Here is a 57,671-nt window from a genome sequence, read left to right as displayed (position 1 = left end):
CGTCCCCGTACCCCTACCGGCCCCCGTACTGCGAGGAGACCTCGTTGGCCACCGGTACTCAGCCCCCGGCCCCCGGCACGGACGCGCCACGCGGCGGGCGCGGTGTGCGTGGCGCCTCGCGCGCCGCCATCGCGCCCCGCCATCTGCGGACCGACCGCTGGTGGCTCGCGCCCGCCGTGACCGCCGCCGGGCTCTTCGCGTTCATCGTCTACTCGACCTGGCGCGCCTTCGCGAACGGCGACTACTACGCGGCGCCGTACGTCTCGCCGTTCTACTCCCCCTGCCTCGCCGAGAGCTGCGTCCCGATGCGCGGCGGCCCCAACTGGGAGCTGTTCGGGAGCTGGTGGGGGCTCTCCCCCGCGCTGCTGATCCTGATCTTCCCGCTCGGCTTCCGGCTGACCTGCTACTACTACCGCAAGGCGTACTACCGGGGCTTCTGGGCCTCGCCGCCCGCCTGCGCCGTCGCCGAGCCGCACGCGACGTACACCGGCGAGACCCGCTTCCCGCTGATCCTCCAGAACCTGCACCGGTACTTCTTCTACGCGGCGGTGCCGGTCGCCGGGATCCTCTCGTACGACACGGCCCTCACGTTCCGCGACGAGCACTACGCGTGGGGCCATATGGGCCTGGGCACGCTGCTCTTCCTCGTCAACATCGGGCTGATCTGGGCGTACACCCTCTCCTGCCACTCCTGCCGGCACATCGTCGGCGGCCGGCTGCGGCACTTCTCGAAGCATCCCGTGCGCTACCGGCTCTGGACCTGGGCCGGGAAGCTGAACCGGCGCCATATGCAGCTCGCCTGGGCTTCGTTGATCAGCGTCGCGCTCTGCGACTTCTACGTCTATCTGCTGGCCACCGGCGTCTTCGACGATCCGCGCTTCTTCTAGTCGCTCCGACCACCACTCCGACCGCCACTCCGAGGTGAGCCTTCACATATGACGCAACTGGAACGCCGGCCGTGGGACGTCGTCGTGGTGGGCGCGGGCGGGGCGGGGCTGCGTGCCGCCGTCGAGGCGCGCGAGCGCGGTGCCCGTACCGCCGTCATCTGCAAGTCCCTCTTCGGCAAGGCCCATACGGTGATGGCCGAGGGCGGGATCGCCGCCTCCATGGGCAACGTCAACGCGGGCGACAACTGGCAGGTGCACTTCCGGGACACCCTGCGCGGCGGGAAGTTCCTCAACCAGTGGCGGATGGCCGAGCTGCACGCCCAGGAGGCCCCCGACCGGGTCTGGGAGCTGGAGACCTGGGGCGCGCTGTTCGACCGTACGCCCGACGGCAGGATCTCCCAGCGCAACTTCGGCGGGCACGAGTACCCCCGGCTCGCCCATGTCGGCGACCGTACCGGCCTGGAACTGATCCGTACCCTTCAGCAGAAGATCGTCTCGCTCCAGCAGGAGGACTTCCGGGAGTACGGCGACCACGAGGCCCGCCTGAAGATCTATCAGGAGTGCACGGTCACCAGGATCCTGAAGGACGGCACCGGACGGGTCGCCGGGACCTTCTGCTACGCGCGGGAGTCCGGCCGCTTCTTCGTCCTGGAGGCCCCGTCCGTCGTGCTCGCGACGGGCGGCATCGGCAAGTCCTTCAAGGTGACGTCGAACTCCTGGGAGTACACGGGCGACGGCCACGCGCTGGCACTGCTCGCGGGCGCGCCCCTGCTGAACATGGAGTTCGTGCAGTTCCATCCGACCGGGATGGTCTGGCCGCCCTCCGTGAAAGGCATCCTCGTCACGGAGTCGGTGCGCGGCGACGGCGGGGTGCTGCGCAACTCCGAGGGCAAACGGTTCATGTTCGACTACGTCCCCGATGTCTTCAAGGAGAAGTACGCGGAGTCCGAGGAGGAGGGCGACCGCTGGTACGAGGACCCGGACCACAACCGGCGCCCGCCCGAACTGCTCCCCCGCGACGAGGTGGCCCGCGCCATCAACTCCGAGGTCAAGGCGGGCCGCGGCTCACCGCACGGCGGGGTCTTCCTCGACGTCTCGACGCGGATGCCCGCCGAGGTCGTACGGCGGCGGCTGCCGTCGATGTACCACCAGTTCAAGGAGCTGGCGGACGTGGACATCACGGCGGAGCCGATGGAGGTCGGCCCGACCTGCCACTACGTGATGGGCGGGATCGCCGTCGACTCGGAGACCGCCGCCGCGGCCGGGGTGCCGGGGCTGTACGCGGCGGGCGAGGTGGCCGGAGGCATGCACGGCTCCAACCGGCTCGGCGGGAACTCCCTCTCCGACCTGCTGGTCTTCGGACGGCGGGCGGGCCTGTACGCGGCGGACCACGCGGCCGGGTTCGCGGACGGGCCCGAAGGCGTCACGCGCCCGGTCCCCGACGAGGCCCAGATCGACGCGGCGGCGGCCGAGGCGCTGCGCCCCTTCAGCGCGGAGGGGCAGGTGGGCGCCCCGGGCGGCGGCCCGGCCGAGAACCCGTACACCCTGCATCAGGAGCTCCAGCAGACGATGAACGACCTGGTCGGCATCATCCGGCGCGAGGCCGAGATGGCGCGGGCCCTGGAGAAACTGGCCGAGCTGCGCGTACGGGCCACGCGCGCCGGGGTCGAGGGGCACCGGCAGTTCAACCCGGGGTGGCACCTCGCGCTCGACCTGCGGAACATGCTGCTGGTCAGCGAGTGCGTGGCGCGGGCGGCCCTGGAGCGTACGGAGAGCCGGGGAGGCCATACGCGGGAGGACTGGCCGGGCATGGTGCCCGACTGGCGCCGGATCAATCTGTACTGCCGCCTCACGGAGGGGCGTATCGAGCTCGGCCGGCGGACGACGGAGCCGATCCGGCCGGACCTGCTGGCGCTGTTCGACAAGGAAGAGCTGGTCAAGTACCTCGCCGAAGAGGAGCTTCACGAGTGAGCGCAGAGACGGGTGCGGAGTCGGGCACGAGTACGAGCGGGGAGTCGGGCACGGGCGCGGGGCCCTCCTACGAGGCGAGGTTCAAGCTCTGGCGCGGCGACGCGGACGGCGGGGAGCTGACGGACTTCGCGGTCGAGGTGAACGAGGGGGAGGTCGTTCTCGACATCATCCACCGGATCCAGGCGACCCAGGCCCCGGACCTCGCGGTGCGCTGGAACTGCAAGGCGGGCAAGTGCGGTTCGTGCAGCGCGGAGATCAACGGCAGGCCGCGACTGATGTGCATGACCCGGATGTCCGTCTTCTCACGCGAGGAGACCCTCACGGTCACCCCGCTCCGCGCCTTCCCGGTGATCCGGGACCTGGTGACGGACGTGTCCTTCAACTACGCGAAGGCGCGGGAGATCCCGGCGTTCGTACCGCCGCCGGGGGTGGCCGCCGGTGAGTACCGGATGCAGCAGATCGACGTGGAGCGCTCGCAGGAGTTCCGCAAGTGCATCGAGTGCTTCCTGTGCCAGGACACCTGTCATGTGGTGCGGGACCACGAGGAGAACAAGACGGCGTTCGCCGGGCCGCGTTTCCTGATGCGCGTGGCCGAACTGGACATGCATCCGCTGGACGCGGCCGGGGAGTCGGGGCTCGACCGCAAGAGGACGGCGCAGGACGAACACGGGCTGGGGTACTGCAACATCACCAAGTGCTGTACGGAGGTGTGCCCCGAGAACATCAGGATCACGGACAACGCGCTGATCCCGCTGAAGGAGCGGGCGGCGGACCGGAAGTACGACCCGCTGGTGTGGCTGGGCGACAAGATCCGGCGCCGGGGGGCGTAGCGGCGCCGGTCCTGGTGTCAGCCGAGAAGCTTGATGATCTCCGCGGTGGTGCCGGTCTCGCCGAGCGCCGGGAAGATCCGCTCGACGGAGTTGCGGTGGGTGGCCTCGTCCATGTCGGTGACCGCGTCCGTGGCGACCGTGACGTGGTAGCCGTGCTCGTAGGCGGCGCGGGCCGTGGACTCGACGCCCTTGCTGGTCGCGATGCCCGTCACGACGACCTGGGTGATGCCCTGGCGGCGCAGGTGGAGGTCGAGGTCGGTGCCGTAGAAGGCGCCCCACACGCGCTTGGTGACGACGAGGTCGCTGTCCTCGGCGCCCAGGCCGTCCGCCGGGTCGGCCCAGTCGGCGGCGGGCCTGCCACCGCCGCGCATCGGCTTCTCCGTACGGCCGGGCGCGGCGCCGACGGCGCGGACGAGGACGACGGGCAGGCCCTTGGCCCGGAAGGCGGCGGCGAGTTCGGCGGAGCGCGCGACGACGTCCTCGGCCGGGTGGGCGGTGGGCAGGCCGACGATGCCCTTCTGGAGGTCGACGACGACCAGGGCGGTCCGCGGGTCCAGCGTGGTGGCGGTCATGGGGGTGGCTCCTTGCGTGAGGGGGTTCGAGGGGGTCGCACCGGGCGCCGTACGACGTGGGCGCGCCGGGGTACGTGGGCGCGCCGGGGTCATCTCGCGCCGATGCGGCGCATCAGCTCCGTGGCGTCGGCCAGCGCGCGGCGCTCGGTGGGGTCGAGTTCGTCGGCGATCGCCCGGGAGAGCCAGTCCTGCTTGGCTGCGTACACCGTGGCGAGCGTCGTCCGGCCGGTCTCGGTGACGGAGACGACGGACTGACGGCCGTCGTCGGGGTCGGGGGTCCGCTCGACCAGGTGCTGTTCCTCCAAGGCGGCGAGGGTCTGCCGCATGGACTGCGGCCGTACGTACTCGGCGCGGGCCAGCGCGGCGGTGGTGGCCGGGCCCTCGCCGTGGAGGCGGGCCAGGACCGAGCGCTGGGAGGGGGTGAGGCGGTCGTCGGGCGAGGTGGTGCGGAGCCGGCGCATCAGCCGGCCGACTACGGCGGTCAGCTCGGCGGCGACCCGCTCGGGGTCCGGCCCTCCACTCTCGTACGGTGCGGGCGGTGCGGGCGGTGCGGGCGGCTCGGGCGGTGCGGGCGGCTCGGGCGGCTCGGGCATGGGCTCACCGTAGGAGATGGACAGGCAACCTTGCAAGGCTGCCTGTCTTTTACGTGAGTGCCCTTGCCTCAGAGGTTCGGCAGGCGTTCCGCGAAGAAGCGCTGGCGGGCCGAGGCCAGTTCCTTCGCCTCCTGCTCGCCGCCCGCGTGCTCGAAGTGGCCGGCGAGCAGGACGTGCAGCTCGCGCGGGCCCGCCAGCGCGTTGTAGACGGCGAACTGCCCCGGCGGCGGGACCGCGGGGTCGAAGAGCGCCGGCGCCACCAGCACCGGTACGCGGATCCGGCTCGCGGCCGTGGCGGCGTCGAAGTAGGGCAGGACGTCCGTGACTTCGGGATGGTCGCGCCGGTACTTCCGTACGGCTTCCCCGCTGCCCACGCCGGGGAGCGTGAGCCGGAGCGGGTGGTCGCCGAAGGTGGGGACCGTGAGCTGGCCGCACGCGAAGCGGTCGTCCCAGGGCAGCGCCAGCGCGCCGAGACCGCCGCCGAGGCTCTCGCCCACGTAACCGAGCCCGCCGCCGAACCCGCCACCGAGTGCCGCGCCGCCGGGCACCGTCCCCTCCCCCACCCCCGTCGTCCCCGTCCCCGTGTCCCGCGCCAGCTCCGGGACCAGCTCCAGCAGCGCGGACGCCGCGCACCACAGGTCGGCCACGCAGTCGCCGATGACATACGTGTGGCGGGACTCGATGCCGTGCAGCACATGCAGGTCCGCCTCGCCCGGGATGCCGGGGCGGCGGCTCCGCGCGCCCAGCCCCCGGACGCACGGCAGGATCGCCGCCGAGCGCGGCAGCGGAAGGGGTACGGCGTCGGCGGCGTCCTGGCGTCCGCCGTAGCCGTGGCCGACGACGAAACCGTGCTCCGCCGGACCGTCGGCGGGCAGCACCAGCCAGCCGCCGAGCCGTAGCCCGCCGACGGAGGTGAAGGAGACGCCGAAGATCCGGAACCCGTCGCGTTCCTCCTCCTGCGGGCCCACCGCGGGCGCGGTCGCGACCCGGCGCGCCGCCTCGTACCGCGCCTGCCAGAACGCGTCGAAATCCGGCGGCGCGGCCGGTGCGGGAAGGGCGAGGAGCCGGTCGAGGGTCCGGCCGTACGCCGGATCGAAGGGGAAGCCATGCTCGAACACGGGCATGATCGCGACATTAGCGGACGGCTCACGTGCCGGGGATGAAGTCCGGTCAGGCGGTCGGCGGCCCCCTCGTCAGTCCGGTCGCGGGCCCCTCCCCACGGACATAACCTCCGAAATGTGACGCCCTCCGTGAGCTCCGCCCCGCCCCGTACCGCCGGCCGGTCCCTGCTGGCGCTGCTGGTCATGGCGTGCTGGCTGCTCCTGCCCGGGGCCGAGGACGCCCGCGCCGAGGACCCGGTCACGCTCTCCCGGCAGGGCCAGATCACCGACAGGGTGGGCGCCCTCGACGGCCACAAGGGCCAGGTCACCACGGCGCTGAACCGCCTCTACGACAGCCGCCGCGTCCAGCTCTTCGTCGCGTACGTACGGGACTTCTCCGGCCGGTCCGCGCAGAGCTGGGCCGATGCGACGGCCACCCGCAGCGGCCTCGGCCAGGACGACATCCTGCTCGCTGTCGCCACCCACGACCGGCAGTACGCCTACTCCGCGGGCACCGGCTCGGGCCTCACCGGGGGGCAGCTCGCCGAGGTCGCCAGGACCGCGATCGAGCCCGCCCTGCGGCAGAACGACTGGGCGGGCGCGGCGATCGGCGCCGCCGACGGGTACGGCGCCGTGCTGGCGGGCCGGCCCGTGCCCACCCCGGCCATCACGCCCGGCGAGGCCGATCCGGGCGGCACCGCGGCCGACGGGGGCGCCGCGACCAATCTGGTGCTGCCGGTCGTCGTGGTGGTCGGGGCGGTGGCGGTCGCCACGTACGCCTTCGCCAGGCGCAGCCGCCGCGTCAGGGCCCGTACGACACCCGGCCGTGGCCAGGGCGGCGGCCGGCCGGCGGGCGGGCCGTCCGCACCACCGGTGACCCCGCTGCCCGAGCTGGACGCCGCGGCGAAGCGGCGGCTCGTCGAGACGGACGACGCCCTGCGCACCAGCGAGGAGGAACTCGGCTTCGCCACGGCGCAGTTCGGGGAGGAGGCGGCGGCGCCCTTCACCGACGCGGTGGCGTTCGCGAAGGGGGAGCTGACCGTGGCGTTCCGGCTGCGCCAGGAGCTGGACGACGCGTATCCGGAGGACGAAGCGACCCGCCGCACGATGCTCGACGAGATCCTCGCCCGCTGCGCGGAGGCCGACAGCCGGCTGGACGCGGAGTCCGAGGCGTTCGACCGGCTGCGCTCCCTGGAGCGGAACGCGCCACAGGCCCTCGCCACGGCCCGTACCGCCTACCGCGAGCTGGGCGAACGGGCGAGCGCGGCGCGCACCACGCTCGCCGGGCTGCGCGAACGGTACGCCGCTTCGGCGTCCGCGCCGGTCGCCGACTGCCCCGCCCAGGCGGAGGACCGGCTCGTCTTCGCGTCCGACCGCCTGGACACGGCGGGCGGGTTCGTGGAGTCGGGGGAGAACGGGCGGGCCGCCGTCCATGTACGGGCCGCCGAGGGCGCCGTCGGACAGGCGGCGACGCTGGTCGACGCGGTCGAGCGGCGGGCGCGGGAGCTGGCGGAGGCGGCCGGGAAGCTCCCCGGCGCGCTCACGGAGACGGAGACGGACCTCGCGGACGCCCGGGGGCTGCTGAAGGGCACCCCGGCGGGCGTACCGACGGCCGACCTCCAGGGCCGGATCGGCCGCGCGGAGGCGGTGACGGCGGAGGTACGGCGCGCGGTGAACGCGGGCCCCTACGACCCGATCGACGCCCTGCGCCGGGTCGAGGAGGCGGACGCGGTGCTCGACGAGGCGCTGACCGGCGCGCGGCGGCGGGAGGAGGGCGAGCGGCGCGCGGGCTCGCTCCTCGACCAGGCGATGCTGGCGGCGCGTTCGGCGATCGGCGCCGCCGCCGACTACGTCACCACGCACCGCGGGGCGGTCGGCAGCCAGGCGCGGACCCGGCTGGCGGAGGCGCAGCGGCGGCTGGAGTGGGCCCAGGGGCAGGCGGGGACGGGGGAGAGCCGGCCGGCGCTGGCGGAGGCCCAGCGGGCGGACGCGCTGGCCCGGCAGGCGCAGGAACTCGCGGAGCGGGACGTGCTGTCGTACGGGAGCCACTACGGCGCGGGCGGGGTACGGGGTGCGGGCGGCGGTGTCGGCGGGGCCATGCTCGGCGGCATCCTGCTCGGCGGCCTGTTCGGCGGCGGGCGCGGGATGGGCGGGGGCGGGCTCGGCGGCGGATTCGGTGGCGGGCTCGGCGGGGGGTATCGCGGCGGCGGGGGCGGTCCCGGCAGCTTCGGCGGCGGCGGTACGCGCGGCCGGATGGGCGGCGGCGGCCGGTTCTGAGCACGTCCCGTACGCACCGGAAGCATAAGCACCGGAAGCTTTTCCACAAGGAGCGGAGCCATGACGAAGCAGACCATCCTCGGGCGGGTCACCCAGCTCGCGAAGGCCAACATCAACGCCCTGCTGGACCAGGCGGAGGATCCGCGGAAGCTGCTGGACCAGCTCATCCGGGACTACACCGACAACATCGCCGAGGCGGAGGAGGCGGTGGCCGGCACCATCGGCAACCTCCGGCTGCTGGAACAGGACCACCTGGAGGACACGGAGGCGGCCCGGGAGTGGGGCGTGAAGGCGCTCGCGGCCAGCAGGAAGGCCGACGAGCTCCGCACGGCGGGCCGGGGCGCGGAGGCCGACACCTTCGACCGGCTGGCCAGGGTGGCGCTGGGCCGGCAGCTCCGGTCCGAGAAGGAGGCGAGGACCGCCGAGCCGACCATCGCCGCCCAGACGGAGGTGGTGGAGAAGCTCAAGGCGGGCCTGGAGAAGATGCGCTCCAAGCTGACCGAGGTGCGTGCCAAGCGGGACGAGCTGGTGGCGCGGGCCGCGTCCGCGCGGGCGCGGAACCGGATGATGGACGCGGTGAAGAGCGTCGACGTCCTCGACCCGACGAGCGAGCTGGGCCGGTTCGAGGACAAGGTACGGCGCGAGGAGGCGCGGGCGGCGGGCAAGCAGGAGCTGGCCGCGTCGTCACTGGACGCGCAGTTCGAGCAGTTGGACAGCGTGGGCGACGACGCGGAGATCGAGGCGCGGCTGGCCGCGCTGAAGGCGGCCTGACGCGCGACGGGGCGCAATGCGGGGGCGTAGGACTGCGCCCCGTACGCCCGCCGGCCCCCTCACCTGCTCGGCCTCAGAACATGCTCAGAAGCTGCTCCACGGTCGGTTCCGCCGTCGAGTCCCCGTCCGGCAGGGCGAGTTCGAACCAGACCGTCTTGCCGCGCGGCGTACGGCGCGATCCCCACGCCGCGCTCAGCAGCCCGACCAATTGCAGCCCCCGGCCGCCCTCGTCGGTGTCGCGGGCCCGTCGCCGCCTCGGCTGGACGAGGCCCGCGTCCCAGACCTCGCAGACGAGCGTACGGTCGCGCAGCAGCCGCAGCCTGATCTCGCCCTCGCCGTACCGCAGGGCGTTGGTGACCAGTTCGCTGACGAGCAGTTCGACGGTGTCCACGAGCGGTTCGAGGTCCCAGGCGACGAGCTGCGCGCGGGCCAGCTCCCTGGCGCGGCCCACCGAGCGCGGCTCGCGCGGCAGGCTCCAGTCGCCGACCGCCTCGGCGGGCAGCCCCTGGATCCGGGCCATCAGCAGGGCGATGTCGTCCTCGCCGTGCCGGGTGTCGAGCGTGGTGAGGACGTGGTCGCAGACGTCCTCCAGCGGGCGGGCCGCGTCGCCGAGGGCCGCGCGGAAGGCGCTCAGCCCCTCGTCGAGCGGCTGGTCCCGCGACTCGACGAGACCGTCGGTGTAGAGGGCGAGCAGCGAGCCTTCGGCCAGGTCGACCTCCACCTGTTCGAAGGGCTCCCCGCCCACGCCGAGCGGCATGCCGGGCGGCACGTCGAGCAGCAGCGCCGCCTCGTCCGGTTCGACGACGACGGGCGGCAGATGGCCCGCGTTGGCGAACGTACAGCGCCGGGTGACCGGGTCGTAGACGGCGTACACGCAGGTGGCGAGGTACACCTCGGAGAGTTCCGCGTCGCGGGACTTGTGGGCGACCCGCGACGCCTGCTGCGCCCCGCTGGGGGTGCCGAGGCCGCGCGCGATCTCGTCGAGCGCGGAGAGCACCTCGGCGGGCTCCAGGTCGAGCAGCGCCAAGGTCCGTACGGCCGTACGGAGTTCGCCCATCGCGACCGCGGCCCGCAGGCCGCGCCCCATGACGTCGCCGACGACCAGCGCGGTCCGGTGGCCGGGCAGTTCGATGACGTCGAACCAGTCGCCGCCGACCTCCGTGGCGGTGTTGCCCGGCAGGTAGCGGCAGGCGATGTCGAGACCGGCGGCCTCGGGGTCCCCCGGCGGCAGCAGGCTGCGCTGGAGGATCAGGGCGCGCTCGTGCTCCCTGCGGTAGAGGCGGGCGTTGTCGATGCAGACGGCGGCGCGCGCGGCGAGTTCGACGGCGAGCGCCCGGTCCTGGTCGCCGAAGGGCTCGCTGCCCTTCGTACGGGAGAACTGGGCGAGGCCGATGACCGTGTCGTGGGCGACCATCGGAACGGCGAGCGTGGACCGTACGAGACTGCCGGCCTCGCCCGGGATGGACTGCACCCGGGCGGTGCGCAGGGCGCTCGCGCTCAGCGAGCTGAACGGGAAGCGGTGGACGGCGCCGACGTCCGGGGACACGTATCCGTCCCCGCCGCCCCAGGTGCCCAGCGGGCCGTCGGAGACGGCGCTGGCGAAGGCGACCCGGCGCAGCCTGGCGCTGCCGCCGCCGGACTCGGCCCCGGAGGAGCCCCACCGTCCGGGCGGCGCCTCCTCGCCGGTGAGCAGGGACTGGTAGAGGTCGACGGCGGCGAGGTCGCAGAAGCCGGGCACGGCGACCCCGAGCAGTTCGCGCGCGGTGGTCTCCAGGTCGAGGGAGTTGCCGATGCGGGCGCTGGCATCGTTGAGGAGGGCGAGGTCGCGCCGGGCGCTGGCGGCCTCCCTGGCCGCGTTGTGACGGCGGGTGACGTCCGTGCCGACCCCGGCGACGCCGATGGTGCGCCCCGAGCCGCTGTGCACCCGGTAGAGGTTGATCGACCAGTGCCGGCGTTCCTGACCCTCGGGCACGGTGCCGACGATCTGGAGGTCGCTGACGGTCTCTCCGGTCTCCAGCACCCGCTTGAGGGCCCCGGTCAGCCGGTCGGCCTCGGGGCGGGAGAGGTAGTCGTAGACCGTGCGGCCCCGGTGGTCGGAGACGGCGCCGCCGAAGACCGTCGCGAAGCGCTGGTTGGCGCGCCGCACCTTGAGGTCGGTGCCGAACAGCATGAAGCCGAAAGGAGATTGGCCGAAAATCGCCTGCGAAGAGGCGAGATCGGTTTCGATCCGCTGGAGCGCCCGCACGTCCACGACGAGACAGAGCGCGCCCCGTTCGCCGCTCCCGGTCTCGCTCGGCATGACGTAGATCTCGGCGAGCCCGTGCTCCCGGCCGCCCTCGCCGGTCCGGAACGGGACCAGTCCGGTCCATTCCTTGCCGTCGAGGATCTCCTTGACCGCGCGGTGACCTCGCGGGCGCAGCTCCGCCGGTACGAACACCTCGACCGGATCCCTGCCCCTGACCTGGTGCGCACTGATGCCGAACAGCTCGGCGGCGCGCCCGCTCCACTGGTCGACCAGCCCGTCGGGGCCGATCGAGAAGGAAGCCACCTTGATGTAGTCATAGATCGAGCCGGGTGGATGGCTCTGCCATACGACGTCGCCCGCCGTCCCAGATATCTCGCTCACGCGACCGTCCCCTCCAGCTCACGCACCGGACCGGCCATGCCCGCAGTATTCAGCACTACGGCCCCGGCCGGCACGCCGTTCACGATCACAGCACAGTCTCGCTCTTTTTGAGCCGAGTCCGTTGTGATCGTTCTCCCTTCACTCTTCTAACCAGGGAGGGACAGCTCGAACCACACGGTCTTACCTGTCTTCCCGCGCCGTGTCCCCCAGCGCCGGGCGGAACAGGCCACGAGGCGCAGTCCGCGGCCCCCCTCGTCCTCGGGACCGGCCAGGCGCTCCATGGGGGGATCGGGCAGCGGGTCGGAGACCTCCACCAGCAGCGCGGCGTCGGGCCCGGCCGCTCCGGCCGCCCCATCGGCGTGGACCGCGAGCCGAACGCCGATCGGTCCTGAGGTGTAGCGCTGGGAGTTGGTCACCAGTTCGCTGACGAGCAGGACCGCCAGGTCGCGCAGGGAGGCGGGCGCGCCCCAGGCGCCGAGGGTGTCGTGAACCGCGTGACGTGCGGTGCGTACGGTGTCGGGTTCGGCAGGGAAGGTCCACTCGGCGCGGGCGCCATCCGCTGTGTCGATCAAGCCGACCACTTCCCAGGACCGACGGCAGACCCTCATCCGTGCGAGAGGGGCAGTTCGTCACATACCCGGAATTCAGGACAACTACCCTCGCGGGGTCGTGGAACCGACCGGGAGGGGCGTTACGGAAGCGACGCGCAGGGGCCGGGGGCAGAGGCCAGGGGCCACGGGCGTTACGGGAGCAGCCGGGCCGCCTCGGCGACGGCGGGGCGGTCCTGGTCGAGCCAGTCCACCGTGTGGATCTCGTCCGGGCCGAGCCAGCGCAGCTCGTCGTGGTCCTCAAGGGGCAGGGGTTCGGGCTCCCCGGCGAGCAGCCGGGCCGTCCACACCTGGAGCACATAGCCCGGCTTGAGCGGCCACTCACCGGGGACCCGCTCCACCGGACGCGTCTCCACGCCCAGTTCTTCCCGCAGCTCGCGCACGAGGGCCTGTTCGGGCCGCTCCCCCGGCTCCACCTTGCCGCCGGGCAGCTCCCAGCGGCCGGCCAGCTCGGGCGGCGCGCTGCGCCGGGCCGCCAGCAGCCTGCCGCGGTCGTACACGGCGCCCGCCACCACCACACGATCACTCATGCGCCGGAGCGTAACGCGCGACAGCGCTACGGACGGCACGCGTCACGGGGCTCGGCGGAAGGGGCCCCTCTAGGGGGTGGTCTGGCTGACGCGCTCCACCCAGTACACCTGTCCGGGTCCGCGCGTCCCGAGGCCGTCGGCCATCCTCTGGGCCTCGTCCTCCGTGGCGTATCTGCCGACGCGGTAGCGATTGCCGTTGTCGTCCTGCCGTATGACCAGCCATGGGAGCAGGGCTCCGCTGTCGTTCATCGAGCCCCTTCCACCGACGACCCGCGTCTCTCCGAAGATCTCCAGGAAACCGCATTCCGCATATGCCCGAGCGTACGCCTGACCTTTACTGAGCGAATACGGGTTTACACAAAGAGGCACTCATCCGGCCAACAAAGCACCGAAAACCGAGGGCAGGGGGCGCACTCAGCCGAACGCGCCCCCACCGCCGATCGCTCCCGCAGCCCGCTCCCGGCCGCCGCCCCTTGGCCAAGTGGGCGGCTCCGCCACGGGGATGGGACGGATCGGCGCGAGGGGATCGGCCGTGGTCAGGCGCATCACCGCCCGCCCGTAAGGCCGTTGGAGCACCGCGCGGGAGGCGGCGCGAACGCTCCGGAGCGCGCGCCCCGTCACCGCCGGGCGGGCGGGAACGGACGCCCTCCGGTCATTTGACCGAAAGGTGGTAGGCGATCCGGTACCGGTCGGCGGGGACGACGACGTCCGCCGTCTCCACCGCGCGCCCCGACGCGTAGTACGTCCGCTCCAGGACCATCACCACATGGCCGGGCACCCCGCCGAGCGTGATCAGCTCGTCCGCCAGCCCCGGGCGCGCGCCGACCTCCTCCAGGACGTTGTCCACGACGATGTCGATGGCCGCCATCCGCTCCACCACCCCGCATCCGCCGAGCGGCCCCTCCTCGGGCAGCATCACCGGCGTACGCCCCGTCACCGCCAGGGGCTCCCAGGAGGTGGAGAGCATCATCGGGTCGCCCGCCTCCCGGAAGACGTAGCGCGTCCGCATCACCCGGTCGCCGGGCTCGATGCCGAGCCGGGCGGCGATCTCCTCCGTCGCCTCGTCCTGCTCGCTCCGCGACTCCCAGGTCCCCCGCACGCCCGCCTCCGCCTGCTCCTGGCGGAACGGACTGGACCCCACCGGCGGCCGGTAGCCGGACCGGGCGATCCGGCGCGGCACGGGCTGCTCCCGCACATACGTACCCGACCCGGAGCGGCCCTCCACCAGGCCCTCGGCCATCAGCACCTTGCGCGCCTCCAGCGCGACCGTGTCGGACACGCCGTACTCCTGGCGGATGCGGGCCTGCGACGGGAGGCGGGTGTGCGGGGGCAGCGCGCCGTTGACGATCTTCTCGCGCAGATCACTCGCCACGCGCAGATAAGCGGGCTGCTCACCGAAGGCCACGGGCCACTCCCATCAGGTTGACAGACAGCAACAGACTGGCAACCGTCGGTTGTGGACCGCAAGCGTGGGCCAGAGTTTCACTCGATGTGATGAGTTGCGTTTACGCTGCGGCTTCCCGGCGTAACAGGCCGCGCGCCTGTCCCTCCGCCGTGCGCGCCGTGCCGGGCCACGGGGTACGCCCTTCCTACCGTCGTACCCGTGATCTCCTCCCCGTTCCCCCGCACCCGTCTCACCGCGCAGCTCGTCGCGGCCACGCTGCTCCTGGCCGTCCCGCCGCTCTCGTACGCGGACCCCGCCCCGGACACCCGCGCCACCGTCGGACCCGGCGCCCCGCCGGACCCCGACGCCCCGCCGAACCCCGACGCCCCGTCGGACCCGCCCTGCGGGCAGGAGACCGAGCCCGGCTGGTCCCCCGCCGCCACCCGGATCGATCCCGCCGACAGCTACCACGCCTACACCGGCAACGGCTATCTCGGCGTCCGCGTCCCGCCCACCGGCGCCGGTTACGACGAGCCGGGCGGCGCGACGGGGTGGCCGCTGTACACGCCCCGCTACGACGGCGCGTTCGTCGCGGGCCTCTACGCCCACCAGCCAAGGACGACCGCCGACCGCCAGGTGCTCGCCGCCCTGCCCACCTGGACGACGCTGGACGTACGTGTGGGCGACGAGACCTTCGGCCCCGGCAGCCGGATCTCCCGCTACCGCCAGCGTCTGCTGCTGCGCTGCGGAGTCGTCGTCACCAGCCTGCGCTGGACCACCGCCGCCGGCCGCGTCACCGATCTGACGTACGAGGTGCTCACCGACCGCTCCGACGCGCACACCGGCGCCGTACGACTGCGGCTGACCCCGCGCTGGAGCGGCGAGGCCACCGTCACCGGCGCGCTCGACTGGCGCGGGGCGCGGCGGATCACCCGTACCGGAGGGGATGCGGAGGCCGAGACCTTCCGTACCGACGGTACGGGGACGGCCGGCGCCCTCGCCTCGGTACTGCGGCCCGCCCTCCGGGGCCCCGTGGCCCTGCGGGCGGACCGTACGTACACCTTCGTGAAGTACGTCGGCGTCAACACCGCGCTGACCGCACGGAACCCGCGCGCCGCCGCCGTCGGCGCGGCCCGGCGCGCGGCCGACCGCGGCTGGCCCGCGCTGTTCGCCGCCAACGACGCCGCGTGGGCGCCCCTGTGGTCCGCCGGCATCGACGTCCCCGGGCGGCCGGACCTGCTGGCGTGGCTGCGCTCGGCCCAGTACGGGCTGCTGACCGGTACCCGCGAGGGCTCGGCCGACAGCATCGCGCCGACCGGGACGACCAGCGACAACTACGCGGGCCTGATCTTCTGGGACGCCGAGGTCTTCATGTTCCCCGGGCTGCTGGCCACCCGCCCGGAACTGGCGCGCTCCGTCGTGGAGTACCGCTACCGCACCAGGGAGGCCGCCGCCGCGAACGCCGAGAAGCTGGGCTTCAAGGGGCTGTTCTACCCGTGGACCAGTGGCGAGGCGGGTCTCCTCTGGTCGGAGTGCCAGTCATGGAACCCGCCGCACTGCGTCACGCAGATCCATCTCCAGAGCGACATCGCGCTCGCCGCCTGGCAGTACTACGAGGCCACCGGGGACCGCGACTGGCTGCGGGAGCGCGGCTGGCCGCTGCTGAAGGGCATCGCGGAGTTCTGGGCCTCCAGGGTCACTGCCAACGACGACGGCAGTTACTCCGTCAAGGAGGTGGCGGGGCCCGACGAGTACAGCAACGGCGTCACCGACGGCGTCTTCACCAACGCGGGCGCCGCCACCGCGCTGCGCCGCGCCACCGAGGCCGCCGCGCTCGTCGGGGAGGAACCGCCCGCTACGTGGACGCGGATCGCGGACCGGATCCGTATCCCCTACGACGCGGCCCGCAGGATCTACCTTCAGTACGCGGGGTACGACGGTTCGCGCATCAAACAGGCCGACACCGTCCTGCTGACCTATCCCCTGGAGTGGCCGATGCCCGCGGGCGCCGCGGCGGCCACGCTCGACTACTACGCGGCGCGCACCGATCCGGACGGGCCCGCCATGACGGACTCGGTCCACGCGATCGACGCCGCGGCGATCGGGGAGCCGGGGTGCGCGACGTACACGTATCTCCAGCGGGCGATCCGGCCGTTCGTCCGGGGCCCGTTCGCGCTCTTCTCCGAGGCGCGCGGCGACAAGGCGGGGGCGGACGACCCGCTCTCCGGCTCGCCCGCGCAGGACTTCCTGACCGGCAAGGGCGGCTTCCTCCAGGTCTTCACCCACGGTCTGACGGGGCTCAGGCAGCGCGCGGACGGCGTACGGCTCGACCCGATGCTGCCGCCGCAGCTCGCGCGGGGCGTGACCGTACGGGGGCTGCGCTGGCAGGGGCGTACGTACGACGTGGCCGTCGGCGCCCACGGGACGACGGTACGGCTGACGTCCGGCGCGCCGTTCACCGTCCACACCCCGGCGGGCGACCGCCGGCTCGACTCCACGCTCACCCTGCCCACCCGCCGCCCCGACCTCACGGCGACGGAGAACGCGGCCCGCTGCCGCCCGGTGAGCGCCACCTCGGAGCAGCCGGGCCTGTACGCGGCGGCAGCGGTCGACGGCAGTCCGGCCACCGCGTGGGTCCCCTCGGACGCCACCGCGGCGCTCACGGTCGATCTGGGCCGTACGGAGCCGGTCGCCTCCGTCACCCCCCGGTGGACGGATCCGCGCCCCACCTCGTACGAGATCGAGACGTCCACGGACGCGGCCCACTGGGGGCCGTTCCGGCCGGGCGCCCCGGCCCGTCACCTCAGGGTCACGGTCCATGCCGCTGCCGGCACGGGCGCGGGCGCGGGCACGGGCACCGGTACCGACGCGGGCGCGGGCGCGGGCATCAGCGAACTGGCCGTCAGCACATCCGGTACGGGCGGCCCGCCACCGGCGGCGGGCGCTTCTGGTTGAGAATTCACCCACCCCAGGGGCTGGATTGGTAAGGCTTGCCTTATATGCTGCGTTCGCTCCCGGAGTGACACCTGTCCCGGCGGGCATCCCCGGCCCGTACAGAAGGACCTGCCTCATGCGCACCACCACCCGCGGGGTGCTCGCAGCGCTCGCGCTCCCGCCCCTGCTGACCGGCTGTTTCGCCGCGAGCGGCCCGGACTCCGCCTCCGGCCAGGGGGCCGGTGCGGACGGAGCGAAGCGGCTGCGGATCGCCCTTGCCGTCCCCCCGGTCCAGGCGCTCTCCCCGTACAGCAACGACGCCACCGTGCTGAGCAAGCTGTCCGTCGCCGAGGGCCTGACCGCGCTCGGCGCCGACGGCACCGCGAAGGCGGCGCTCGCCACGTCCTGGAAGCGGACCGACGCCACCACCTGGACCTTCGAACTGCGCAAGGCCTCCTTCCAGGACGGCACCGAGGTCACCCCGGCCGCCGTCGTGAACGCGCTCGACCACGCCGGCGCCGCGAAGACCAGGCCGCGCGTGCTCAGCGACGTCACGCTGACCGCGAAGGCCGAGGGCGCGAACACGGTGCGGATCACCACCGGCGCGGCCGACCCGGTGCTCCCGCTGCGCCTCGCCAGCCCGGCGCTCGGCATCCTCGCCGCCGGCGCCTACGCGAAGGACGGCTCCGTCGACCCGACGGGCAACGGCACCGGGCCGTTCGAGATCACCAAGCTGACCGGCACCTCCAAGGCCACCCTCCAGCGCTTCGACGGCTACTGGGGCGGCAAGGCGAAGAGCCCCGGTGTCGACGTCTCCTGGATCGCCGACGGCACCGCCCGCGCCAACGCGCTGCGCGCGGGCGACGTGGACATCGCCGAGTGGATACCCACCTCGCAGGCGAAGCTCCTCGACGCGAAGACCCGGCACGAGGTGCCGTCCGTACGCACCGACAGCCTCGTCCTCAACACCGCGAGCGGCGTCTTCACCGACGCCCCGCTGCGCGCCGCCGCCCGCCGGGCCGTGGACGGCTCGGCGCTGGTCGGCTCCGTCTTCGGCGGGTACGCCGACGCGCCGAAGGGGCTCTTCGGCCCCGGCATCCCCTGGGCGGCCGGCGATCGTGTCGCCGTGACGGGCCGCGCCGGGGCCGCGACCGCGGCGGAGGTGAAATCCGCGACCAAGGGAAAGACGCTGCGCCTGGCCACGTACACCAACCGCGGCGAACTCCCCGAGGCCGCGACCGTGCTCCAGCAGCAGTTGGAGAATGCCGGGTTCACGGTGCGGCAGGACGTCCGCGAGTACACGCAGATGGAGGCGGACCTGCTCGCCGGGAAGTACGACGCGCTCGTCTTCTCCCGCGTCACGCTGCTCGACACCGGCGACGCCGTCTCGTACCTCGCCAGCGACTTCACGAGCAAGGGCGTCTACAACATCGCCGGGCTCAAGGACCCGGCCGTGGACCGGGCGATCGCCGCGGCTGCCGAGGAGGGCGACACCGAGCGCAGGCGGCAGAAGATCATGGCGGCCGAGGCGGCGGTCCTGCGCACCGACGCCGTCGTCCCGCTGGTCCACGAGAAGGTGGTGCAGGGCATCGCCTCCGGTGTCGAGGACGTCCTCCTCGACCCACGCGAGCGCTCCCTGATCGACACCGACACCCGCCTCCGCTGAGTGGCCGCCGCCCCCGGCGCCGCCGGCCCCGCCTCGTACCGCCGCGTCGCGTGGCGCACCGGGGCCGGCCGGCTGGCCGCCGGCGCCGCCCTGCTGGTCACCGTCGCGCTGCTGCCCTGGCTCTCGCGCACCGACCCGGCGCTGACCGTGCTGCGCACCCGGTCGGCGGAGCAGGACCCGACACCGCGGGCGCTCGCCGCCGTACGGGAGCAACTCGGCCTGGACGACGGGCCGCTCGCGCTTTTCGGCCGCTGGCTCGGCGGGCTCGCGCGCGGCGACGCGGGCACGTCGTGGGTGTCCGGCGAGCCGGTGCTGCCCGACGTGGCCGCGGCCTTCGGGATCTCGGCGACCCTCGTGCTGGGCGCACTGCTGGTCACAGCCCTGGTCGCCGGGGCTGTCTGCGCCCGTACGCTCCTCCTCGGCTCCCGGCGGAAGCTGCGGTACGGCGGGGCGGGCGGGCCGGCGGCGCTCCTGGCCGCGCTGCCGAAGTTCCTGCTGGCGTCGACGCTGGCCACGGTGTTCGGGGTGGGGCTCGGCTGGTTCCCGTCGAGCGGCTGGGACGGACCGGCGTCGATGGTGCTGCCCGCGCTCGCGCTCGGGGTGCCGTCCGGCGCGATGATCGGCGGGCTGCTGGAACAGGCGCTGCCCGCCGCGTTCAACGAACCCTGGGCGCGCACCTGGCACGCCGCCGGCTTCCCGCCGGGCCACACCGCCCGGCACGCGCTGCGCCGGACGCTGCCCGGGGTGCTCCCGCAACTGCTGCCCACGCTCGTCGCGCTGGTCGGCGGTGCTGTCGCGGTGGAGAAGATCTTCAACATCCCGGGGCTCGGCCGGCTCGTCCTGGACGCCGCCGTCGCCCAGGACCTACCCCTGCTCCAGGCCGGCACGCTGACGCTGATCCTGCTCGGCACGGGCGCGGGCCTCGCCCTGGGCGGGCTGCGGCGCGCCCTGCTCGGCCCCGCGCTGCGCGACGGCGCGCTGCCCACCCTGCACCGGCCGCCGCTGCCCGCACGGCGTTCGGTCCGGTACGTCGCCGGGGCCTGCGCGCTCGTCCTGGTGGTCCTCGTCACGGCGGGGGCGCTGCGCGATCCGCTGCACGTCGACACGGCGGCCCGGCTGCTGCCGCCGTCCGCCGCGCATCCGCTGGGCACCGACGCGCTCGGCCGCGACCTGCTGGCGCGGGTCGGCCACGGCGCGCTCCGCACGGCCCTCGTCGCGCTGGCGGTGACGGCGGTGAGCGCGCTCGTCGGGGTGCTGCTCGGTCTTGCGCCGCGGATCAGCGCCGGGCTGACGGACGTGGTGGCGACGCTGCCCGCCGTCCTGGCCGGGCTGCTGGTCACGGCGGTCACCGGGCCCTCGGTGTACGGGGCCGCGCTGGCGGTCTGCGTGGTCGGCTGGAGCCCGTACGCCGCCCAGACCGCGGCGCTGCTGGAGCAGGAGCGCGCGAGCGGCCATGTCGCCGCCGCGACCGCGCTCGGCGCGGGGCGCCGCCAGGTGCTGCGCCGTCATCTCCTCCCGGCGATGCTCCCGCCACTGCTGCGCAACGCCCTGCTGCGCCTGCCGACCGCGGTGCTGGTGCTGGCCTCGCTCGGCTTCCTGGGCCTGGGCGAGCAGCCACCGGCGCCGGAGTGGGGCCGGCTCCTGTCGGAGAACCAGCCGTACGCGGAACTGGCCCCCTGGACCGTCCTGGGCCCGGCCGCCGCACTGGCCCTGCTCGCCGTCCTGGCGGTCACAGCGGGCGAGGAGGGGCCGCGCCGGGGCCGGCCCCGGCGGTTCACCAGGGGCCACCGCGCGTGAACGGGGCGGTCCGTACGTCGAGCCACTCCGTCCCGGCCCACGCGGCGAGGCCGAGCACGGCCACCATGACGAGCGCGGCGACGCCCTCCCTGACCCGCAGGACGCCGGTGAGCAGCGCCCAGACGGCGAGGGCGAGCGCGGGCATCCCGAAGAGCAGCAGCGGCAGTTCGACGTAGACGAGGCTGAGATCCCGCTCCCCCTCGAACCCGCCCCGTACCCCCGGCCCGGCCCCGGCCATCCACACCACGGCCCCCACCAGGAACCCGCCCACCACGGCCAGGCACCCGGCCCAGCCTCGGGTGAGCGGCTTCTCGTCCCTGGAACTCTCACGTATCGCCATCACGACAAGGGGACGCGGGGTCGGGCGGCTCCGGTTCCCGCGACCGCCGCTCAGGACCGGCGCCGCGGCTTCCCTCGCTTGGCGCCGCCCTTGGCCGGCTTCCCTGCCCCGCCCGCACGCCGGGATGTCGCCTTCGGTGCGGGCTTCGACTTCGACTTCGACTTCGCGGCGGCGGCCGGCGCGGGCGCGGGGCGCCCCCGTGTGCTGTTGACGGTCCGCCCCCGGACGATCCCGATGAACTGCTCCACCAGATCGGTGGTCCCGTCCTCCAGCCACGACAGCGCCACACGCGACTCGGGGGCGTCCGTCACCGGCCGGTACGTCAGGTCCTTGCGGTGGTGCAGCCGGGCCAGGGACTGCGGCACCACGAGCACCCCCACCCCCGCCGCCACCAGCTCGACGGCGTCCTCCGTCGTCGCGGGGCGCTCGATCGCGGGACGCCCCGGCAGCCGCTCCCACTCCAGGGTGTCGTCGAGGGGGTGCAGCACCACCTCGTCGGCCAGATCGCCGATGGAAACCTCTTCGACGGCGGCCACGAGGTGGTCCTTGGGCACCACCACGACGGTCGTCTCGGTGTAGAGGGGGATCGCGCTGAGCCCCGTCCGGTCCATCGGCAGCCGCACGAGCCCGGCATCGGCGCCACCGTCCCGCACCACGTCGGGTGCCTCGGCGGCGGAGACCCCGGCGAGGTCCAGGCGGACGCCGGGCAGCCGCTCGTGCCAGATCCGTACCCACTTGCCGGGCGTCACGCCCGGTACGTAGGCGAGCCTGAATGAGGGAGGTGTGTCCGAGCCTGTCACCAGGCCAGGTTACCGGCCGTGGTCAGAGGCCGCTCACACGCTCGATACGCTTGACTTCATGACATCGCACAAGACCACTGTCCAGACGATGAAGCCCGCGACCGCGGCGAAGAAGCTGGGCGTGTACCTGGAGGCCACCCCCGCCGAGTTCCAGGAGGGTGTCGTCTCCCGCAACGAGCTGAACGCACTGCAGACCGACCCGCCCGAGTGGCTGACCACCCTCCGCCGCGAGGGCCCGCACCCCCGCCCGGTCGTCGCCGCGAAACTGGGCGTCTCCATCGCCGGCCTCGCCCGCGGCGGAGTGACGGACGCCCTCACCACGGAGGAGATCGACGCCCTGAAGACGGACAGCCCCGAGTGGCTGGTACGGGAACGCGCCACGCAGGCGGAGGTCCGTAAGGAAGCGGCCCGCATCAAGGAGAAGAACGCGGAACGCACCGCCGATTCCCCCCGGGACCGCGCCTGACCGTGATCACCGCATCAGTACGGTGACACCACCGGCCGGCGACTCGGCGTGATCGCGAACCCGGCGTGATCGCAGACATGTTCAGCGGCCATCGCCTTATTGCTGCGGCGTCGCGACCGGCCCTACGCTGAGGATGTGCCTCAGTGGTAACGCACCCGGCGTCACGGGCGCGTCACCACGCGGCGTCGCGCACCCGGCGCCACACGGTCGGCCACCACGTGACCGTGTGCCGCTGCCTGGCCGCCTCCGACGTCGGGACACGCTCACGGGGGAGGTCGCACGCATGCCACCGGTCGAGAAACACCTGCGCAGAGCGTTGCGGTTCTGGGAACGGGGGCGCGGCTTCGAGGACCAGGGACAGTTGGCGTGGGCGGCCCGCTCGTACATCCGGGGGCTCGGCAGTTTCCTGAGCTATGTGAAGCTCGCCCCTGATCTTCAGCTGGCCCCCGCCTACCACGCCTTCGGCACCCTCGGCCGGGAGTCCGCCCGGGTTCAGGCCACATGGCACCAGCCCGCCGCGCTCCAGCACGCCCGGATGGCGCTGGCCGCGTCCCACCTGGCCGATCCGACACGCGGGCAGATCGAGCTGATCGAGCGGGCGGTGCGCGACGGTCCCGGTCGGCCCCTCGGGCAGATCCTCCCGGGTGCGGGCACGGCGCCGCTGAGCCCCGAGCTGCGGATCGCGGGGGCGGCGGACGCGCGGGATCTGCTGGCCACGCTGCTCGGTACGGGGGGCAGGCGGCGCGATCCCGAGGAACTCTGGCCGATCGGCAGCGGCGTACGGCTCGGTTCGGGACCGATCGGCTACTGGAAGGAGCAGAACCGCTTCCTGCGGGCGACCCTGCCCAGTTGCGAGGGCCTGGACGAGCCTCAGGAGGCGACGGCGCTCCGGTCGGAGGCGGACGCCATCCACCACGAACTACGGCGGCTGGTACCCGAGTTCGACCCGGGTCCGCGTCCCGATCGGACGGGAGTGTCCGGCCGCCCGTACCGTCGGCCACCCGGGGCCGGGAGGTCCGGGACGCCCCGGCCGCCGGGAAGCACGGAGCGGTCGCGGCGCGCGTGGGGGCCGGAGTGAGTCCCCGGCGGCTGCGGCCCCATCTGCACACCGCGCTCGCCGCCTGGGAACGGGCCAGGACCGTCGCTCAGAGCGCCGACGCGCTGCGCACCGGCCTCACCTACAACCGGGCCGTCCACCATCTCCAGTGGTACGTCAGCCTGTTACGGACCGCGCACGACGCCCCCGAACCCCGCGCCGAGGTGAGCGCCGCCTGCCACGCCCTGTCCTTCCTCGGCCGTGAGGCCATGCCGAAGGTCATGGCCGCGCGCGCCACGCGCCAGGTCGTCGTCCACGCCCGGATCACCCTCGCCGCCGCCCACCTGGCCGACCCCGCACATGGCGATCCCGACCAGGTCTCCGGGGTGTGGGACGGTCCCGTGCTCGACCGCCTCGCCCCGGACGGCGTCGGCGACGTGACGGTCGCCGAGCGCGTCAAGGCCGCGGCCGACGTGCGCCTGCTCGTGGCCGAGCTGATCGCCGGGCATCCGCAGGCCGCGATGCCCAAAGGGCGGCGCTGGCCCGTCACCGAGGCCGCCGGCACCGGAATCGGCGCGCCCTACCGGGACCGGCAGAACTTCCGGCGGGCGGTGCTGCCCAGTTGCGCGCGCCTGGACGCGGCCGGCGAGGCCGTACAACTCGCCTACGAGAGCGCCCGGCTGCACGCGGCGCTGGCACGGGCCGTGCCCGCGCACACGGGAGAGTACGAGCGCGCGAGGCGGGCCCTCGAATCCCTCGCGACCCGTGTCGGCGTGACCGCACCGACCGTGGAGTGAGGCGGAAGCGGAGGTAGAGGCGGGGCGGAGGCGAAGCGGCGGTGTCGCGGTGGACGGTGAGGCGGAGGCGAGGCGACGGTGTCGCAGTGGGCGCAGGCTCTCGGGGCGCTGGGCGCCCTGGTCATGGGGCTCTTCGGCGCCGCCAACTGGCGCTTTCCGTTTCTTGAGCGGTACGGGATGATCGGTTTCGGCTTCGGCATGCTGACCTGGGTCTGCGCCAGGTTCGACGGGCCGGCCGGCGATCAGCCCGGGTGGTACGACACCCTGGGCTCTTCCGCCATGCTGCTCGTCGGTGTCTCCCGCTTGATCCGCTCGTCGCGGCACCGGGACACCTCCGCCTTCGGCGGCGACGACCACCTGCTCGCCGCCGAAGCCGACATGCTGCTGCGCTTCTACTTCAAGCAGGACGCGCTCCCCGCCCTGGACAAGGCCGTCGACACCTACCGCGACGCCGTCCGCCACACCGACGGCGCTCCCCCTGACGTACGCGACCACGCACACCTGTTGAAGGCCCTCCGTATCCGGTACGAGCGGCTGCGGAACCGCGCCGACCTCGACGAGGCCGTGGAACTCGGCCACGCCGCCCGCGCCCGGCGCGGAACCCGGTCGCACCGGGCGCTGCTGCTGACCGAGTTGGGCACGGCGCTGCGGCTGCGCCACGACCACACGGGGTCCTCCGAGGACCTGGCCCTGGCGCGTGACCGCGGCGAGGCGGCGGTCGCGCTGCTGCACCCGCGCCATCTCCTCTTCCCGCTGTGCAGCTCCCGTCTGAGCCATGTGCTGTTCAGTTCGTACGAGCACACCGGCGACCCGCGCCGCCTCGACGACGCCCTCGACCACCTCCGCCGGGGGCTGGACTCCGCCGCCCGGCGCGGCTACGCGCGGACCGCGGACGAGATCCGCCTGTGCTTCCTGCTCACCGAGCGCGGCCGGCGGACCGGGAGCGCCGGGGACCTCGCCGAAGCCGTCGCCACCGGCGACCGCACCCTGGCGCGGATCACACCCAAGGACCCGCTGTACGCGTCCTGCCTGCACCACCTCTCCGTGGCCGTGCGCGCCACGGGGACCCGGTCGGAGAGGGCCGAGGACCTGGCGCGGAGGGCGCTGCTCAGCGTGACCGACGGTGCGCCCGAGCAGGCCCGCGCGCAGCTCAACCATGCCCTGGCCCTGTACGACCTGTACGGTGCGCGCGCGGACCCCGGCCATCTGGACCACGCCCTGTCACGGGCCCGCTCGGCCACGCTCCATCCCACCGCCGACGTACCGACCCGGCTGCGCGCCGGTCTCGTCCGGAGCGACATCGCCGCCGCCGAGCGCCGTGACGCGGAGGCCGTGGAGGCATTCGAGAGCGTGATCGGGTTGCTGCCGCAGCTCGCCTCGCAGGAGTTGTCGCGCGCCGACCAGGAGGGGCAGAGCGCCCGCTGGGCGGGCGTCGCCGTGGCGGCGGCCACCAGCGCCGTGGCCGCCGGGGAGCCCGCGAAGGCCGCCGTCCTGCTGGAACTCGGCCGGGGGGTGCTGCTCTCGCGCACCCTCGCCCTGCGTACCGATGCCACCGCGCTCCGCGCGGCGCACCCGCGGCTCGCCGCCGAACTCGACGACGTACGCGGGGAGCTGACCTCGCCGGCCCCGGACCTGGCCCCGGATGCCCAGCGGTCCGTGCGCCGGGAGCGGGAGGGCCGCTGGGAGCGGCTGCTGCGGGAGATCCGCCGCCTGCCGGGGTTCGAGGACTTCGCCCAGCCGCCCACGGCCGACCGGTTGCGTGCCCTGAGCGCGGACGGCCCGCTGATCTATCTCACGGTGACGGCGCGCGGCTCCGCCGCCATCGCGGTCACACCGGACGAGATCCGGGCGGTGCCGTTGCGGGTCACCCCCGAGGAGGTGGAGGAGCAGGCGCGGGTGCTGCGTTCCTGCTTCGCCCTGGAGCGGGTCGGCGACCACCGGGCCCAGGGCCCGGCATTCGGCGTCCTGGGCTGGATGTGGGACGAACTCGTCGCCCCGGCGCTGTCCGCCGCCCTCCCGGCGCTCTCCGCACCACCGCCTCCCGGCAGTCGCCTGCCGCGGGTCTGGTGGGTACCCACCGGTCCGCTCGTGGAGCTGCCCCTGCACGCGGCGGGCCACCACCGGGACGGCGGCCCCGTCCTGCTCGACCGGGCCGTCTCCTCGTACACTCCGACGGCGCACGCGCTGGCGGCGGCCCGCCGGCGGTCGGGGCCCGCGCTGCCGGGCGGCAGCCGGCTCGCCGTCGCCGTCCCCGGCGCGGAGGGATACCCGCCGCTGCCGAAGTCCGCGGAAGAGGCGGAGCTCGTCGCTCGTACCGCGCCCGGTGCCGTGACCGTCCTGACCGACGCGGAGGCGACCCGCGACCGTGTCCTGGCCGAACTGCCCCGGCACGCGTGGGCGCACTTCGCCTGCCACGCGGTCCCGGACCCGGCGACGCCCTCGCACAGCAGGCTGCTGCTCGACGATCACCAGGACACCCCGCTCACCGTCGCCGACATCTCCGCGCTCGACCTGCGCGGCTCCCGGCTCGCGTACCTGTCGGCCTGCGAGACGTCCCTGACCGGCCCCCGCCACCGGGACGAGGCGATCCACTTCGCGTCGGCCTTCCAGCTCGCGGGGTTCCCGCATGTCCTCTCGACCCTGTGGCAGGTGCCCGACGTGGGCGCGTACGGCCTCGCGAAGGCGATGTACGACGGGTTCGAGGCGGCGCCGGACGACGAGGAGGTGGCCCGGGCCGTCCACGCCGTGACCCGGCTGGCCCGCGCGGAGATGTGCCCGAAGCTGCCGGGTGTGTGGTCGGCGCTGGCGCACGTGGGGCCCTGAGCCGGGGCCGACCGCGGCCTTGCGTGGGGCCCCACGCAAGGCCTCCCTGTCACTCCTCGTCCGGCGCCTGCGGCGGTTCCTCCGGGACGGTCGGGAGCACACCGCGCTGGGCGGAGGCCGCCGGCCCGGCGCTCGCCGGGTCGGAGGGCGCCACGGCCGGCTCGGCGACGCCGTCGACCGGCGTGTGGCCGCGCCCCTGGGAGGGGTCGGCCGCCTGCAGTTCCCGTTCGAACGGGGTCAGTTCGGGTTCGTCGACATCCATGGGCTCGGCCGCCTTCCTCATTCCCTCGGTCCGCCGGTTCCGTCAGTCACGTCCGTGTCGGCGCCGGCGCCGGTGCCGGTGTCGGTGTCGGTGTCGGGCAGGGCTGGAGCCTCCGGCGGCAGCAGGACCTCCAGGATGTCCGTGTCGGCGGCCCGGACGTACAGCCCGCCGCTGCCTTCGACCCGCCGGTGGAAACTGCCGTCCGGCCGCATCAGCCAGGCCGATTCCAGGTACAGCTCCGCGGGGTGCGGATAGGAGGTGGCGTACGAGCGCGTGCCGTACCAGCCGCCGATCCAGACGCCGTCCCGCAGCCGCAACCGTACGAAGCAGGAACCGCGCTCCCGGAACATCCGGTCCCACGCGGTCGGGGTGGCGCGGTACCGCACGGCGGTCGTCTTGCGGCGCTGCCAGTAGGTGACCGCCGCCGCGACGGCTGCGGGCGCCGCCACGAACAGCCCGAGGACCACGAGCCCGGCGAGCCTGGGCCGGCCGCTGAGATGGGACCACCCGTCCCGGTCGATGCCCTCCACCAGGCGCATCAGTTGAGGGCCGAAGGCGATCAGATAAAGGGCGTCGAGCACCACGGACGCGGCGAGCGCGCGCATGACCCGCTCGCCGAGATTCCGCTCGCCCGGCATCGGGCCGCGCCAGAACTCACGCAGGAACTGGTAGACGATCCCCGGCAGTACGACGAGGACGAGCAGCGCCAACTGCACCACCGTGGACGGGGCGCCCGCCATCACACACCACCCGGTCCCATGTCGGGGTCCCGGGCCAGCCGCGCGGTCGCGACGGCCGCGGCGGACAGCGCCGCGACGAGCGCGAGCGAGCGAGAAGACGATGACCCACGGCTTCCGGTACGCCACCCAGGAACCGGCCTGCTCGTACCGCACGTTGGACATGATCAGGAGCCCTACGGCAACCGCCCAGGCACCGGCGAGCGCACTCCGCCGGACCGTCGTCAACTCCGCGAGCAGCAACGCGGCGGCGCCCAGCGCCGACACCGCGCACACAAGCACCCCGAACCCCGACCCGGCCCCCAGCATCAGACTGCCGACCACGGCGAACCCGGCGGCGCACAGGGCGGTACGGCGCACCCGGCCGCGCCGCAGCGTGACGACGAAGGCCGCGGCAACCAGCAGGTCCCCGGCCAGGAGATACGCGTCCACACCGCCCCCGTCCTTCGGTACGTGCGCCCTGTGCCCCGACTCCGTGACGTAGGCCCAGGAACGGCCCGAAGCCCGCGATCCAGCCTACGCCGACCCGTCCGGCAACTCGGTGACGTATCCCAGAGGTTGACCCGGTCGAGGCGGAGCCCCGCATGCTCTTCTGACGCGTGTGGGGTCGCTCAGGCGTCCGGGGCGTCGAGGTGGGCGAGTGCGGCGATGATGCGGCCGGCGATGTCCCGCGGCCAGGGGAAGGCGTCGGCCACGGCACGCTGATGGGCGAGTCCGTGCAGGCCCACTCACAGCGCGACCGCGTCGCCGGCCGGGTCGGTGCTGGTGGACTGTCCGGCGGCCGCGCAGTCGGCGAGGGCATCGGCGAGGATCCGCATGGACGCGTCGCCGAGCGTGGCCAGATCCACGTCGGTCACGGAACTGTCGGCCAGATCCGGCATCCAGAGGCCGCCGAACATCGTGCGGTAACGCTCGGGATGGGTCCGTGCGAAGTCCAGATAGGCGTGGCACACGGCGTACAGCCGTTGCCGGGGATCGGTTCCGGCCTTCTCCACCACGGCGCTCCTCCTCGGCACCCCGGGCCTCTACTGGACCCTCACCCTCGCCGGCGGCGGCGCCTACGCCCTCGCCGCGGTCCTCGAACGCCGCCGCCTCGCCACCCGCTGACCGCGGTGTGGGAGCACGGCGGAGCCACGCGGAGCTACGCGGAGCTACGCGGAGCTACGCGGAGCTACGCGGAGCTACGCGGACACCGCGACCACCTGCTTGCCCACGACACCGCCGCGCTCGAACGCCTCGTGCGCCGCGGCGATGTCCGCGAGCGGGTACACGCTGTCGACCACCGGGCGCAGCGCACCCGACCTGACATGGCCGGCCACATCACGGAGCACGGCGGTGTCGGGGTTGGCGCTGAAGGTGCGGACGCGGCGCGGACCGTACACGCTCGACGCCGCGATCGCGGCCAGGGCCGGCGCGGACAGTGCGACGGTGACCATCCGGCCGCCCTGGGCCAACCGGCTCCGGTAGCAGTTCAGTTCCGAGCCGACGGTGTCGACGATGACGTCGAAGGGGCCGATCCGGTCCGAGGTGGTGGAGCCGTGGTCGAGGACCTCGTCGGCGCCGAGGCCGGTCAGGACCGGCGCGTGGCGGTCGCGGGCCAGCGCGGTCACATGACAGCCCATCGCGTGCGCCAGCTGTACGGCGGCCGAGCCGACCCCGCCGGCCGCGCCCCGCACCAGGACCCGTTCCCCGCTCGCGAGGTGCACGCTGTCGCGCAGCGCGATCAGCGCCGTGGAGCCCGCGACGACCAGGGAGGCCGCCTCGACCGGTGAGACGCCTTCCGGGGCGTGCGCGATCCGGTCCGCTGCCACCACGACGTACTCGGCCGCCCCCGCGGTGATGTGCCGCTGCCGGGGATGCACCATGCCCCACACCCGGTCCCCGGCCCGGTGACCCGCGACATCGGCGCCGGTCGCGACGACGGTGCCCGCGAAATCCAGTCCCACACCGATCGGGAACCGGCGTCCCGACACCATCTTCAACCCGCCCGCGCGGACGATCACGTCGTGTCCGTTCACACTGGACGCCTCGACGGACACCAGCACCTCCCCCGGGCCGGGAGCGGGACGGTCCACGTCGTTGACCCGCAGGACGTCCGCTGTGCCGTAACTCGTGATCTGGGCGGCCTTCATGGCGCTGTCCTTCCGTGGTGGGCCGGTACGGATCCGATACTGGACCCCACACCCGACATCACGGTCGTTCGCCTTTTCCTGGGACCACCGGACCCACCCTCGTCGGTCGCACCGGGCGCATACTGTCGCCGTGACCGACACACCCCTCGCCCTGAGCGACGACCCCCGCCGCGAACTCGCCGAGTTCCTGCGCACCCGCCGAACCCGACTGCGGCCCGAGGACGTCGGCCTGGTCCCCGGCCCGAGACGGCGCGTCGCCGGGCTGCGGCGCGAGGAACTGGCCCTGCTGGCCGGGGTGAGCGCGGACTACTACCAGCGCATGGAGCAGGGACGCGACGTCCGCCCCTCCGACCAGGTCCTGGACGCCCTCGCCCGCGCCCTCAACTTCTCCGCCGAGGAGTCCCGGCACCTGCACAGCCTCGCCGTGGCCGCACGAACCCCGGCCCGCAGGCCGCGTTCGTACGTACCGGAGGAGGTGCCGGACACCACACTGCGGCTGCTGCGCACCATGACCTCGCCCGCCCTGGTCGTCGGCCGTTTCCTGGACGTACTCGCCTGGAGCCCGCTCGCCGGCACGCTGCTGGGCGAGTTCACCCAGCAGCCCCAGGCGGACCGGAACCTGCTGTCCCTGCTCCTGCACCCCGAGGCCGACCAGACCTGCCCGGAGCGGGCGGCCACGGTCGCAGAGCTGACCGGGATGCTGCGGACGCAGGTCACCGCCGACCCCGGACACCCGCGCGCCGTAGAGCTGGTGGGCGAACTCGCCGTCCGCAGCCATGAGTTCGCGACCCTGTGGGCCCGCCACGACGTCGAGGAACCCACCCGGGGCCAGATACGCGTCAACCACCCCCTGGTCGGAGAACTGAACCTCGACTGGGACGCCTACCCGATGCCGGGCACCCCGGGCCCGATGCTCATCGTCTGCACCACCCCCGAAGACGGCCCCGACGCCGACCGACTCCACCTGCTCGCCGGGCTGCTCAACAGCGGCTGACCCACCGCGGGATCCAACCCTGCGGGCCGGCTCGGGTTCGGACCGCCACGGATGACGAGAGGGCTCAGGGTCGCCAACGCTGCACAACAGCGCCGGCAAGGTGCCAAGGTTCAAGGGACTTCTCCGCAACCTCTGTGGCCTGATCGTGCCCGTCAATTCCCGTGCCTCGCACGCAATCCGCCACTCACAGCGGCCAAGCAGTGAGCAAATCGCCGGGGCCGTAAGTGGCATCGAGACCCGGAGAGTCGACGCCGCTCCGCGAGACCGCCACGACGGGAACGGGTTCGTCGGTGAGGGCGGCCCGGTGGCGATGGAGAGCTGCCAGATCGTGCCGGTCGAAGGGCGACTGCTCCAGCCACTTGATGGAGCCGGCGAAGAACAACTCCTTGGCAATGGGGGCGCGGTCCGCCCCGACGAATTCGATCTTGACGTCGTTGGTGCGGGTCCAGTAGCCGCCCACCGCGGGGGCCGCGGGCAGCCGGTCGTCGGGCAGTATCCGCGCCAGGGCCTCACGGACGAGGGGCTCGACCGCCCGGCCGCGCCACCTGGCCCAGCTCTCCCGGATCCGCGCCAAGGTCAGATCGCCCCGCCCTCGCTCGATCTCCTCCATGGACGGACCGAGCAGGTGCAGCCAGAACCGCAGGTAGGGATCTGTCACCCGGTAGCGGCGATCCTTCGGCGGACGCAGCGAGACGGGCAGCTCCGCGGCGACGATCCGCTTGTCCGTAAGCAGCTCCAGCGCTCGCTGCAGCGGCGTGGCCCCAATCCCGCCGGCGGCACGGGCGATGCTGGTGAAGGTCCGCTCGCCACTGCCGATGGCCGCCAGCACCGTACGCGCCTGGGCCTGCCGGGGGAATTCGGCAGCCAGTGAGCGCTCGGCCGACACCAGCAGGGCCGAGACGGGGTCATTCAAGGCCTCACCTAGGAAGTCCCACAGCCCGGCACCCCGCGGCCACTCCGCGCAGACCAGCGGCAGCCCGCCGGTGACGAGCGCGGCATCGAAGGCTTCCGCAGGTTCCAATCCCAGCATCCGCCCCACCTCGGCGGGATTCAGTGGTCCCAGCACCATCTCCCGGCCGCGCTGATGGAAGGGTCGTCCATAGCTGTTCAAAGCCTCCATCATCGACAGATCCGAGCCGATGAGAACGAGCAGCACCGGCTTGCTCTCCAGCACCCGGCCCCAGGCCCGCTGCAGCATCCCCTCAAAGGCGCCATCGGCGTCGGCAGCAGACGAGCTGCTCGACCCCGCCTGACGACCCCCACCTTCTGGCGCCGCGATCACCATTCGGCCTCACGACGTCCCCCATCGCGGCCCTCGTCCAACAACTCGACACGCCTCGCACGCCGCCCGCGCCCGCCTGGCCGATCAGCGTGGGCCGACGCGTCACGTTCCGCGAACGCATCGGCGACCTGCTCCTGGCCAGCGATCTGCCTCTCCGGCGTCGGCTAATGCTTCGCCCTGGCCTGCTTCCACCTCGACGCCACCTCGGCACCGCCTACACCGCCCGCCTCACTCAGCCCGACCGTCTCCGGGACCAGTGCCCCACCCCCACCTCCACCCCGGCGGGCCCACGCCGCTCGATCGACTAGCGCTGCGACTTCGTGAACGACTGAACCTCGCCCGTGATCCTGCCATTCTCAACACCTTTGTCCCGATCGTGGTCAACCTCAGTCGCTCCAAGGAACAGACGGGGAACGAAAGAGGCAACGGGCAACACCACCGAACCCCGATTCTCCAGGCGCGCGTCGTGCCAGACTCGCTTTCGGATGCGAAGCGAAACCGCACCGTTACAGCCGGTGTTCGCCGTCGGGTTTCCTATCGACCGGTGATCGTCGGATAACGGCTCCCGTGAGGGCGGAAGGCTCTCGCGGTCACTGTTCAAGGGGAGGTTGATGATGAGCACAACTTTGCGTTTTGGCCCGGAACTTCGCCGTTTACGAGTAGAAGCGGGGCTGACTCTGACTGAGTTCTCCGTAGCGCTCAACTATGACAAGGGGCACCTCAGCAAGGTCGAGCGCGGGGAGCGTTTCGCGTCCCCCGAACTAGCCCGGCGATGCGACGCGTTCCTCGGCGCGGACGGCGAGCTGCAGCGTCTGGTCACCCGTCCCGCGACGGACTCGGACTCGGGCACCGCCGAATCCCCCGCCGGTCCGAGCCGCTGGCTCGTCGGGCGCCGGGTGGTCCTCTCGGCTGGTACGGGAACCCTGATCGACCTCGGCCTGAAACTCGGCGGTCAGGCGCTGTGCTCCACCGACAACCCCCTCCTGCCCTCCCTCCGCATGCAGTTCGACCAACTGCGGAAGCTCGGTCAGTCCACCGCGCCCAAGGTCCTGCTGCCCCTGCTGGAGGCGCAGACCCGCATGATCGCCGGGCTGGCCGCCGACGCCCGGTCCGATTCTCGGGCCCCTGCGCTCCTGCTCGCCTCGCGGTTCGCGGAGTTCACCGGCTGGATGGCCCAGGAAGCCGGGGACAATGACGCGGCACTCGGCTGGACAGGCGAGGCCGCCGAACTGGCGCGCGCCGGGGGTGACCCGTACCTCGGTTCCTACGCACTGGTGCGACGCGCCCTGGTCACCATGTACGGCGGGGACGCCGCTGGCACCGTCGCCCTGGCCCGCCGCGCCCAGAGCAGCGAACTCCCGCCGCGCATCCGGGGACTCGCGGCCCAACGGGAGGCCCAGGGGCACGCGCTCGTCGGCAACGAAGTCGACTGCCTCCGCAGCCTCGACAGGGCGCGGGAACTGCTCGCCAGCGACGACGCCCGCAATGGCGCTGAGCCCGTGATCGGCACCTCCCATGTGCGCGATCCGGCGGCGATGTCGACCGGCTGGTGCCTGCACGACCTCGGCCGCCCCAAGGCCGCTGCCGAGGTACTCGACCGGGAGTACCTCCACCTCCCGCCGCACGCGCTGCGTACCCGCGCCCGGTACGGCTTCCGCCGGTCCTTGGCCCATGCGGCCTCAGGGGAGGTCGAGCACGCGTGTGCTATCGCCGGAGATCTCCTGGGAGTGATGCCGGCCGTGCCCTCGGCGACGGTGAACAGCGACGTCCGGCGTCTCGCACGGGAACTCTCCCGGTTCCGGAGTAGCCGACCCGTACGTGATCTGCAGCCCGCGCTGGCACGCGTACTCGCCCCCGCGCACGGCTGACAGCCGCTCCACGACCGACGCAGACTGGAGCCGCCCGGCTCGCCGGGCTACCCGGTCCCTCCAGCCCTCCGGATCCCCCCACGGGATCCTCTGATTACCGCTCGACGCGTCGCATCGTGCCCCGACTTCTTGGGCTACCCGCGGCCAGTGATGCACCAGACGGCGCCCCTCCATCCGCACGCCCTCCCGTGGATGCTCCATGCCGTCTCACGGTCGGGACCTCATGGCCCGGCGCGGACCGGAGCCCCGGTCCACAGCTCCGTGCCCATTCACCCCGTCTTCTTCTCACGAAGGGAACCTTCATGCCCGACGTCTTCGTCAACTACCGCACAGGCGACGAGGAGTCCGCAGCGGCCATGATCGCTCGGGAACTCGTCCGTCGGTTCGGCAACGAGCGGATCTTCTTCGCCAGCAACTCGATCGAGCCCGGTCGCCGTTTCCCGGTGGAACTGGTCAGGGCGGTGGAGGAGTGCGAGGCTCTCCTCGCCGTGATCGGTCCGCGCTGGGCGGAAGTGCGGGGGGCCGACGGCAGCCCCGCCCTCGAAGCCGAGCAGGACTGGACCCGTCGCGAGATCCAGACCGCGCTCGAACGCGGGGTCCTGGTGATCCCCGTGCTCGTCGGAAAGGCCACGAGGATCGACCGCGCCGTCCTTCCGGACGATCTGCTGGAGCTGGCGGACTGCCAGTACAGGCGGTTCGACCACCGTAACGCCCAATCGGACCTGACGGCGCTCGGCGACACCCTCGCCCGGCTCCTGCCCGAGCTGGGTGCGGTGGACCGGGACGCCCGTGCGGTGCTGGAACGGGCGGAGACGAAGTCCCGCGAGAAGTCGGCCCGGGACACCGGGCAGACCAGGATGCGGACGCGGGACGTCGAGCAGCGCGTGCGCGGCGGCATCGGAAACCTCAACGGAGACCTGTCCGGCACCTTTGTCAACGAACCACAGGGGCCTGTGAACACCGGTCGGGGCCATCAATACAACGCACCTCACTTCGAGGGAGACAACACCGGGGTCCAGTTCACGGCGGGTAACAACAGCGGTACGGTCCACCAGCGTTTCGAGCGCGAACGCCCGCACTCGGACGACGGACGATGACCGAGCAGGACCGCGTCACCGTCAACGATCCGCGCGGCCCGGTGAACAACGGCGAGGGACACCAGTACGTCTTCTACGGCGTCGGCGTGGACTGGATGATCCGCAAAGGGGTCGAGTCCCTCCGGATCACCCGCGAGGACCGGGTGCGCCTGGCCGACCGGTTCGTTCCGTCGGTGGGCTACCGCGTTGCCGCCGACCGTCTGGAGAAGCCCGGATCGGTGGTGCTGCTGGAAGGGCCGCCCGGCAGCGGCCGCCGCGCCGCGGCGATCATGCTGCTGCACGGATTCGGTGAGGACGGGGATGCCGACGAGGAGGGGGTCCGGTTCGAGGAGCTTCCCGACACGGGCAAGGACGAAAACCCTCTCGTTCCCGGTATGGGGGACCGTTTCCTCCTCGACCTCTCCGGAATCGCCGACGAGGAGACGTACGACAAGGCCCAGCGCCTCCTGGCCGTGCGCCGGTCGCAGGTCCAGGAGGCGGGGGCCCACATGGTCGTCGTCCTGCCGTCGGGCATGGAGCACGCCCACCCGCCGGATCTCGAACCGTACATGGTGAGGCTGGGACACCCCAGGGGCATCGCTGTCGTCACCCGGTACCTCCGTATGGACCGGATGCCCTTCCGCCCCGCGGACCTGGAGGGCGCCGACCTCCAGCACTTGTGCGACCGCTCCCCCATGCGGGAACTGGCGCGGCTCGCGGGACTGGTGAGAGCCGCTCGCGACAGCGGTCGGTTCGGCACCGACTTCGCGGGATGGCTCGACCAGGCGATGCACGCGGTGACCGACCGTGCCGGCGAGGTGGGCCGACAGGTGGCCGCGGTCCGCACCGCACCCGAGCGGGCCCTGCTGCTCGCGACGGCGGTGTTCGAGGAGGCCCGCGCCGACATCGTCTACGAGGCGTGGCACGGCCTGATGAGGACGGTGAGGTATGAGGAAGAGGCGACGACCGAGCTCGCGCGGACGGATTTCGGGGAGCGATTGGCGACGCTCGGGGTCGAGCGGGACCCGGACGGACGGCTCCGCTTCGGGCGGCTGGCCTATGCCGACGCGGTACGGACGTACTTCTGGGCGAACTTCCCCGGGATGCGCGACGACCTCAGGGACTGGATCGGCCATGCCGCCGGGCTCCGCGGTCTGACCACCGACGACCGGGTGAACGTTGTCGTCCGCTTCGGCGAGCGGTCCCTGGCCGTCGGGCGGCCCGACCACCTCTTCAACCTTGTGGTCCGCTGGGCGGACAGTGCGACCGGGACGTCCTGCGACCCGCGCGCCGCGGCCGCCCTCGAACTCGGTCTCAGTCACGAGAGGTTCGGGGGATGGTTCCGCAGTCGGATGTACGCGTGCGTAACGTCCGGCCCCCTGTCGGACGGTCTCATCCGCGTCCTGACCGCCGCCTGCCTCCAGAGCCTCGGCGCGACGCACCCGGATCAGGCGATGGTGCGGCTCCATTACCTCGCCGTACGGAAGGGGGAGACGGCATGCGAGGCCCGGGAGGCACTTCTCGGCCTCGCCGGCCGCAACCGTCGGCTCTACCGGCTGCTGATCGACCGCGTGCGGGACCGGACGCGTCGGGAGCCACGTCGGGCAGAACCCCATCTCCGGCTGCTCACGGAGCTGTTGAGGAGCGACCGGGCACCGGACCCGCCGCCGTGGCCGGACCTGTTCCTGGGCTGGGAGACGGTTTTCTCCCAGCCGCCGACGGAGCTCTGGAACCCGCTGGTGAGTAGCTGGCTGAACGCCGTGGCGGGCGACAGTACGCGGGAGATGGCGCTGGGCGTGATGGTCGGGGCGACTCACGGCCGCACGGCCGCTCTCCACCGCCTCTACACCATCGCCTGCGACTGGGCGGGGCACGCTCGCCACCCGCGCCGGGCGGCCGTAGCCGCCCTCTTCTGGCAGCACATCGACCACACGCAGTACGCCCGCACGGAGAGTACGAAGCGTGCGGGCTCCGGACCACGGACCACGGAAGAGGCACGATGAAACACCGCTTTCCCAGCCTGCTGTTCGTTTCTCTCTGCGGCCTCACCCCGGCTGCGATCGGGAACCTCCTGCACTGGTCGGCGTGGCTGTGGGGCTTCATGTCCATGGTCACGGCCTCGGGTTCCCTGCTGCTCGTAATGGCGGTCCTCAGCCGTGGCCGCGCATCGGCCGACCCGTTCGAGCCCGGCGAACCTGAGCCGCCCACGGCGCCGACGGAGCAGCCGTACCAGGAGACGCGGGTGGTCGACGCGGCGCTGCCGAGCGCGGCGGATGGCTACGACTTCCTCTTCTCCGCCACCGTGTGGTGGAGGCCGGTCGCCGACCACGCCGACCGGCCCGACGTCGCCTGCCCTGCCCTCGCCGTTTCCTCGGTCGTCAGCCGGGCCCTGGAGGTCGTCCGCCGCGTGGAGCCGGGCCGGGCGAGCTTCGCGCGGTATCTCTTGGAGGGGGAGCTGGGCGTACCGCTCCCGGACCGGAGCGGACGGGTGATGTCCCTGGCGCCCGATGTGACGCTGGCCCTCGCCCCCGCAGACCGCGAGCGCCTGCGGAAGTTGAACGACCTTCGCAAGGACGAGGAGATCTGGGAGTACGAGCGTCAGCACGAGCGCAACAAGCGGCGCTACCTCGGTGACGACGTGCTCAAGAGCGCGGGCAGCGCGGTGGTGTGGTGGCTCGCCCGCCACGAGAACGAGATCGAGAAGGCTGTCGACATGATCGGCCCGCTCGCCCAGATCGCGGCGGCGGCCAACGACGAAGAGGTCCCCGAACTCTTCCGCCACCTGCTCGTCCCACCCATGGTCGCGCGGAGCGAAGCGACCGTCGGGGGCCCGCTGTGGAACGGACCCGGCCAGGGAGGAGGGATGTTCGACCGCGAGGAGGAAGTAGGGGTTTCGGATCGGCTGCTCCTGCTGCTGGCGGCGGTGGGCCTGAAGCCGGACATGGACGAGTACACAGTGTTCGTCCACCGCGTGGTGCGGAGCCTGGAAGCGGCCGGGCTGGACGAGGCCGCCGAGGAGATCAGGCGGACCCTTCTGCCGGCACCCGACGAGGGCGGGGGCGAGCAGCCGGAGGGTGGGCCTTCGGGCGAGAGGGACACCACGGGGCCCTGGTCGCCGCGCTTCCCAGCCTCCGAGGGCCCGCCGTTCACCGACGCGGCCGCAGACCCGGATGTCGGCACGGGCAGGGGCATGTTCACGCCGGCAGCGGCGGAGAGCGGCACAAACGAAAGGGACAGAGACCAGTGGGAGCCGCGCGAGGACGACACGACGTCTCCACACCTCTGGGACCCCTCGCACAGCCCGGATCGGCCCGCCGAACCCCTCACACGGGACGAGGACGGGAGTTGATCCGGTAGGCGGTCGGCTCTTTGAGGCTCCCCTTCGCCGCACACCGCAGCGGGGGAGCCCTTTCCCGTCCCGAGACAGTGCAGGTCGGAAGGGGCCTGACCTCGAACGGTCAGGCCCCTTCCGACCTGCATATTTACTGGATCATCGACGTGGTGGCGCCATCCGCTACACGTTGAACCGGAACTCCACCACGTCCCCGTCCTGCATCACATACTCCTTGCCCTCCATACGGGCCTTGCCCGCCGCGCGGGCCTCGGCCACCGAGCCGGTCTCCACCAGGTCCGCGAAGGAGATGACCTCCGCCTTGATGAAGCCCTTCTGGAAGTCAGTGTGGATCACGCCGGCCGCCTCGGGGGCCGTGGCGTTCTGCTTGATCGTCCAGGCGCGGGATTCCTTCGGGCCTGCCGTCAGGTAGGTCTGGAGGCCCAGGGTGCGGAAGCCCACGTGGGCGAGGGTGGCGAGGCCCGGTTCTTGCTGGCCTACCGACTGGAGGAGTTCGAGGGCCTCGTCGTCGTCCAGTTCCGCGAGGTCGGACTCCAGCTTGGCGTTGAGGAAGATCGCTTCGGCGGGGGCGACCAGGGCGCGCTGTTCGTCCTTGAAGGTGTCGTCCGTCAGCTCCTCCTCGTCCACGTTGAAGACGTAGAGGAAGGGCTTGGTCGTCAGGAGGTGCAGCTCGCGCAGCGGCTCGGACTTCTCCGTGCCCTGGACGATGCCGGCGGAGAAGAGCGTCTCGCCGGTCTCCAGGATGGCCTGGGCCTCCTCGATCGCCTTGACCTGGCCCAGGACCTCCTTCTTGATGCGCGACTCGCGCTGGAGGCGCGGGAGGACCTTCTCGATCGTCTGGAGGTCGGCGAGGATCAGCTCGGTGTTGATCGTCTCGATGTCGTTCTTGGGCGAGACCTTGCCGTCGACATGGACGACGTTCTCGTCCTTGAAGGCCCGGATGACCTGGCAGATCGCGTCCGACTCACGGATGTTCGCCAGGAACTTGTTGCCCAGCCCCTCCCCCTCGGAGGCGCCGCGCACGATGCCGGCGATGTCGACGAAGTCGACCGTGGCCGGGAGGATCTTCTGCGAGCCGAAGATCTCCGCCAGCTTGTTCAGGCGGGGGTCCGGTACGCCGACCACACCGACGTTGGGCTCGATGGTGGCGAACGGGTAGTTGGCCGCCAGCACGTCGTTCTTGGTCAGGGCGTTGAACAGGGTCGACTTGCCGACATTCGGCAGACCGACGATTCCGATCGTGAGCGACACGTTGGCGACTTCCTGGAGTGAGGACCGGCCGGCGGCCGAGGACTGGCTGAGGACCTTCGCGGCCCGATCCCCCAGTTTACGGGCGTGGTGCGGCGGCCGACGACGGGCGCCGTACGGTGCCTCACGGTGGTCGGCCCGCCGCCGGGCCCTCGAACTCAGCTCCGGTGTCATCCTGAGGGCGTGTCCCGACCCCGGTTCCCCGGTTCGTCCGCCTCCGCCACCTACGTTGGTCCGGTGGAGCAGCAGCAGAGGACACGTCAGCAGCCCCCGCGGCGGCACCGGCCGCGGCACCACCCCGCGGCGCGCCGACGGCGCGTGCCGCCCGTCGTGCAGCGGCTGCGCAGACTGCCCAACCCGCGGCTCACCGGGCTGGGCGCCGGGCTCTTCGCCACGGCCTCGATGCTCTTCTTCGCCTTCTTGGACGCGCTGCTCTTCGACGCCGAGCCGGTGGTGTACGGGGCGCTGTTCCTGCCGGTCAGCGCCGTGACCGCGCTGTGGGTGCGCCCCGCCGACCTGGTCACAGCGCCGATCACCGTGCCGATCGCCTTCGCCATCGGCGCGCTGCCGATCTCCGGCGGGACCGAGGGCTTCGGCGGGCAGGTCATGGGGCTCGTCACCACGCTGGCCGTCCATGCGGGCTGGCTGTACGGGGGCACGCTCGTCGCCGGGCTCATCGCCACCGTACGGAAGGTGCGCGAGATGGGGCGGCGGCAGCTCGCCAGGGACATGGCCGCCACCCGGGCCGGCGCCGGGCCCCGGGGCCGGACGGCCGGGAGCGGCCGGACACCGGCCCCGCGGAGCGGCGCCACCGCCTCCCGGGCGGTACGGCGGGGATAAGCGCGCGCTGCTGCGGCGGCGTCAGCGGCCCGCCGCCGCCATCGCCGCGCCGACGATCCCCGCGTTGTTCTGCAACTCGGCCGGCAGGATCTCGGCCCTGATCCCCTCGATCAGCGGGATGAACTTGTCGGCCTTGCGGCTCACCCCGCCGCCGATGATGAACAGCTCGGGCGAGAAGAGCATCTCCACATGGGCCAGATACTTCTGGACGCGGTGCGCCCAGTGGGACCAGCTCAGCTCTTCGTCTTCCTTGGCCTTCGTGGACGCGCGCTTCTCCGCGTCGTGGCCGTGCAGTTCGAGATGGCCCAGCTCCGTGTTGGGCACCAGGCGCCCGTCGATGAAGAGCGCGCTGCCGATACCCGTACCGAAGGTCAGCAGGAAGACCGTGCCTTTACGGCCGCGCCCCGCGCCGAAGGCCATCTCCGCCACGCCCGCCGCGTCGGCGTCGTTCAGGACGGTGGCCCGCAGGCCGAGGTGGTCGCCGAGGACCTGGCCCGCGTCGACGTCGATCCACGCCTTGTCGACGTTGGCGGCCGTACGGATCACCGAGCCCGTCACCACCCCGGGGAAGGTGATCCCGACCGGCCCCGACCAGCCGAAATGCCGGACGACCTCCACCACACCGTCGGCGACGCTCTCGGGCGTCGCCGGGTGCGGCGTGAGCACTTTGTAGCGGGGCTCGACCAGGTCGCCGCGCTCCAGGTCCACGGGCGCACCCTTGATCCCCGAGCCACCGATGTCCACTCCGAAGACGTTCATGGACACAACGTTACGGGCAGATGCTGACAGCGACGTGCGCAAATGCAGAACGGCTCAACCTGTTCACCGCTCCGCCCCGCCGCGTACGCCGCGGACCGTACTACCTGGAGAGCGCCGCGGCCTCGGCCCGCAGGTCTTTGCGCAGCTCCTTCGGGAGCGAGAACGTGATCGACTCCTCGGCCGCCTTGACGATCTCGACATCCTCGAAGCCGCGCTCCGAGAGCCATTCCAGGACGCCGTCGACCAGGATCTCCGGTACGGAGGCGCCCGACGTGACACCGACCGTGGAGACGCCGTCGAGCCACGCCTCGTCGATCTCGGCGGCCTCGTCCACCAGGTGGGAGTCGCGGGCGCCGGCGCCGAGGGCGACCTCGACCAGTCGTACCGAGTTGGAGGAGTTCTTGGAGCCGACGACGATCACCAGGTCCGCGTCGGCGCCCATCTGCTTGACGGCGATCTGACGGTTCTGGGTGGCGTAGCAGATGTCGTCGCTCGGGGGCGCGATCATCAGCGGGAACTTCTCCTTGAGGGCGTCGACCGTCTCCATCGTCTCGTCCACGGAGAGCGTGGTCTGGGAGAGCCAGACGACCTTCGACTCGTCGCGGACCTCGACGTTCGCGACATCCTCCGGGCCGTCGACCAGCGTGATGTGCTCCGGGGCCTCACCCGAGGTGCCGATGACCTCTTCGTGGCCCTCATGGCCGATGAGAAGGATGTCGTAGTCCTCGTTGGCGAAGCGCACGGCTTCCTTGTGGACCTTGGTGACCAGGGGGCAGGTGGCGTCGATGGTGGCGAGCTTGCGTTCGGCCGCCTCCTCGTGGACGACCGGTGCGACGCCGTGCGCCGAGAACATGACGATGGATCCCTCGGGGACCTCCGCCGTCCTGTCGACGAAGATGGCGCCCTTGTTCTCCAGGGTTTTGACGACGTACTTGTTGTGGACGATCTCGTGCCGGACGTAGATCGGCGCCCCGTACTGCTCCAGGGCCTTCTCGACGGCGATCACGGCACGGTCGACACCCGCGCAGTAGCCGCGCGGAGCGGCGAGGAGGACGCGTTTGCCGGCGCGGCGCGCGGCGTCTCCACTAGGGGTGGCGGCGGGCGACGGGCGGGACGTTGCAGTCATGCCTCCCATCGTAAGGCCGTGCAGAAGAGGCGGAACTTCCTCCCTCTGCACGACACTGGTGCGTACGCGATCAGGGAGGGACCCGATGGCCGACAGCGGCACCGGTGGCAGCGGCGGGGACGGGACGATCGCCGGAGCCGCGGACGGTAAGGGCGGCGCGTCGGGCAGGGAAGGTGGGGAGGGCGGGGAGGGCGCCACGTCGGGCGGCGACGGGCTGCGGCGGACGCTGGGCTTCCGGGATCTCGTCGTCTACGGGCTGCTCTTCATCGCCCCCATGGCCCCCGTCGGTGTCTTCGGCACTCTCGACGCGAGGTCGCACGGCTCCGTGGCCCTGGTCTACGTGGTGGCGACCGTCGCGATGGCGTTCACGGCGTTCAGCTACGCCCAGATGGTGCGGGTCGCCCCGCAGGCCGGGTCGGTCTTCGCGTACGCGCGCAAGGGGCTCGGCGAGGGGCCCGGGTTCATCGCCGGATGGATGGCGATGCTCGACTATCTGCTGATCCCCGCGGTGGCTTACCTCTTCGCGGGCATCGCCATGGAGGCGCTGGTGCCCTCCGTGGACCGGTGGGTGTGGACGGCGATCGCCGTGGTGGTCACGACGCTGCTCAACCTCTGGGGCGTACGGGCGGCGGCCCGGGTCGGCTTCGCGGTGCTGGCGATGGAACTCGTCGTGCTGCTGATCTTCGTCGTGTCGGCCGTGGTGGTGCTGGCGCGGGACGGGGCGACGCGCGGCTGGTCGTCGCCGTTCACGAGCGATACGGGGTTCTCCCTGGCGGCGGTGCTGGGCGCGGTGTCGGTCGCGGTGCTGTCGTACCTCGGGTTCGACGCGATCGCCTCGTTCGCCGAGGAGGTGACCGGGGGGTCGCGGCAGGTGGCGCGGGCCGTGCTGTTCTGTCTGGTGCTGGCCGGTGTGCTGTTCATCGCGCAGACCTACTTGGTGGCGCTGCTGGAGCCGGTGACCTCGGCGGAGCTGGCGGCCGATCCCGCGAAGCAGGGGACCGCCTTCTACGACGCGGTGGACACGGCCGTCGGCACCTGGCTGCACGACCTGGTGGCGGTGAGCAAGGCGATCGGCGCGGCGTTCGCGGCGCTGGCCGGACAGGCGGCGGCCGGGCGGCTGCTCTTCGCGATGGGCCGTGAGCGCAGGCTGCCGCACGCCTTGTCCCGTACGAGCGCGGGCGTGCCCCGGGTGGCGTTGCTGCTGGCCGCCGTGGTGACGCTGGTGGCCGCCGTGTGGGCGGCGCGGCGCCCGGACGGTCTGGACCATCTGGTCTCGGTGGTGAACGTGGGGGCGCTGACGGCGTTCGTCCTGCTGCACGCCTCGGTGGTGGGGTGGTTCGCGGTACGGCGTAAGGAGGGGCCGCCGCGCTGGTTCGCGCATGTGGTGCTGCCGGTGATCGGGGCGGCGATCCTCATCGCGGTGATCGTGGAGGCGGCGGGCTCGGCGCAGGTGGTGGGCGCGATCTGGCTGGCCGTGGGGCTGGTGGTGCTCCTGGTGCAGCGGGGACGCGGTGGACGGGCGGGCGCGCGGACGGCCGGGACGGGTCCCTGAGATGAGGCGGGCGGGGAACCGGGCGTTGTCAGAGGCGGCCGATACGCTCCTCGGCATGGCACTCAACACGTCCGCGGACGCTCCGCTGCCCGTCGGTGAGGTCTCGCGGCTCATCGGCGGATGGATCGACCGCCTCGGCGCCATCTGGGTCGAGGGGCAGATCACCCAGCTCTCGCGCCGGCCGGGCGCGGGGGTCGTCTTCCTGACCCTGCGCGACCCCTCGTACGACATCTCGGTGAGCGTCACGTGCTACCGGCAGGTGTTCGACGCGATCGCGGACGTGGTCTCCGAGGGGGCGCGCGTCGTGGTGCAGGCCAAGCCCGAGTGGTACGCGCCGCGCGGGCAGCTCTCGCTGCGGGCGACGGAGATACGGCCCGTCGGGATCGGTGAGCTGCTGGTGCGGCTGGAGCAGTTGAAGCGCTCGCTGGGGGCGGAGGGGCTGTTCGCGGCCGACCGCAAGAGGCCGCTGCCGTTTCTGCCGCAGCTCGTCGGACTGGTCTGCGGACGGGCCTCGGCGGCCGAGCGCGATGTGCTGGAGAACGCGCGGCGGCGGTGGCCCGCGGTGCGCTTCGAGGTCCGCAACACGGCGGTGCAGGGGGTCAACGCGGTGGCCCAGGTCGTCCAGGCGGTCAAGGAGCTGGACGGGCTGCCGGAGGTGGACGTGATCATCGTGGCGCGCGGCGGCGGCAGCGTGGAGGACCTGCTGCCGTTCTCCGACGAGCAGTTGATCCGGGCGGTGGCGGCGTGCCGTACGCCGGTCGTCTCCGCGATCGGGCACGAGCCTGACGCGCCGCTGCTGGACCTGGTGGCGGACGTACGGGCGTCGACGCCGACCGACGCGGCGAAGAAGACCGTGCCGGACGTAGGCGAGGAGCTGGACCGGGTCCAGGGCCTGCGTGACCGGGCGCTGCGTACGGTACGGGGGCTGCTGGACCGCGAGGAGCGCGGGCTGGCCCACGCCCTCGCCCGGCCCGTGATGGAGCGGCCCCACCGGATGGTGGAGGAGCGCGACGCCGAGGTGGCCGCGCTGGCCGACCGGAGCCGGCGGGTGCTGCGCCATCTGCTGGACCGGGCGGACTCGGAGCTGTCGCACACCCGGGCGCGGGTGGTGGCGCTGTCCCCCGCGGCGACGCTGGAGCGCGGGTACGCGGTGCTCCAGCGGCCGGACGGGACGGTGGTACGGGCGCCGGGGGACGTCACGGCGGCCGAGGAGCTGCGGGCCAGGGTGGCGGAGGGCGAGTTCGCGGTGCGGGTGGTCGCGGAATGAGTGTCGCGACCGCGGGGTGAGCGCCGCGGACGGAATCGTTGTCGGATCGCGCGGTCACGCGCGTACATAGGGTGGATGACATGACGAGCACGGACAACGCCGCGGAAGCGGCCTCCGCCACGGACACGCCGGGCTACGAGCAGGCGCGCGACGAGCTGATCGAGGTCGTGCGCCAGCTGGAGGCGGGCGGTACGTCGCTGGAGGACTCGCTGGCCCTGTGGGAGCGCGGCGAGGAGCTGGCGAAGGTGTGCCGCCACTGGCTGGAGGGGGCGAGGGCCCGGCTGGACGCCTCCCTGGCCGAGAAGAAGCCGGAGGCACGGGACGCATAGGCCCCCTCCGATCCGGCCCGGGGCCTCGGCCCGACCCGCTTCACCTCTCCGCCCGGCTCCGCCAGGGCCGTAGGGGCATCGGGGACGAGGAACGATCAGGACCGTCAGGGCCGTGGGGACCGTCAGCGCGGCCAGGCCCGTTGACCGGGCCACGCGCCCTGCCCGTACGTAACCGGGCGGCATGCCGCCGCCTATCAGGTCCCCTGGCGGGTCGCGCTGGCCGGCCCACCTCGGACCTCACGCCAGGCCGCGCGCCCGAGGCCGCGCGCACCGCCCCGTGCTCGTCCTACCGGTGCTCGACCTACCGGCTCTGTTCCGTGACCGTCTCCGCGCTCGCGCCCGTGCCGGGTTCCGTGTCGGCGGTCTTGTCGGCTTCCAGCGCCCCGGCCATCTCGCCCAGCCGCTCGAAGGAGGCGGTGCCGGTCACCACCGTCGTGGCGTCGCCGTCCGTACGCGCCAGCGCGTCGTACTTCGGGCCCTTCCAGCGCTGCCAGGTCTCGCCCGCCACCTGCTGCGTCTCGCCGGTGTTCTCGGCCTGGTGGCTGACCTCCACCACGAACTTCTTCGCGGGCGCCGTCGACTGCTCGACCGCCACGTACTCGCCGTCCGGGTCCAGATAGCCGAGGTGCCACGCGTCGGCGTTCTGCCGCTCGTACGTGACCGAGGTCGGCTTCCACGTCTGTGCCAGCCCCGCCGGGGCCAGCACCGGATACGGTGCCGCGCGGCGCGCGGTCACCAGCTCGACCCGGTAGTCGACCGCCTTGACCGGGGCCGGTGTGTCGTCATGCGGAATGAACATGTAGATCGCGGCGACGACGACCCCGATGACCGCCATCGACAGGAACATGTCCCGCACTGTCTGTCTGCCTCGCATACCTGCCACGGCACCATCGTCGCATCACCCGGTCGCGCTCATACGTGGGCCCCTCTGCTCAATATGGCGATGTGCAGATAGAGTCGTATCACCCTCTTTTCCGGTCGTCGCCGTACAGAAAGGTGCGCTCCGTTGACCGAACATCAACTTCCGTCCCCCCTTGAGGTTTCTCCCGAGGCCCCCGACCGCAACCTCGCGCTGGAGTTGGTGCGGGTCACCGAGGCCGCCGCGATGGCGGCCGGCCGGTGGGTCGGGCGCGGCGACAAGAACGGCGCGGACGGCGCCGCGGTGAACGCCATGCGCACCCTCGTCTCCACCGTCTCGATGAACGGCGTCGTCGTCATCGGCGAGGGCGAGAAGGACGAAGCCCCGATGCTGTTCAACGGGGAGGAGATCGGGGACGGCACCGGCGCCGAGGTCGACATCGCCGTGGACCCGATCGACGGCACCACGCTGAACGCCAAGGGCATGCCGAACGCCATCGCCGTGCTCGCGGCGGCGGACCGGGGCACGATGTTCGACCCGTCCGCGGTGTTCTACATGGACAAGCTGGTCACCGGACCCGAGGCCGCCGACTTCGTGGACATCAACGCGCCCGTCGCGGTCAACATCCGCCGGGTCGCCAAGGCGAAGCGCCTCTCACCCCAGGACGTGACGGTCGTCGTCCTCGACCGCCCCCGCCACGAGGGCATCATCAAGGAGATCCGGGAGACCGGTGCCCGTATCAAGCTGATCTCCGACGGCGATGTCGCCGGTTCGATCATGGCCGCCCGCGAGGGCACCGGCGTCGACCTGCTGATGGGCGTCGGCGGCACCCCGGAGGGCATCATCTCCGCGTGCGCCATAAAGTGTCTCGGCGGTGTCATCCAGGGCAAACTCTGGCCCAAGGACGACGCGGAGCGGCAGCGCGCGATCGACGCCGGTCATGACCTGGACCGGGTGCTCTCCACCAATGACCTGGTCAGCGGCGAGAACGTGTTCTTCGTCGCCACCGGCATCACGGACGGCGAACTGCTGCGGGGCGTGCGCTACCGCTCGGAGACGGCGACCACCCAGTCCCTGGTGATGCGCTCCAAGTCGGGCACGATCCGGCAGATCGACGCGACCCACCGGCTGTCGAAGCTCCGCGCCTACAGCACGATCGACTTCGACCGCGCCAAGTAGCGCCTGCCCGGCCCGGACTCACGGTCCCGGCCGGGACGCGCGCGACGGAGTCGGCGGAAGGGGTGCCCCTCTGTGCGGCGGGGCACCCCTTCCGTCCGTTCACGTCCGTTCACGTCCGTTCACGTCCCCGTGTACGCGACCCACGTACGCGCGTCCTGGCGCACGCGCGTCCCGCACGTACGCGCGTTCCCGCGCACGCGCCCACGCGAAAAGGCGGCTGGGAGCGTCAGCCCGCCGCCGCGATGCGGTCGACGGCCGCCGCCTTGCGCAGCTCCACCTCGCGCCGCCTGCGGCGCGCCAGCACCACGCGGCGCTCGGCCGCCGTCAGCCCGCCCCACACCCCGTAGGGCTCGGGTTGGAGCAGTGCGTGCTCCTGGCATTCGAGCATCACCGGACACCGGGCACAGACCCGCTTCGCGGCCTCCTCCCGCGCCAGTCTCGCGGCTGTCGGCTCCTTGGAAGGGGCGAAGAACAATCCCGCTTCGTCCCGACGGCATACAGCCTCCGAATGCCAGGGGCCGGCCTGATCCTCCCGAGCGGGACTCCGCTGGGTCGGAAGGGCGGCCGCCTGGAGGGGCTGATGCGGCAGTTGCAGCACGGTCTACTCCTGACGACGGCTTCGCGAGCGAGAGACGATGCAGCTTTCCCTACCCGCTGTGCGCACGCCTATGCACTGAGTGGCACCCAGTTCCGGAGTCCGGAACGCCGTGCGGAATTTCGGACACCGCGCCCCAACTGGCGACCTTTGGCCGGAAATCGGCGCCCGAGGTGCGAAAGGGGCTAATGACCGAGGTGCTTGCGGAGGGTTTCGTTGACGAGGTTCGCGATCCACTTGCCGCGCTTCGGCTTGGCCTCGACATTGCCGAAGACGGAGTAGCCGTTCACCACGACCGTGGGCGCGTCCCGGTCCGGGGCCTCCAGTGTGCGGACCTCGAAATTGCCGAAGACCCCGTTCCCGTTGCCCCGCAGCGTGATGTTCTCCGGAACCGTGATCTCCACATTTCCGAAAATGGACGTCGCGTTGATCACGGTGACCCGCTGGCCGAAGAGTGCCTCTGTGAGGTCGATCTCGACATTGCCGAAGAGCGCGAACGCGTTGACCTTGGCGCCAATACGCCAACGCCCCTTCCGCGTCGAGCTGCTGAAGATCGCGATCATGTTCTCGGCGGGGGCCTCCGGATCCTCGGGCCCGTAGCCGTACCCGCCCGCCGTGCCGCGCGACGCCCCCGCGGCGCGGCCGTCGGCGCCGGGGGTCGGCAGGTCCCGTACCAACGGCTCCAGTTCGCCGACGGTCTTCGCCCGGTAGACGGCGTCGATCCGCTCGCCGTGCTCCTCGGCGTCCAGACGGCCCTCCGCCAGCGCCTCCCTGAGGATGTCAGCGGTCCTGTCCCGGTCGGCGTCGGAGGCCCGGAGGCCCGCGGGCCCGGGCTCCGCCTCCGCGACAGGCTTCCGCTCGGCCGGCTTCTGGGGCTGCTGAGGCTGCTTTTCGAGGTCCACGACCCCAGGGTAGCGAAACGCGATAGATCGCGACTAGGGCCTGTCGTTGGGATCTGGCTGGATTAGTGAGCGCCCGCCGCGTCAACGGCTGATGTCGCCGTTGGTGCCGTGGATCGCAAGGCGGAGGAGGGAGGCGACGCGGGAGCGGATGGGGTCTCCCCCGGTCGAGCGAAGCCGAGACCTTGGGGATGAGTGACGACAACGCCGCGAGGCGCGGCCCGCCGCGGCAGCGGCTGATGTCACTGCGGGCACGCGAGCCCAGCCAGATCCAAACGACAGGCCCTGGGGCCTGTCAGGTGTCGGCCGCGTCATCACGCCGGGCATTCCTACTGAGCCTTACCTCACAGGAGCGGTGTCGGTGGCGCGGCCTACGCTGGAGCGTGCCGCAGCCAATGGGGGCCGCGCCGCCGTCTGTCGAGTGAGGAATGGCCGTAATGCCGGAATTTGCGTACTCCGATCTGCTTCCGCTGGGGGAGGACACCACGCCCTACCGCCTGGTGACCGCCGAAGGTGTCTCCACCTTCGAGGCCGACGGGCGTACGTTCCTCAAGGTCGCCCCCGAGGCGCTGCGCACGCTCGCCGCCGAGGCGATGCACGACATCTCGCACTACCTGCGGCCGGCCCATCTCGCGCAGCTCCGCAGGATCGTGGACGACCCCGAGGCGTCCTCGAACGACAAGTTCGTGGCGCTCGACCTCCTGAAGAACGCGAATATCGCGGCGGCGGGCGTTCTCCCCATGTGCCAGGACACCGGTACGGCGATCGTGATGGGCAAGCGCGGGCAGCAGGTGCTGACCGAGGGCGGCGACGAGGAAGCCCTTTCGCACGGGATCTTCGACGCGTACACGAAGCTGAATCTGCGCTATTCGCAGATGGCCCCGCTCACCATGTGGGAGGAGAAGAACACCGGCTCGAACCTGCCCGCGCAGATCGAGCTGTACGCGACCGACGGCGGTGCGTACAAGTTCCTTTTCATGGCGAAGGGCGGCGGCTCGGCCAACAAGTCGTTCCTGTACCAGGAGACGAAGGCGGTGCTGAACGAGACCTCCATGATGAAGTTCCTGGAGGAGAAGATCCGTTCGCTGGGCACGGCCGCGTGCCCGCCGTACCATCTCGCTATCGTCGTCGGCGGTACGTCGGCGGAATTCGCCCTCAAGACCGCGAAGTACGCCTCCGCGCACTACCTCGACGAGCTGCCCTCCGAGGGCTCCCCCACCGGTCACGGCTTCCGTGACAAGGAGCTGGAGGAGAAGGTCTTCGAGCTGACGCAGCGGATCGGGATCGGCGCGCAGTTCGGCGGCAAGTACTTCTGCCACGACGTACGGGTGGTGCGGCTGCCGCGGCACGGCGCCTCGCTGCCGGTCGCTATCGCCGTCTCCTGCTCGGCCGACCGCCAGGCCGTCGCGAAGATCACCGCGGAGGGCGTCTTCCTGGAGGAGCTGGAGAAGGACCCGGCGCGCTTCCTGCCGGACACCACGGACGAGCACCTGGGCGAGGGCGAAGGGGAGAACGCGGGCGGCGATGTCGTACGGGTCGACCTGCGCCGCCCGATGGACGAGATCCTCGCCGAGCTGACGAAGTACCCGGTCAAGACCCGGCTCTCGCTCACCGGGCCGCTGGTGGTGGCCCGTGACATCGCGCACGCCAAGATCAAGGAGCGGCTGGACGCGGGCGAGGAGATGCCGCAGTACCTGAAGGACCACCCGGTCTACTACGCGGGTCCGGCGAAGACCCCCGAGGGGTACGCCTCGGGCTCCTTCGGCCCGACGACGGCCGGCCGGATGGACAGCTACGTGGCGCAGTTCCAGGCGGCGGGCGGCTCCAAGGTGATGCTCGCCAAGGGCAACCGCTCGAAACAGGTGACCGACGCGTGCGACGCGCACGGCGGCTTCTACCTCGGCTCGATCGGCGGCCCGGCGGCCCGGCTGGCGCAGGACTGCATCAAGAAGGTCGAGGTCGTCGAGTACGAGGAGCTGGGCATGGAGGCGGTCTGGCGCATCGAGGTCGAGGACTTCCCGGCGTTCATCGTCGTGGACGACAAGGGCAACGACTTCTTCACCGAGCCCGCCCCGGCGCCCACCTTCACCAGCATCCCGGTCCGCGGCCCCGGCCTCGGCTGATCACCCGATCACCCGTTCCCGTACGGCCCATTCCCGGACGGGAACGGCCGTACGGGAACGACAGTCCGGGAAGGGCTGTACGGGAGCGGCCGTACGGGAGACGGCTGTACGGAACGGGCCGCGGGGGAACACATCGGATCGGCCGGACGCTCACCCTCACAGGAGGTACGACGACGATGACGACCGACGAGAACCAGTACCGGACCGAGCACGACTCGATGGGTGAGGTACGGGTCCCCGCACACGCGAAGTGGCGCGCGCAGACACAGCGCGCGGTGGAGAACTTCCCCATCTCGGGGCAGCGGCTGGAACGTACGCACATCGAGGCCCTGGCCCGGATCAAGGCCGCCGCCGCCAAGGTCAACGCCGGGCTCGGGGTGATCGACAAGGACATCGCGGACGCCATCCAGGAGGCCGCCGCCGAGGTGGCGGACGGCCGCTGGGACGACCACTTCCCGGTGGACGTCTTCCAGACGGGCTCCGGCACCTCCTCGAACATGAACACGAATGAAGTGCTCGCCACGCTCGCCACCGAGCGGCTGGGCCGGGACGTCCACCCCAACGACCACGTCAACGCCTCGCAGAGCTCCAACGACGTCTTCCCGTCCAGCATCCACGTCGCCGCGACCGGCGCCGTCACCGGCGGGCTGATCCCGGCGCTGGAGCATCTCGCCGCCTCGCTGGAGCGCAAGGCGGAGGAGTTCGCGGACGTCGTGAAGTCCGGCCGTACGCACCTCATGGACGCCACCCCCGTCACCCTCGGCCAGGAGTTCGGCGGTTACGCGGCGCAGATCCGGTACGCGGTGGAGCGGCTGACCGCGTCGCTGCCGCGCCTGGCCGAGCTACCGCTGGGCGGTACGGCGGTGGGCACCGGCATCAACACCCCGCCCGGCTTCTCCGCCGCCGTCATCGCGGAGGTCGCGCGCGCGACCGGGCTGCCGCTGACGGAGGCCCGCAACCACTTCGAGGCGCAGGGCGCCCGCGACGGGCTCGTGGAGACCTCGGGCCAGCTCCGTACGCTCGCCGTGTCGCTCACCAAGATCTCCAACGATCTGCGCTGGATGGCGTCGGGCCCGCGCACCGGCCTCGCCGAGATCGCCCTGCCCGACCTCCAGCCCGGCTCCTCGATCATGCCCGGCAAGGTCAACCCGGTGATCCCGGAGGCCGTCCTGATGGTCGCCGCGCAGGTCACGGGCGCGGACGCGACGATCGCCGTGGCGGGAGCCGCCGGGAACTTCGAGCTGAACGTGATGCTCCCGGTGATCGCCAAGAACCTCCTGGAGTCGGTACGGCTGCTGACGAACGTGTCGCGGCTGCTGGCGGACCGTACGGTCGACGGGATCACCGCCGATGTCGAGCGGGCCCGTACGTACGCCGAGTCGTCGCCGTCCGTCGTCACCCCGCTGAACAAGTACATCGGGTACGAGGCCGCCGCGAAGGTCGCGAAGAAGTCCCTGGCGGACCACACGACGATCCGCGAGACGGTCCTGGCGCTGGGGTACGTGGAGCGCGGGGAGCTCACCCTGGAACAGCTCGACGAGGCCCTGGATGTCCTGCGCATGACACATCCGTAAACGCACGTGGTGCCGTCCGCGACGGCCAGGCACCGGCCGCGTACACCCCGTAAGATCCCTCCATGAAGGAGACGGCGGCGAACGAACACTGGGCGGCGGGCACCCAGATCCTGTGGCGGTACCGGGAGAACGCCGGGGACGGCGTGCACATCTGCCGCCCCGTCACGGTCGTGCAGGACACGGACGAACTGCTCGCGGTGTGGCTGGCGCCGGACACCCCGTGTGTCCGGCCGGCCCGCGCGGACGGCGCCCCGGTGCACCACGAGCCGCTGGCGACCCGCTACACCGCGCCGCGCACGGTGGTGCGCGACCGGTGGTACGGGATGGGCGTGCTGAAGCTGGCGCGGCCCGGCGAACCGTGGTCGGTCTGGCTGTGGTGGGAGCGCGGCTGGCGCTTCCAGAACTGGTACGTGAACCTGGAGGAGCCCCGCACCCGCTGGGCCGGGGGCATCGACTCCGAGGACCACTTCCTGGACATCGAGGTCTACCCGGACCGGAGTTGGCGGTGGCGCGACGAGGACGAGTTCGCCCAGGCCCAGCGCGACGGACTGATGCCCCAGGAGCAGGCCCGGCGGGTCGAGGCGGCCGGGCGCGCGGCGATCGAACTGATCGACGCGTGGGGCACCCCGTTCCGCGACGGCTGGGAGCACTGGCGCCCCGAGCCGCACTGGCCGGTCCCCCGCCTCCCGGACGGCTGGGACCGCACCCCGGCCCGGCTCGCCACCTGACCCCGACCGCACCGCGGGCCCCCCTTCGAACATTTCCCTGAGTGCGTCGCCGTGACGGACGGGGTGCCCGGTGGGGTAGCGGATTCGGGTCCGGGTATCCGCCCCGGCGCATACATCCTCATGAGATCCTTGATGTGCCCCCAGGGTGCAAACGTAGGATCGTCCTCCGGAACACCGCATCCGGTCGCAGCCCGTCGCATCCACCAACGGAGTGGCTCTGCAACTGGCCTGACCACCAGTCACCGCACAACGCACGTAACACTGTTGACCGCTACGACCGCACGCCACAACGACAGTGACTCACTACGAGGGGAGTGGAGCCGTGCGCCAGGGCTGTCACCCAGTCGAAGAGAGCGCATCGCACCCCCGGCCCGGACGGACGGAATCCCACGCGTGACGGAGCATCCCCCCTCCCACGAAGGCCGGCAGCCCCTGGTTGCCCGGCAGCAGGAACGCACGCGACCGCGGCAGGAGTCCGCAGTCTCCGTGCCGCAGCCCTCGGGGCCCGCCCCGGATCCCGCCGGTACGGCCAGGCGCGAGGGCGACCGGCTGCGTTTCGTGGGGGCCGCCACCCGGCGGATCGCCCGCGGCATAGACCTGGACGAGATCGTGCTGGGCCTGTGCCGGGCGACCGTACCCACCTTCTCGGACGCCATACTCGTCTATCTGCGTGATCCTCTGCCCGTCGGCGACGAGCGTCCCGTGTCGCCGTTCGTGCTGCGGCTGCGGCGTACGGACCGGCTGCGGCTGACCGAGGAGGATCCGGAGAACCCCACGAGCGGCGCGCTGCCCCCGCAGATCACCGAGGGCCTGCGGCTGCCGATCCTCGACCCGCAGTCCGACGCGATGCCGGCCGCCGAACTCTGCGAGGTCTTCTCCGGCGGGGCGCTCTCCGAGGTGCTGCGCGGGGTCCGTCCGGTCTTCGGCGACTCGGCGGCGGCCCGGGCCGCGCTGCCGGAGCTGCTCGGCGCCGACCGCATCGTGCCGACCGGCCACCGCGCGATCCTCGCGCCGCTGCGCGGCCGGCGCCGGGTCATCGGCGCGGCCGTCTTCCTGCGCCGTCCCGACCGCGCGGCCTTCGAGCCGAACGATCTGCTGGTCGCGGCGCAGCTCGCCACGCACACGGCGCTGGGCATCGACAAGGCGGTGCTGTACGGCCGCGAGGCGTACATCGCGGACGAGCTCCAGCGCACGATGCTGCCGGAGAACCTGCCCCAGCCGACCGGCGTACGGCTGGCCTCGCGCTATCTGCCGGCCGCCGAGACCGCCCGGGTCGGCGGCGACTGGTACGACGCGATCCCGCTGCCCGGCAGCCGGGTGGCGCTGGTCGTGGGCGATGTCATGGGCCACTCCATGACCTCCGCCGCGATCATGGGCCAGCTCAGGACGACGGCGCAGACCCTGGCCGGTCTCGACCTGCCGCCGCAGGAGGTGCTGCACCACCTCGACGAGCAGGCCCAGCGGCTCGGCACGGACCGGATGGCGACCTGCCTCTACGCGGTGTACGACCCGGTCGCGCACCGGATCACCATCGCCAACGCCGGCCATCCGCCGCCCATACTGCTGCATCTCGGCGGCCGGGCGGAGGTGCTGCGGGTGCCGCCCGGGGCGCCGATCGGGGTCGGTGGCGTGGACTTCGAGGCCGTCGAGCTGGACGCGCCGGCCGGGGCGACCCTGCTGCTCTACACGGACGGTCTGGTGGAGTCGCGGCTGCGTGACGTGTGGACCGGGATCGAGCAGCTCAGGGAGCGGCTGGCGGCCACCGCGCAGCTCACCGGGCCCGATCACTCGCCGCCGCTGGAGGCGCTCTGCGACGACGTGCTCGACGTGTTGGGCCCGGGCGACCGCGACGACGACATCGCGCTGCTCGCCGCCCGTTTCGACGGGATCGCGCCGAGCGACGTGGCGTACTGGTTCCTGGAACCGGAGGACGCGGCTCCGGGGCGGGCCAGGCGGCTGGCCCGGCGGGCGCTGGCCCGCTGGGACCTGGAGGAGCTGAGTGACGCGGTCGAGTTGCTCATCAGCGAGGTCGTGACGAACGCCGTGCGGTACGCGGAGCGTCCGGTGACGCTGCGGCTGCTCCGTACGGACGTCCTGCGCTGCGAGGTGGGCGACGATTCGCCGCAGCTTCCGCGGCAGCGGCGCGCGCGGGACACGGACGAGGGCGGCCGGGGACTGTTCCTGGTCAACCGGCTGGCCCGGCGGTGGGGGGCCACCCGGCTCTCGACCGGCAAGGTGGTCTGGTTCGAGATCCCGACGCGGGTGTGAGGGGCCGCGGGGCACGGGCCGGCACCTGAACGCGGCCCCGCTCAGGGCGGGCGCGCATATGTTGCCGACAAGGTGTCGTCGGGGTTAGCTGGGGCACGCGGCCAGTAGTGACCGCTGCCCCGGTCCGGGACGTATCCGGGATCTCCCCCCGGTCCCCCCGGGCCTCGGCTCCCCGACCCCCGACGGGAGGACATCTCGTGGCCGCCTCATCCCCCAAGACGCCGTACACGACCAACAACGTCGGTATTCCGGTGGAGAGCGACGAGCACTCGCTCACCATCAGCCCCGACGGTCCCATCCTGCTCCAGGATCACTACCTCATCGAGAAGATGGCCCAGTTCAACCGGGAACGGGTCCCCGAGCGGGTGGTGCACGCCAAGGGCGCGGGCGCGTACGGCTTCTTCGAAGTGACGAACGACGTCAGCCAGTTCACCAAGGCCGACCTCTTCCAGCCCGGCCGCCGTACGGACATGCTGGCCCGCTTCTCCACCGTCGCCGGTGAGCTGGGTTCGCCCGACACCTGGCGCGACCCGCGCGGCTTCGCGCTGAAGTTCTACACGGAGCACGGCAACTACGACATGGTCGGCAACAACACGCCGGTCTTCTTCGTCCGTGACCCGATCAAGTTCCAGGACTTCATCCGCTCGCAGAAACGCCATCCGGCGACCGGGCTGCGCAACAACGACATGCAGTGGGACTTCTGGACCCTCTCGCCCGAGTCCGCGCACCAGGTGACGTGGCTGATGGGCGACCGGGGCATCCCGAAGTCGTTCCGGCACATGAACGGCTACAGCTCGCACACCTACATGTGGGTGAACGAGGCGGGCGAGCGGTTCTGGGTGAAGTACCACTTCAAGACCGACCAGGGCATCGACTACCTCCCGCAGGCCGAGGCCGACGCGATGGCCGGCTCGGACGGCGACCACCACCGCAGGGACCTGTACGAGTCGATCGAGTCCGGGAACGCGCCGACCTGGAGCCTGAAGGTCCAGGTCATGCCGTTCGAGGACGCGGCCACCTACCGCTTCAACCCGTTCGACCTGACCAAGGTGTGGCCGCACGGCGACTACCCGCTGATCGACGTCGGCCGGATGACCCTGGACAAGAACCCGGACAACTTCTTCGTCCACATCGAGCAGGCCGCGTTCGAGCCGTCGAACCTGGTGCCCGGCATCGGCCCCTCCCCGGACAAGATGCTGCTCGGACGGCTCTTCTCGTACCCGGACACGCACCGCTACCGGATCGGCCCGAACTACAGCCAACTCCCGCCCAACCGGGCGCACTCGCAGGTGAACTCGTACGCCAAGGACGGTCCGATGCGGTACGAGGCGTCCAGCGCGGCGATGCCGTACGCGCCGAACTCGTACGGCGGCCCGGCGGCCGACGTGGCGCGGTTCGGGGATCCGGCCGGGTGGGCCTCGGCGGGCGAGATGGTGCGCGAGGCCTACAAGCCGCACGCCGAGGACGACGACTGGGGCCAGGCGGGCACCATGGTGCGCCAGGTGTTCGACGACGCGCAGCGTGAGCGGCTGGTGGGGAACGTCAGCGGCCATCTCGCGCAGGGGGTGACCCGGCCGGTGCTGGACCGGGCCATCCAGTACTGGCGGAACATCGACAAGAAGATCGGCGACCGGATCGCCAAGAAGACGAACGGCGGCTGAGCCGAGCGGAACGGAAGTGGGGGGGGGCCCCCCCCGGGGGCCCCCCCCCACCCCCCCCCCCCCCCCGGGGGGCCCCCCCCCGGCCCCGGGGGGGGGGGGGGGCGGCCGCCGGGGGGGCCGGCCCGCCCCCCCCCCCCCCGGGGGGGGGGCCCG

Annotated in this window: 47 protein-coding genes and 1 pseudogene; 27 read left to right on the top strand and 21 right to left on the bottom strand. The window is 72.4% G+C overall.

Annotation, left to right across the window (positions count from 1 at the left end; all coding sequences use genetic code 11):
• The first annotated feature begins 44 nt into the window (after positions 1–44).
• From ACIBJC_RS15775 to ACIBJC_RS15765, 3 genes are read left to right on the top strand one after another with little or no spacing between them, the layout of a single operon-like run.
• Positions 45–887, top strand: a complete 843-nt coding sequence (locus ACIBJC_RS15775) for a hypothetical protein (RefSeq protein WP_399292469.1) — start codon at positions 45–47, stop codon at positions 885–887.
• 48 nt (positions 888–935) lie between these two features.
• The gene (locus tag ACIBJC_RS15770) at positions 936–2,858 is read left to right on the top strand and encodes a fumarate reductase/succinate dehydrogenase flavoprotein subunit (protein WP_399292467.1); all 1,923 of its coding nucleotides are present in this window, start codon (positions 936–938) and stop codon (positions 2,856–2,858) included.
• On the top strand, positions 2,855–3,688 hold the full coding sequence (locus ACIBJC_RS15765; protein WP_399292465.1) for a succinate dehydrogenase/fumarate reductase iron-sulfur subunit: 834 nt from the start codon (positions 2,855–2,857) through the stop codon (positions 3,686–3,688). The genes ACIBJC_RS15770 and ACIBJC_RS15765 overlap by 4 nt, the downstream gene beginning before the upstream one ends.
• Before the next feature lie 17 nt (positions 3,689–3,705).
• Here ACIBJC_RS15765 and ACIBJC_RS15760 read toward each other — a convergent pair whose 3' ends face one another.
• From ACIBJC_RS15760 to ACIBJC_RS15750, 3 genes are all read right to left on the bottom strand, one after another.
• Positions 3,706–4,260 carry an isochorismatase family protein gene (locus tag ACIBJC_RS15760; protein WP_399292463.1) on the bottom strand — a complete coding sequence of 185 codons (555 nt, stop codon included), beginning with the start codon at positions 4,258–4,260 and terminating at the stop codon, positions 3,706–3,708.
• An 89-nt stretch (positions 4,261–4,349) separates the two neighbouring features.
• Positions 4,350–4,853, bottom strand: a complete 504-nt coding sequence (locus ACIBJC_RS15755) for a MarR family winged helix-turn-helix transcriptional regulator (RefSeq protein ID WP_399292461.1) — start codon at positions 4,851–4,853, stop codon at positions 4,350–4,352.
• Between the two features lie 68 nt (positions 4,854–4,921).
• Positions 4,922–5,977: an acetylxylan esterase gene (locus tag ACIBJC_RS15750; RefSeq protein WP_399292459.1), complete on the bottom strand. Its 1,056-nt coding sequence runs from the start codon at positions 5,975–5,977 to the stop codon at positions 4,922–4,924.
• A 180-nt stretch (positions 5,978–6,157) separates the two neighbouring features.
• Here ACIBJC_RS15750 and ACIBJC_RS15745 point away from each other — a divergent pair, with 180 nt between their 5' ends.
• Complete coding sequence (locus tag ACIBJC_RS15745) at positions 6,158–8,230, top strand: TPM domain-containing protein (protein WP_399293172.1); 2,073 nt, start codon at positions 6,158–6,160, stop codon at positions 8,228–8,230.
• A gap of 60 nt (positions 8,231–8,290) precedes the next feature.
• Positions 8,291–9,001: a PspA/IM30 family protein gene (locus ACIBJC_RS15740; RefSeq protein ID WP_399292457.1), complete on the top strand. Its 711-nt coding sequence runs from the start codon at positions 8,291–8,293 to the stop codon at positions 8,999–9,001.
• Between the two features lie 73 nt (positions 9,002–9,074).
• Here ACIBJC_RS15740 and ACIBJC_RS15735 read toward each other — a convergent pair whose 3' ends face one another.
• From ACIBJC_RS15735 to ACIBJC_RS15715, 5 genes are all read right to left on the bottom strand, one after another.
• On the bottom strand, positions 9,075–11,627 hold the full coding sequence (locus ACIBJC_RS15735) for a SpoIIE family protein phosphatase (protein WP_399292455.1): 2,553 nt from the start codon (positions 11,625–11,627) through the stop codon (positions 9,075–9,077).
• Positions 11,628–11,773: 146 nt separating this feature from the next.
• Complete coding sequence (locus ACIBJC_RS15730; protein WP_399293170.1) at positions 11,774–12,208, bottom strand: ATP-binding protein; 435 nt, start codon at positions 12,206–12,208, stop codon at positions 11,774–11,776.
• 161 nt (positions 12,209–12,369) lie between these two features.
• Entirely contained in the window at positions 12,370–12,765 is a 396-nt protein-coding gene (locus tag ACIBJC_RS15725) for a (deoxy)nucleoside triphosphate pyrophosphohydrolase (protein WP_399292453.1), read from the bottom strand.
• A gap of 69 nt (positions 12,766–12,834) precedes the next feature.
• Positions 12,835–13,014 (bottom strand): SPOR domain-containing protein, encoded by a 180-nt coding sequence (locus ACIBJC_RS15720; protein WP_399292451.1) that lies wholly within the window; start codon positions 13,012–13,014, stop codon positions 12,835–12,837.
• A gap of 403 nt (positions 13,015–13,417) precedes the next feature.
• On the bottom strand, positions 13,418–14,170 hold the full coding sequence (locus ACIBJC_RS15715) for a GntR family transcriptional regulator (protein ID WP_399292449.1): 753 nt from the start codon (positions 14,168–14,170) through the stop codon (positions 13,418–13,420).
• A 198-nt stretch (positions 14,171–14,368) separates the two neighbouring features.
• Between ACIBJC_RS15715 and ACIBJC_RS15710 the strand changes: the two genes are divergently transcribed.
• The 3 genes from ACIBJC_RS15710 to ACIBJC_RS15700 all read left to right on the top strand — a co-directional run bounded on the left by ACIBJC_RS15710 (position 14,369) and on the right by ACIBJC_RS15700 (position 20,546).
• Positions 14,369–17,104: a discoidin domain-containing protein gene (locus tag ACIBJC_RS15710; protein WP_399292447.1), complete on the top strand. Its 2,736-nt coding sequence runs from the start codon at positions 14,369–14,371 to the stop codon at positions 17,102–17,104.
• Between the two features lie 115 nt (positions 17,105–17,219).
• Positions 17,220–18,749: an ABC transporter substrate-binding protein gene (locus ACIBJC_RS15705; RefSeq protein ID WP_399292445.1), complete on the top strand. Its 1,530-nt coding sequence runs from the start codon at positions 17,220–17,222 to the stop codon at positions 18,747–18,749.
• Positions 18,750–20,546: an ABC transporter permease subunit gene (locus ACIBJC_RS15700; RefSeq protein WP_399292443.1), complete on the top strand. Its 1,797-nt coding sequence runs from the start codon at positions 18,750–18,752 to the stop codon at positions 20,544–20,546. It begins immediately after the preceding gene.
• On the opposite strand, the gene ACIBJC_RS15695 is transcribed toward ACIBJC_RS15700, so the two are convergent.
• A complete protein-coding gene (locus ACIBJC_RS15695) occupies positions 20,524–20,886 on the bottom strand; it encodes a hypothetical protein (RefSeq protein WP_399292441.1) in 363 nt (120 codons plus the stop codon). The two genes, ACIBJC_RS15700 and ACIBJC_RS15695, sit on opposite strands and share 23 nt — an antisense overlap.
• Positions 20,887–20,936: 50 nt before the next feature.
• Positions 20,937–21,686: a LysR substrate-binding domain-containing protein gene (locus ACIBJC_RS15690; RefSeq protein WP_399292439.1), complete on the bottom strand. Its 750-nt coding sequence runs from the start codon at positions 21,684–21,686 to the stop codon at positions 20,937–20,939.
• 58 nt (positions 21,687–21,744) lie between these two features.
• Between ACIBJC_RS15690 and ACIBJC_RS15685 the strand changes: the two genes are divergently transcribed.
• From ACIBJC_RS15685 to ACIBJC_RS15670, 4 genes are all read left to right on the top strand, one after another.
• Positions 21,745–22,152 carry a DUF5997 family protein gene (locus tag ACIBJC_RS15685; RefSeq protein ID WP_399292437.1) on the top strand — a complete coding sequence of 136 codons (408 nt, stop codon included), beginning with the start codon at positions 21,745–21,747 and terminating at the stop codon, positions 22,150–22,152.
• 283 nt (positions 22,153–22,435) lie between these two features.
• Positions 22,436–23,230 (top strand): hypothetical protein, encoded by a 795-nt coding sequence (locus ACIBJC_RS15680; protein WP_399292435.1) that lies wholly within the window; start codon positions 22,436–22,438, stop codon positions 23,228–23,230.
• On the top strand, positions 23,227–23,985 hold the full coding sequence (locus tag ACIBJC_RS15675; protein WP_399292433.1) for a hypothetical protein: 759 nt from the start codon (positions 23,227–23,229) through the stop codon (positions 23,983–23,985). The genes ACIBJC_RS15680 and ACIBJC_RS15675 overlap by 4 nt, the downstream gene beginning before the upstream one ends.
• A 78-nt stretch (positions 23,986–24,063) precedes the next feature.
• Entirely contained in the window at positions 24,064–26,808 is a 2,745-nt protein-coding gene (locus ACIBJC_RS15670) for a CHAT domain-containing protein (RefSeq protein ID WP_399292431.1), read from the top strand.
• A gap of 49 nt (positions 26,809–26,857) precedes the next feature.
• On the opposite strand, the gene ACIBJC_RS15665 is transcribed toward ACIBJC_RS15670, so the two are convergent.
• The 4 genes from ACIBJC_RS15665 to ACIBJC_RS15650 all read right to left on the bottom strand — a co-directional run bounded on the left by ACIBJC_RS15665 (position 26,858) and on the right by ACIBJC_RS15650 (position 29,939).
• Entirely contained in the window at positions 26,858–27,070 is a 213-nt protein-coding gene (locus ACIBJC_RS15665; protein ID WP_399292429.1) for a hypothetical protein, read from the bottom strand.
• Between the two features lie 17 nt (positions 27,071–27,087).
• Positions 27,088–28,239, bottom strand: a complete 1,152-nt coding sequence (locus tag ACIBJC_RS15660; RefSeq protein WP_399292427.1) for a DUF6338 family protein — start codon at positions 28,237–28,239, stop codon at positions 27,088–27,090.
• A 296-nt stretch (positions 28,240–28,535) separates the two neighbouring features.
• Positions 28,536–28,802, bottom strand: coding sequence for a TetR-like C-terminal domain-containing protein (locus ACIBJC_RS15655; protein WP_399292425.1), 267 nt, complete (start codon positions 28,800–28,802; stop codon positions 28,536–28,538).
• Between the two features lie 186 nt (positions 28,803–28,988).
• Positions 28,989–29,939, bottom strand: a complete 951-nt coding sequence (locus ACIBJC_RS15650; protein WP_399292423.1) for an NAD(P)-dependent alcohol dehydrogenase — start codon at positions 29,937–29,939, stop codon at positions 28,989–28,991.
• Between the two features lie 130 nt (positions 29,940–30,069).
• On the opposite strand from ACIBJC_RS15650, the gene ACIBJC_RS15645 reads away from it, so the two are divergent.
• On the top strand, positions 30,070–30,933 hold the full coding sequence (locus ACIBJC_RS15645; RefSeq protein WP_399292421.1) for a helix-turn-helix transcriptional regulator: 864 nt from the start codon (positions 30,070–30,072) through the stop codon (positions 30,931–30,933).
• A gap of 184 nt (positions 30,934–31,117) precedes the next feature.
• Here ACIBJC_RS15645 and ACIBJC_RS15640 read toward each other — a convergent pair.
• Positions 31,118–32,155: pseudogene (locus ACIBJC_RS15640) on the bottom strand (ATP-binding protein); the annotation flags it as partial.
• A gap of 674 nt (positions 32,156–32,829) precedes the next feature.
• Between ACIBJC_RS15640 and ACIBJC_RS15635 the strand changes: the two are divergent.
• The 4 genes from ACIBJC_RS15635 to ACIBJC_RS15620 all read left to right on the top strand — a co-directional run bounded on the left by ACIBJC_RS15635 (position 32,830) and on the right by ACIBJC_RS15620 (position 38,508).
• On the top strand, positions 32,830–34,083 hold the full coding sequence (locus ACIBJC_RS15635) for a helix-turn-helix domain-containing protein (protein WP_399292419.1): 1,254 nt from the start codon (positions 32,830–32,832) through the stop codon (positions 34,081–34,083).
• Positions 34,084–34,385: 302 nt separating this feature from the next.
• Complete coding sequence (locus tag ACIBJC_RS15630; protein ID WP_399292417.1) at positions 34,386–35,180, top strand: toll/interleukin-1 receptor domain-containing protein; 795 nt, start codon at positions 34,386–34,388, stop codon at positions 35,178–35,180.
• A complete protein-coding gene (locus ACIBJC_RS15625; protein ID WP_399292414.1) occupies positions 35,177–37,162 on the top strand; it encodes a hypothetical protein in 1,986 nt (661 codons plus the stop codon). Before ACIBJC_RS15630 ends, ACIBJC_RS15625 begins: the two co-directional genes overlap by 4 nt.
• Complete coding sequence (locus ACIBJC_RS15620; protein WP_399292413.1) at positions 37,159–38,508, top strand: hypothetical protein; 1,350 nt, start codon at positions 37,159–37,161, stop codon at positions 38,506–38,508. The genes ACIBJC_RS15625 and ACIBJC_RS15620 overlap by 4 nt, the downstream gene beginning before the upstream one ends.
• 165 nt (positions 38,509–38,673) lie before the next feature.
• On the opposite strand, the gene ychF is transcribed toward ACIBJC_RS15620, so the two are convergent.
• A complete protein-coding gene (gene ychF / locus ACIBJC_RS15615) occupies positions 38,674–39,762 on the bottom strand; it encodes a redox-regulated ATPase YchF (RefSeq protein ID WP_399293168.1) in 1,089 nt (362 codons plus the stop codon).
• A gap of 315 nt (positions 39,763–40,077) precedes the next feature.
• Here ychF and ACIBJC_RS15610 point away from each other — a divergent pair, with 315 nt between their 5' ends.
• Positions 40,078–40,599 carry a DUF6542 domain-containing protein gene (locus ACIBJC_RS15610; protein ID WP_399293166.1) on the top strand — a complete coding sequence of 174 codons (522 nt, stop codon included), beginning with the start codon at positions 40,078–40,080 and terminating at the stop codon, positions 40,597–40,599.
• 21 nt (positions 40,600–40,620) lie between these two features.
• Here ACIBJC_RS15610 and ppgK read toward each other — a convergent pair whose 3' ends face one another.
• A complete protein-coding gene (gene ppgK / locus ACIBJC_RS15605; RefSeq protein WP_399292411.1) occupies positions 40,621–41,358 on the bottom strand; it encodes a polyphosphate--glucose phosphotransferase in 738 nt (245 codons plus the stop codon).
• Between the two features lie 100 nt (positions 41,359–41,458).
• On the bottom strand, positions 41,459–42,484 hold the full coding sequence (locus tag ACIBJC_RS15600) for a 4-hydroxy-3-methylbut-2-enyl diphosphate reductase (RefSeq protein WP_399292409.1): 1,026 nt from the start codon (positions 42,482–42,484) through the stop codon (positions 41,459–41,461).
• A gap of 85 nt (positions 42,485–42,569) precedes the next feature.
• On the opposite strand from ACIBJC_RS15600, the gene ACIBJC_RS15595 reads away from it, so the two are divergent.
• The 3 genes from ACIBJC_RS15595 (at position 42,570) to ACIBJC_RS15585 (ending at position 45,632) form a co-directional block, all read left to right on the top strand.
• Complete coding sequence (locus tag ACIBJC_RS15595; protein WP_399292407.1) at positions 42,570–44,036, top strand: APC family permease; 1,467 nt, start codon at positions 42,570–42,572, stop codon at positions 44,034–44,036.
• 55 nt (positions 44,037–44,091) lie between these two features.
• Positions 44,092–45,303, top strand: coding sequence for an exodeoxyribonuclease VII large subunit (gene xseA, locus ACIBJC_RS15590; protein WP_399292405.1), 1,212 nt, complete (start codon positions 44,092–44,094; stop codon positions 45,301–45,303).
• 80 nt (positions 45,304–45,383) lie between these two features.
• Entirely contained in the window at positions 45,384–45,632 is a 249-nt protein-coding gene (locus ACIBJC_RS15585) for an exodeoxyribonuclease VII small subunit (protein ID WP_399292403.1), read from the top strand.
• 301 nt (positions 45,633–45,933) lie between these two features.
• Here ACIBJC_RS15585 and ACIBJC_RS15580 read toward each other — a convergent pair whose 3' ends face one another.
• Positions 45,934–46,506 carry a DUF4245 domain-containing protein gene (locus ACIBJC_RS15580; protein WP_399293164.1) on the bottom strand — a complete coding sequence of 191 codons (573 nt, stop codon included), beginning with the start codon at positions 46,504–46,506 and terminating at the stop codon, positions 45,934–45,936.
• Between the two features lie 132 nt (positions 46,507–46,638).
• On the opposite strand from ACIBJC_RS15580, the gene glpX reads away from it, so the two are divergent.
• Positions 46,639–47,670, top strand: coding sequence for a class II fructose-bisphosphatase (gene glpX, locus ACIBJC_RS15575; RefSeq protein ID WP_399292401.1), 1,032 nt, complete (start codon positions 46,639–46,641; stop codon positions 47,668–47,670).
• 226 nt (positions 47,671–47,896) lie between these two features.
• On the opposite strand, the gene ACIBJC_RS15570 is transcribed toward glpX, so the two are convergent.
• The gene (locus ACIBJC_RS15570; RefSeq protein WP_329829049.1) at positions 47,897–48,268 is read right to left on the bottom strand and encodes a WhiB family transcriptional regulator; all 372 of its coding nucleotides are present in this window, start codon (positions 48,266–48,268) and stop codon (positions 47,897–47,899) included.
• Between the two features lie 182 nt (positions 48,269–48,450).
• Positions 48,451–49,167 (bottom strand): DUF1707 domain-containing protein, encoded by a 717-nt coding sequence (locus ACIBJC_RS15565; protein WP_399292399.1) that lies wholly within the window; start codon positions 49,165–49,167, stop codon positions 48,451–48,453.
• Positions 49,168–49,601: 434 nt separating this feature from the next.
• On the opposite strand from ACIBJC_RS15565, the gene ACIBJC_RS15560 reads away from it, so the two are divergent.
• The 5 genes from ACIBJC_RS15560 to ACIBJC_RS15540 all read left to right on the top strand — a co-directional run bounded on the left by ACIBJC_RS15560 (position 49,602) and on the right by ACIBJC_RS15540 (position 57,518).
• Positions 49,602–51,287 carry a fumarate hydratase gene (locus tag ACIBJC_RS15560; RefSeq protein WP_399292397.1) on the top strand — a complete coding sequence of 562 codons (1,686 nt, stop codon included), beginning with the start codon at positions 49,602–49,604 and terminating at the stop codon, positions 51,285–51,287.
• Positions 51,288–51,463: 176 nt separating this feature from the next.
• The gene (locus ACIBJC_RS15555; protein ID WP_399292395.1) at positions 51,464–52,861 is read left to right on the top strand and encodes a class II fumarate hydratase; all 1,398 of its coding nucleotides are present in this window, start codon (positions 51,464–51,466) and stop codon (positions 52,859–52,861) included.
• A gap of 62 nt (positions 52,862–52,923) precedes the next feature.
• A complete protein-coding gene (locus ACIBJC_RS15550) occupies positions 52,924–53,589 on the top strand; it encodes a DUF402 domain-containing protein (RefSeq protein WP_399292393.1) in 666 nt (221 codons plus the stop codon).
• Positions 53,590–53,982: 393 nt separating this feature from the next.
• Positions 53,983–55,857 (top strand): SpoIIE family protein phosphatase, encoded by a 1,875-nt coding sequence (locus ACIBJC_RS15545; RefSeq protein ID WP_399292391.1) that lies wholly within the window; start codon positions 53,983–53,985, stop codon positions 55,855–55,857.
• Between the two features lie 197 nt (positions 55,858–56,054).
• Entirely contained in the window at positions 56,055–57,518 is a 1,464-nt protein-coding gene (locus ACIBJC_RS15540) for a catalase (protein WP_399292388.1), read from the top strand.
• Positions 57,519–57,671: the final 153 nt, after the last annotated feature.

The organism is Streptomyces sp. NPDC050509, assembly GCF_044457965.1.
Classification (GTDB): Bacteria; Actinomycetota; Actinomycetes; order Streptomycetales; family Streptomycetaceae; genus Streptomyces.
This window is presented reverse-complemented; position numbering and strand designations above follow the sequence as displayed.

What these genes read in the sequence shown, in the direction of transcription:
- ACIBJC_RS15705 (WP_399292445.1), top strand. Translation starts at nt 17,220, where the DNA reads ATGCGCACCACCACCCGCGGGGTGCTCGCAGCGCTCGCGCTCCCGCCC.
- ACIBJC_RS15740 (WP_399292457.1), top strand. Translation starts at nt 8,291, where the DNA reads ATGACGAAGCAGACCATCCTCGGGCGGGTCACCCAGCTCGCGAAGGCC.
- ACIBJC_RS15760 (WP_399292463.1), bottom strand. Translation starts at nt 4,260, where the DNA reads ATGACCGCCACCACGCTGGACCCGCGGACCGCCCTGGTCGTCGTCGAC.
- ACIBJC_RS15680 (WP_399292435.1), top strand. Translation starts at nt 22,436, where the DNA reads ATGCCACCGGTCGAGAAACACCTGCGCAGAGCGTTGCGGTTCTGGGAA.
- ACIBJC_RS15585 (WP_399292403.1), top strand. Translation starts at nt 45,384, where the DNA reads ATGACGAGCACGGACAACGCCGCGGAAGCGGCCTCCGCCACGGACACG.
- ACIBJC_RS15560 (WP_399292397.1), top strand. Translation starts at nt 49,602, where the DNA reads ATGCCGGAATTTGCGTACTCCGATCTGCTTCCGCTGGGGGAGGACACC.
- xseA (WP_399292405.1), top strand. Translation starts at nt 44,092, where the DNA reads ATGGCACTCAACACGTCCGCGGACGCTCCGCTGCCCGTCGGTGAGGTC.
- ACIBJC_RS15600 (WP_399292409.1), bottom strand. Translation starts at nt 42,484, where the DNA reads ATGACTGCAACGTCCCGCCCGTCGCCCGCCGCCACCCCTAGTGGAGAC.
- ACIBJC_RS15725 (WP_399292453.1), bottom strand. Translation starts at nt 12,765, where the DNA reads ATGAGTGATCGTGTGGTGGTGGCGGGCGCCGTGTACGACCGCGGCAGG.
- ACIBJC_RS15630 (WP_399292417.1), top strand. Translation starts at nt 34,386, where the DNA reads ATGCCCGACGTCTTCGTCAACTACCGCACAGGCGACGAGGAGTCCGCA.
- ACIBJC_RS15755 (WP_399292461.1), bottom strand. Translation starts at nt 4,853, where the DNA reads ATGCCCGAGCCGCCCGAGCCGCCCGCACCGCCCGAGCCGCCCGCACCG.
- ACIBJC_RS15685 (WP_399292437.1), top strand. Translation starts at nt 21,745, where the DNA reads ATGACATCGCACAAGACCACTGTCCAGACGATGAAGCCCGCGACCGCG.
- ACIBJC_RS15695 (WP_399292441.1), bottom strand. Translation starts at nt 20,886, where the DNA reads ATGGCGATACGTGAGAGTTCCAGGGACGAGAAGCCGCTCACCCGAGGC.
- ACIBJC_RS15620 (WP_399292413.1), top strand. Translation starts at nt 37,159, where the DNA reads ATGAAACACCGCTTTCCCAGCCTGCTGTTCGTTTCTCTCTGCGGCCTC.
- ACIBJC_RS15635 (WP_399292419.1), top strand. Translation starts at nt 32,830, where the DNA reads ATGAGCACAACTTTGCGTTTTGGCCCGGAACTTCGCCGTTTACGAGTA.
- ACIBJC_RS15745 (WP_399293172.1), top strand. Translation starts at nt 6,158, where the DNA reads ATGGCGTGCTGGCTGCTCCTGCCCGGGGCCGAGGACGCCCGCGCCGAG.
- ACIBJC_RS15770 (WP_399292467.1), top strand. Translation starts at nt 936, where the DNA reads ATGACGCAACTGGAACGCCGGCCGTGGGACGTCGTCGTGGTGGGCGCG.
- ACIBJC_RS15720 (WP_399292451.1), bottom strand. Translation starts at nt 13,014, where the DNA reads ATGAACGACAGCGGAGCCCTGCTCCCATGGCTGGTCATACGGCAGGAC.
- ACIBJC_RS15665 (WP_399292429.1), bottom strand. Translation starts at nt 27,070, where the DNA reads ATGGATGTCGACGAACCCGAACTGACCCCGTTCGAACGGGAACTGCAG.
- ACIBJC_RS15625 (WP_399292414.1), top strand. Translation starts at nt 35,177, where the DNA reads ATGACCGAGCAGGACCGCGTCACCGTCAACGATCCGCGCGGCCCGGTG.
- ACIBJC_RS15650 (WP_399292423.1), bottom strand. Translation starts at nt 29,939, where the DNA reads ATGAAGGCCGCCCAGATCACGAGTTACGGCACAGCGGACGTCCTGCGG.
- ACIBJC_RS15550 (WP_399292393.1), top strand. Translation starts at nt 52,924, where the DNA reads ATGAAGGAGACGGCGGCGAACGAACACTGGGCGGCGGGCACCCAGATC.
- ppgK (WP_399292411.1), bottom strand. Translation starts at nt 41,358, where the DNA reads ATGAACGTCTTCGGAGTGGACATCGGTGGCTCGGGGATCAAGGGTGCG.
- ACIBJC_RS15750 (WP_399292459.1), bottom strand. Translation starts at nt 5,977, where the DNA reads ATGCCCGTGTTCGAGCATGGCTTCCCCTTCGATCCGGCGTACGGCCGG.
- ACIBJC_RS15555 (WP_399292395.1), top strand. Translation starts at nt 51,464, where the DNA reads ATGACGACCGACGAGAACCAGTACCGGACCGAGCACGACTCGATGGGT.
- ACIBJC_RS15580 (WP_399293164.1), bottom strand. Translation starts at nt 46,506, where the DNA reads ATGCGAGGCAGACAGACAGTGCGGGACATGTTCCTGTCGATGGCGGTC.
- ACIBJC_RS15595 (WP_399292407.1), top strand. Translation starts at nt 42,570, where the DNA reads ATGGCCGACAGCGGCACCGGTGGCAGCGGCGGGGACGGGACGATCGCC.